Below are 55,009 nucleotides of genomic sequence, written 5' to 3' on the forward strand. Positions count from 1 at the left end.
TAGGTGACTCGAACACCTGACCCCATCATTACGAATGATGTGCTCTACCGACTGAGCTAAAGCGGCCCTTCAGCGGTCCCGAAGCGTGTCGGGACCGGAATGGGTGCGCTGATAACCGCATTGGACGGAGATTTCAAGCGGGGAGTTTCAACTTCCGCATTTTTCCCGCGCGGCGCAGCGAAATGACGGGGTCAGGCCGCAATGCGGGCCCTGGCGGCGGCGTATTCGCGGGCAAGGCGGGCGACGAGCGCTTCGACCGGCTCGATGGCCTTGACGGCGCCGATGCCCTGGCCGCAGCCCCAGATGTCCTTCCAGGCCTTGGCGCCGGTCGTGGCCTTGTCGAAATCCATCTTCGAAGGGTCGGCTTCCGGCAGGTGGTCGGGGTCCATGCCGGCGGCCGCGATGGAGGGCTTCAGGTAGTTGCCGTGGATGCCCGTGAAATAGTTGGAATAGACGATGTCGGCGGCATTGCTGTCGACGATCGTCTGCTTGTAGGCGTCGCTCGCCCGCGCCTCGGTGGTGGCGATGAAGGGCGAACCGATATAGGCCATGTCCGCGCCCATCGCCTCGGCAGCCAGGATCGCTCCGCCCGTCGCGATCGCACCGGAAAGCAGGAGCGGGCCGTCGAACCATTCGCGGATTTCCTGGACGAGGGCGAAGGGGGAAAGCGTGCCGGCATGGCCGCCCGCGCCGGCAGCCACCGCGATCAGCCCGTCCGCACCCTTGCGGATCGCCGAATTGGCATGACGGTTGTTGATGACGTCGTGCAGCACGATGCCGCCATAGGAATGGATTGCCGCATTCACCTCCGGCACGGCGCCGAGCGAGGAGATCACGACCGGCACCTTGTATTTCACGCACATCGTCAGGTCGTGTTCCAGCCGCCTGTTGGAACGGTGGACGATCTGGTTGACGGCGAAGGGGGCGGCGGGGCGGTCGGGGTGCTTCGCATCGTGCGCGGCAAGGCCCTCGGTGATCTCCGCCAGCCATTCGTCGAGCTGCGATTCCGGGCGGGCGTTCAGCGCCGGGAAGGCGCCGATGACACCCGCCTTGCATTGTGCAAGGGTCAGCGCGGGATGCGAGACGATGAAGAGCGGCGCGCCGACGACGGGCAGGCGCAGCTTGTCCTTGAGGATCGCGGGCAGGGCCATGGCGGAAGTCCTGACATTTTGACGTTTACGAAAACGTCAAAACCATACCAGCGGGAATTGTCTCTGAAAAGGGGTGTCGGTGCATCACGGCGTGCTCATCGTGACGGAACGGCAAGACGCGTTTTCCTGCGAGTGGCGCTGCACGTGGCCCGCTCTGGGTATCGGAGAGCACTGCCATCGGGATGGGGGCGTCGGGCGCCGCGCTGCAGATGGTGGCGACGAAAGCGAGGGGCGGCGTTATGCTTCAGACATTGGGCGAGCACGGCTGTCGGGGCGTCGGCCCGCCGGATGCAGGCGGAGGTGGTGCGAGCGAGGGGCGATGCCTTGCTTCGAGCATCGGACGAAGATGACCGTCAGGGAGGCTTGGTGGCCGCGCACGACAGCGGCGCAGGCGAGGAAGAGGTGCGGCATTCCGGGGAATTAGGCGAGCTTGGCTGGCGAGATGGCGCGGCATCGGCGCAAGTGGCAACGGCGTGGGCGAGAGGCGTTAACGCGCCCCAAGTGTCGAACGAGCATGGCTGGCGGGGCTCTGGGCCACCGGGCGCACATCGCAGAGGCGGTCGAGTGGAGTTGCTACATTCCGGGCGTTGGTCGAAACTTAGCTATTGATATGGCGAGGCATCAGGCGTGGGCGGCAACGGTTCAGGCAGGCGGAGGTCGCGCACGCCATGTATCGGGCGAGCATGGTCATTGGGTTGCTTGGCCATCGGGCGCATGCCGCAGAGGTGCAGGCGATTGGACGTTCTACATCTCGGGCCGCTGGTGAGGCCATTGGGCAGCGGCCATCCGGGTGTACTTGGCAACGGGCAGCGAGCAGGAAGTGCCGCGCTCGGGTAGCGGCGATGCATGGCAAGCGGGACATCCGGCCATCGGATGCGGGCAGCGGTGCCACCAAGGCCGGATCGACATGATTCGCCCCGGCTTATCCCCGCAGAAGAACGGGCAGTTTCGGCGGCAAGGCTTGCGAAAATTTCCGTCAAACGTTACGCAAAAACTAACAAAAGCCGGAAAGTAGGGCTCTTTCCACAGATGGATCGTACCGCGCCGTCGCGCGGCTCCCGCAGAAGGGTCGGATGTGAGCGGACTGGAAACGGCAATCAGGAACGCGCTGGCGCGCTCGGAGCGCGGCAATGCCGAGGTGCGCGCGCGCATCTACCAGTCGGCGCGCAACGCGCTCGAGGCGGGCCTGCGCAAGCAGGAGGTCAACGACCCTGGCACCGTCGCCGCGCAGCGCCACCGGCTGGAAGCCACTATTCACCAGATCGAGGCCGAGGAGCGCGCTGAGATCGCCTCCGCCGCCGCGCGCAATGTTCGCGTCGAGCCGGCGGTCGATGCGCGGCTGGAGCCGGTGCTGCGCGCCGAGCGCGACGTGCGGCCCGAGCCGAAGCTCGACGCCGAGCCGCGCCTGGAGGCGGAAAAGCCCGCTGCCGGCGCCGCCGATATCGGCGCCATCCGCCCCGACCGCCAGGACGGCTTTGCTGCCGGCGGCGCGGCGACGACGCCCGCCAAGACGGCAAAGGCCCCGGATTTCCGCCCCGAGCGGGTGACCAAGGCCTGCAAGCGGCGCGGACGCCTGTTTTCCTTCCTGCTCGTCCTCGCCACGCTGATCGCCGCCCTCGGCGCGCTCGCCTGGTGGGTCCAGACGAGCGGGCTTCTCGACGACCTGCGCAGCGGCGCGGACGGCTCCCGGCCGCCGGCCCGCGTCTCGGGCGAGGATTTCTCGGGCGAGGATCCGCTCAAGAAGGCGCTCGACACGCAGAACCACTTCTCCTCCGACTGGCGCAAGGTCTTCACCCCAGCCGATACGGCAAAGATCTCCACCGGCCCCGCGGGCCGCTTCGAATCGGTCAGCACCAGCGAAGGGCCGGCCGTGCGCGTCACCTCCACCAATCCGGACCGCGACGGCGCGGTGCGCATCGAGGTCTCTCCGGAGGTGCTCGGCGAAATGAGCGGCAAGGCCTCCACGGTCGCGCTCACCGTGCAGGCGGCCGGCGACAAGCCGGTGCAGGTCGCCGTCGAATGCGATTTCGCCAGCATGGGCAATTGCGGCCGCCACCGCTTCACCGTCTCGGAGCGCACCGATATCCTGTTCCAGGTGGAGTTTGACCGCTCGCTCTCGCCGAGCGAGCCGGGTCATATCCTGCTGAACAGCGACATTTCCGGCGGCAGTGCCGGCGTCAACCTCTTCGGCGTGCGCATCCAGCCGGGCGAATAGGGCAGTTCCGGCGCGGGCGCCGGGCTACTTGAGGAAGCCCGGGCCGGAGCCGACGATCCTGTCGTCGATCTCGCCGATCGCCTGCTTGTCCTTGCTGTCATAGTCGAGCGATTTCAGGATGTGGCGGATGAGGTTGATGCGCGCGCGGCGCTTGTCGTTGGCGCGGATCACGGTCCAGGGCGCGTTGTCCGTGTGCGTTTCCTTCAGCATACGGTCGCGCTTTTCCGAATAGTCGCCCCATTTGTTGAGCGCGGCGATGTCCATCGGCGACAGCTTCCAGATCTTCAGCGGGTCGTGCCGGCGGTCGTGGAAGCGCTTGAGCTGCATCTCGCGGCCGATATCCAGCCAGAACTTGAAGAGATGGATGCCCTCCGAGACGATCATCTTCTCGAAGCGCGGCGTCTCCTTGAGGAATTTCTCGTACTGCTCGGGCGTGCAGAAGCCCATGACCGGCTCGACGCCCGCCCGGTTGTACCAGGAGCGGTCGAAGAGCACGAATTCGCCGGTCGTCGGGAAGGTCGCGACATAGCGCTGATAGTACCACTGGCCCTGCTCGGTGCCGGTCGGCTTGGTCAGCGCCACGACGCGCGCCGAGCGCGGGTTCATGTAGGAGGTGGTGGCGTGGATGACGCCGCCCTTGCCGGCCGCGTCCCGCCCCTCGAAGACAGCCATGATGCGCTTGCCGGTCTTCTGCTGCCAGAACTGCACCTTGACCAGCTCGATCTGCAGGAGCTTCAGCAGCCGCTCGTATTCCTTGTTGTCGAGCTTCTTGTCATAGGGATAGTCGCCCGAGCCGAAGGCCTTGTCGTCGATCCAGCCGGGCAGGACGGGATCGTCGATATCGAACACGCGCTTCTTGTCGTGGATGTCGAGTTCCACGGCCCGGCTTTCGGCCTTTTCCGCCATCGTCTGCTCCTTGAATGTCGGTTCGCGGCAGGTGGCCGCTTCGGCGAAGGTGGCCACAACCGCATTGCGAATTCAAGCCGGCCGTGAAAAACATGTCATGAAGCCGCGCTATCCATGGAGAATCATGGAGGCGTGGAGGCTACGATGCTTGCAAGGGAATGGGTGGTCGTGACGGATCAGCGCACGGGCCTCGGATGGCTGGCGACGCAACTGTGGGGCGAACGCGTTCTCATTGCCTCCGCCGTCTTCGTCGGCTTCATGATGTGGCTTGCAGGCCTGCATCTCGGCTGGGTGTCCTTCGCGGTGCTGCTCCTCGTCATCGCCGGATTGCTGCGGATGGAACGCCGCGCCGTCGAGGCAGGCCGTCGCACGATGGCGGTGGCGCCGGCAGCGCCCGTCGTGGAGGCCGCCCCGCCGGCGGAAGATCTCACTCCCATCTCGGCCGTTCTCGGCGCGCTCGACGCGCCGGCGCTTCTCCTTTCCGCCCGCGAGACCGTGAAGCTGCAGAACCGCGCCGCCGAGGCGATCTTCGGGCAGATCCCGCAGGGCAGCGACCTTGCCGGCCGCATCCGCGCACCCGGCATCCTCGATATGGTGCGCGATGCCATCGGCTCCGGCCAGCCGCGGGAAACCGAGCATGCCGAGCGTCTTCCCTCCGAAACGGTCTATGTCGTGCGCGTCGCCCCGCTTGCCGGCCCCACCACCGAGCCGCTCTGGCTGCTGACCTTCCGCGACGTCTCGCAGGCTCGCCGTATCGACCGCATGCGCTCCGACTTCATCGCCAATGCCAGCCACGAGCTGCGCACGCCGCTCGCTTCGCTGCGCGGCTTCATCGAGACGCTGCAGGGCCCGGCGAGGAACGACCTCAAGGCGCATGAGCGCTTCCTTACCATCATGCACGAGCAGGCGACGCGCATGAGCCGCCTCGTCGACGACCTGCTCTCGCTTTCCCGCCTGGAACTGCGCTCGAACCTCGCGCCCGACCAGACGGTGGACCTCGTGCCGCTGCTCGGCCATGTCCGCGACAGCCTGCAGCCGCTCGCGAGCGACCTCGGCGTCGAGATCGCTCTCGACCTGCCGGCGCATCCCGTGACCGTTGCCGGCGACCGCGACGAACTGGTCGAGGTCTTCGAGAACCTTCTCGAAAATGCCTGCAAATACGGCCAGGAAGGCAAGCGGGTGGACGTGGCGCTGTCGGGCGGGGAGGGCGCGCCCGCCGAGCTTTCCGTCACCGACTACGGCCCCGGCATCCCGCCCGAGCATGTGCCGCGCATCACCGAGCGTTTCTACCGGGTCAATGTGGAGGCGAGCCGTTCCAAGAAGGGCACCGGCCTCGGGCTTGCCATCGTCAAGCACATCCTCACGCGCCACAAGGCGCGCCTCGTGGTGAAGTCCGAGGTGGGCAAGGGAACGGTCTTTACCGTCAAATTCTGACACAAAGGACGGCGCGTTCGTCTTTTTGTCGGAAATATTATAGTATTTTCAGATATTTAGCTTGTCACAAATGTTTCGTCAAAGTGACATAAAAGGGATGGCGATCGGGGTTTAGAGAAGGGCCGCCGGTCAACGGCAGAGAGCGCGAACCGCGCGCTTCCAACACACGTCCTCTTCGGGAGAACCCAGATGAAATCTCTTAAGCTCACTGTCGCGGCGCTCGTTGCCTCCGCAGCCTTCGCCGGCGTTGCCGTTGCGCGCGACCAGATTCAGATCGCCGGCTCGTCCACCGTTCTTCCTTACGCCAAGATCGTCGCCGAATCGTTCGGCGAAACCTATCCGGACTTCAAGACGCCGATCGTCGAATCCGGCGGCACCGGCGGCGGCCTCAAGGAATTCTGCAAGGGCGTCGGCCCGGACACCATCGACATCGCCAATGCGTCGCGCCCGATGAAGGGCAGCGAAGTCGAGGCCTGCAAGGCTGCCGGCGTCACCGAGATCCAGGAAGTCAAGATCGGCTATGACGGCATCGTCTTCGCCACCGACAGCGGCAATGCCGACCTGAAGCTCGAGCCGAAGGACGTCTACCTTGCGCTCGCCGCCGAAGTCGTCGTCGACGGCAAGCTCGTCGCCAACCCCTACAAGAAGTGGTCGGAAGTCAACAAGGATCTGCCGGACGTCGAGATCGCCGCTTACATCCCGGGCGAAAAGCACGGCACGCGTGAAGTCTTCGACGAGAAGATGCTGGCTGCCGGCTGCGAAGCCACCGGCGCTGCCGAAGTGATCAAGGCCGCCGTTGCCGACAAGGACGAGCAGCATGCCAAGTGCATCGCCGTTCGCAAGGACGGTCTGGCTGTCGACATCGACGGCGACTACACCGAAACGCTCGCCCGCATCGCCGCCAACAAGTCCGGCATCGGCGTCTTCGGCCTGTCCTTCTACGAAAACAACGCCGACAAGCTGAAGGTCGCGACCGTCAGCGGCATCGTTCCCTCGACCGAGACGATCGCTTCCGGCGAATACCCGGTTTCCCGCCCGCTGTTCTTCTACGTCAAGAAGGCGCATCTCGGCGTCATCCCGGGCCTGAAGGAATATGTCGAGTTCTTCACGAACGACGACATGATCGGCCCGGACTCCCCGCTGGCTGAATACGGTCTCGTCCCGGCTCCCGATGCCGAGCGCGACACCGTTCGCAAGGCCTTCGCCGACGGCAAGATCATGTAATGACTTTAGCGGGCGCGGTCTCAAGACCGCGCCCGCCGCTCTCTTCCGGGCGGCGACGCCCAGTCATGGTCTTCGACCGGGAATGGGGCGCCTGTCGAACCTTGCGACACACAGAATGACTGCGCGGATGATCTCGCCGGGGGAATTTCCGAAATGAGTATTTCCATACTATTGCTTATCGTCGCCGTGATCGGCGTGGCGGGCTATCTGGCGGGCAGCTGGCGCGCCAATGCGCTTGCCGGCGGCAAGTCCTCCAGCCTGCATTCGCGGCCGGGCTACTACGGCGCCTTCGTCGCCATCTGGTCCATGCTGCCGGCGGTCATCGTACTGCTGGTCTGGATCATCGCGAGCCCGATCTATATCGGCTCGACCGTCCGCGCCGGCTTCCCCGACGAGGTGAAGGCCGAGCCGCAGGCGACGCAGAACCTCAACTACAACATGATCGGCGCCATCGCCCGCGGCTTCAGGCTGCTTTCGGTGGAAGAGCGCCAGGCGGTGTTCGCCGACGCCGCGACCGCCCGCACGGTGCTCGCCGGCAAGGGCGTGCCGCTGGCGGCCGATCCCGCGCCCTACATGCTGAAGTCCGCCGACGACCTCAACCGCATGACCACGACCAGCAGCACCATCCTGTCGGCCCTCGTCATGCTTTCGGCCCTTGTCGGCGCCGTCCTCTCCTACCGCGCCATCGCGCCGCGTTTCCGCGCCCGCAATCGCGTCGAGGGCGTGATGCTGGCGGCCCTGATCGGCGCCTCCTCCATCGCCATCCTGACGACGATCGGCATCGTCGCCTCGATGCTGACGGAGGCCACCCACTTCTTCAACATGGTTCCGGCCTGGGAGTTCTTCTTCGGCACGGTCTGGGATCCGCGCTTCGCCGCGGCGGGCGCGACGGCCTCCTCCGGCCAGTTCGGCCTGCTTCCGCTGCTCGCCGGCACGCTCTATATCGGCTTCGTCGCCATGCTGGTCGCCGTGCCGGTCGGCCTCTTCGCCGCCATCTACATGTCGGAATATGCCTCGCGCACCGTCCGCTCGGTCGCAAAGCCCCTGCTCGAAGTGCTCGCCGGCATCCCGACCATCGTCTACGGCTTCTTCGCCCTCATCACGGTCGGCCCGTTCCTGCGCGATATCTCCGCCCAGCTCAACGGCCTCGTCACGGGCAATTACTCGAACTTCATCCAGGCGCAGAGCGTCCTGACCGCCGGCTTCGTCATGGGCATCATGCTGATCCCCTACGTCTCCTCGCTGTCGGACGACATCATCACCGCCGTGCCGCGGGCGCTGCGTGACGGCTCGCTCGGCCTCGGCGCCACGCGCTCCGAAACGATCAAGCGCGTCATCCTGCCGGCGGCCCTGCCGGGCATCGTCGGCGCGCTGCTGATGACCGCCTCGCGCGCCATCGGCGAGACCATGATCGTGGTGCTCGCCGCGGGCGTCGCCGCCCGCATGCAGCTCAATCCCTTCGAGCCGATGACGACGGTGACGGTCAAGATCGTCAACCAGCTGACGGGCGACCTCGAATTCACCTCGCCGCAGACGCTGGTGGCCTTCGCGCTCGGCATCACGCTCTTCGTCATCACGCTTTGCCTCAACATCTACGCCCTTTACATCGTGCGCAAATACCGGGAGCAGTACGAATGAGCCAGGTCTCCCCCATGTCCTCCACGAGCCCCGCCATCGGCATCTCCGCCGCGCCCGAACGCCGCGATATCGGCCTTCGTCGCCGCTATGCCGCCGAACGCCGCTTCCGCCTCTTCGGCATGGCCGCCATCGGTTTCGGCCTGCTCTTCCTCTTCCTCCTGCTGTTCTCAGTGGTCTCCAAAGGCTACACGGCGTTCCAGCAGTCGATGATCACGATCCCGGTCGAGTTCTCCGAACAGATCATCGACAAGAACAACGAGCGCGCCACGAACCCGCAGAAGCTGGTCTCGGCCAATTACCCGGTCGTCGCCCGCAATGCGCTCGCCAAGGTCCTCGGCGTCAGCGAGGACGACCGCGCCGGCCTGAAGGCCGTCAACGGCATGATCTCGGACAGCGTCCGCGTCCAGTTCCGCAACCTCGTCACCGCCGATCCTTCCATCATCGGCACGACGCAGACCGTGACCTTCCTCGCCCACGGCGATCTCGACTCTGCCTTCAAGGGCCAGATCGACCTCTCCGTGCCGGAAAACAACCGCAAGGTCTCCGACAAGCAGGTCGGCTGGATGAACACGCTTGCCGAAAGCGGCGCGCTCTCCAAGCACTTCAACACCGGCCTCTTCGTTAACGGCGCATCGAGCCGTCCGGAAGCCGCCGGCGTCGGCGTCGCACTCGTCGGCTCGCTCTACATGATGCTGATCGTGCTCGTGCTGTCGCTGCCCATCGGCGTCGCCGCCTCGATCTATCTGGAAGAGTTCGCCCCGAAGAACCGCTTCACGGACCTCATCGAGGTGAACATCAACAACCTCGCGGCCGTGCCCTCCATCGTCTACGGTCTGCTGGGCCTTGCCGTCTTCGTCAACTTCGCGGGCTTCCCGCGCTCGGCGGCCCTCGTCGGCGGCCTGGTGCTGACGCTGATGACGCTGCCGACGATCATCATCGCGACCCGCGCGGCGCTGAAGGCCGTGCCCCCGTCGATTCGCTCGGCGGCGCTGGGCCTCGGCGCCTCGAAGATGCAGACCGTGTTCCACCACGTCCTGCCGCTCGCCATGCCCGGCATCCTGACGGGCACGATCATCGGCCTTGCCCACGCGCTGGGCGAGACCGCGCCGCTCCTCCTCATCGGCATGGTCGCCTTCGTCGCCGACGTCCCGGCAACGCCCCTCGATCCGTCGACGGCGCTTCCGGTGCAGATCTACATGTGGGCGAACGAGGCCGAGCGCGCCTTCGTGGAGCGCACGTCGGGAGCCATCATCGTGCTCCTCATCTTCCTCATCCTCATGAACGTCGGCGCCATCCTGCTGCGCCGCCGCTTCGAACGGCGCTGGTAGAAGGACCGATCCTATGAACATGATGTCAGAAGCAGCAGTCGAGAAAGCGCTGGACAAGAAAATGAACGACATTTCCTACAAGATGATCGGCAAGGACGTCTCGGTCTATTACGGCGAGAAGCGCGCCCTCTACGACGTCAACCTCAATGTCCGCGAGAACACCGTGACCGCCCTCATCGGCCCGTCGGGCTGCGGCAAGTCGACGTTCCTGCGCACGCTGAACCGCATGAACGATACCATCGACGGCTGCCGCGTCACCGGCCGCATCACGCTCGACACGGACGATATCTACGATCCGAACATCGACGTGGTGGAGCTGCGCGCGCGCGTCGGCATGGTCTTCCAGAAGCCGAACCCGTTCCCGAAGTCGATCTACGAGAACGTCGCCTACGGCCCGCGCATCCACGGCCTTGCGAAAGCCAAGGCCGACATGGACGCCATCGTCGAGCAGAGCCTCCAGAAGGCGGGTCTGTGGAACGAAGTGAAGGATCGCCTGCATGAAAGCGGCACCGGCCTTTCCGGCGGCCAGCAGCAGCGCCTGTGCATCGCCCGCGCCGTCGCCGTCAGCCCGGAAGTCATCCTGATGGACGAGCCCTGCTCGGCGCTCGACCCCATCGCGACCGCCAAGGTCGAGGAGCTGATCCACGAGCTGCGCGCCAACTTCACCATCGTCATCGTGACGCACTCCATGCAGCAGGCGGCCCGCGTCTCGCAGCGCACCGCCATGTTCCACCTCGGCAACCTCGTCGAGGAGAACGACACCGACAAGATGTTCACCAACCCGGACGACCAGCGCACGCAGGACTACATCATGGGCCGCTTCGGCTGACGTTCTTGTCGCCAAAGCCCCGAATGTCCGCGCGCATCAAGGATAAAGCCATGACATCGACCCATATCGTCTCGATCTATGACGAAGAACTGAAGTACCTCTCCCGCCGCATCTCCGAGATGGGCGGCACCGCCGAGCAGATGGTGTCCGAATCCGTCCGCGCCCTCGTCACCGCGGATGCGGCGCTGGCCCAGAAGGTCATCTCGGAAGACGTGATCCTCGACAATGCCGAGCGCCAGATCAACGAGAAGGCCATCGTCACCATCGCCAAGCGCCAGCCGATGGCGGCGGACCTGCGCGAGATCATGGGCACGATCCGCATCGCGGCCGAGCTGGAGCGCGTCGGCGACCTCGGCAAGAACACCGCCAAGCGCGTCATCGCCGTGCAGAGCTCGGGCATGCCCCGCAAGCTCGCCCGCGGCCTGGAGCACCTGGCCGAGCTCGCCCTGATGCAGCTCAAGGAAGTGCTCGACGTCTTCGCCACCCGCTCGGTGGACAAGGCCAAGGCCATCCGCGAGCGCGACGACGAGATCGACGCGATCTACACCTCGCTGTTCCGCGAACTCCTGACCTACATGATGGAAGACCCGCGCAACATCACGCCCTGCACCCATCTCCTGTTCTGCGCCAAGAACATCGAGCGCATCGGTGACCACGCGACCAACATCGCCGAAACCATCTATTACATGGCGACCGGCTCGCAGCCGGAAGGCGAGCGTCCGAAGGACGATACCTCGACCTCCGTCGTTGCCGCCGACGTTGCCGACGCCTCCGAGTAAGCGAGTAGGGTTCGATACATGGTGCCCAGAATAGCCGTCGTCGAAGACGAGGAGGCGCTCAGCGTCCTCCTGCGCTACAACCTCGAAGCCGAGGGCTTCGAGGTCGACACGATCCTCTCCGGCGACGAGGCCGAGATGCGTCTGCAGGAGCGCATGCCGGACCTTCTCATCCTCGACTGGATGCTGCCCGGCGTTTCCGGCATCGAGCTCTGCCGGCGCCTGCGCCAGCGGCCCGAGACCGAGCGCCTGCCGATCATCATGCTGACGGCGCGCGGCGAGGAGAGCGAGCGCGTGCGCGGCCTTGCCACCGGCGCGGACGACTATGTGGTGAAGCCCTTCTCGACGCCGGAGCTGGTCGCCCGCGTGCGCGCCATGCTGCGCAGGGCCAAGCCCGAGGTCGTCTCGACGGTGCTGCGCTGCGGCGACATCGAGCTCGACCGCGACACGCACCGCGTCCACCGCCGCACCCGCGAAGTCCGCCTCGGCCCGACGGAATTCCGCCTCCTGGAATTCCTGATGACGTCGCCCGGCCGCGTCTTCTCGCGCTCGCAGCTCCTTGACGGCGTCTGGGGCCACGACATCTATGTCGACGAGCGTACCGTCGACGTCCATGTCGGCCGCCTGCGCAAGGCGCTCAACTTCGCCAATATGCAGGATGTCATCCGCACGGTCCGCGGTGCCGGCTACTCGCTGGAAACCTGACCGGACGAACTTCCTCCCAAGGACGGAAATGGGCCCTTCGGGGCCTGTTTGCGTTTAGGAGGCTTCCGGCCAGCGCTTCTGGCAAACCCGAAACCCTCTCCTTCATGCTCCGGCCCGTCCCGAGCATCTGCAACGTTTCTGTTTTCCGATGCGTTGGCAGATCCTCGGCACAAGGCCGAGGACGACGTTGACGGAGGAGCGAGGGCCGTCAACAAAAAGGCCGGCGTTTCCGCCGGCCTCTTTTTCTTCATTCCTGTCGCCAGGTCTCAGAACTCTTCCCAGTCATCCTGCGCGAGCGCCGTGTTGCCGGCGACCTGCGGGATGGCGCGGGCCGCGCTGCGCGGGGCCTGGTAGGCGGCACGCTGCGGCTGGGCCTGCGGGCGCATGGCCTGCTGGACCGGCTGCTGGGCGGCCATGGCCGCGGCGCCGGCGCGGAAGCGGGCGACAAGCGCCTTCAGCGTCTGCGCCTCGTCGTTGAGCGCCATCGAGGCGGCGGTGGTTTCCTCCACCATCGCGGCGTTCTGCTGCGTGACCTGGTCCATCTGGTTGACGGCCGAGTTGATCTCCTTGAGGCCGACGGCCTGCTCGGAGGCCGAGGACGAGATCTGGCGGATGAGGCCGTTGATCTGGATGACCTGCTCGGCGATGTTCTCCAGCGCGCCGCCGGCCTTGCCGACGAGATCGACACCCTCGCGGACCTGCACCTCGGAGGTGTTGATCAGTGTCTTGATCTCCTTGGCGGCATTGGCCGAGCGCTGGGCGAGTTCACGCACTTCCTGGGCGACGACCGCGAAGCCCTTGCCGGCTTCGCCGGCACGCGCCGCTTCCACGCCCGCATTGAGCGCAAGAAGGTTGGTCTGGAAGGCGATGTCGTCGATGACGCCGATGATGTTGGAGATCTCGTGCGAGGAGCTTTCGATGCCGCGCATGGCGTCGATCGCCTTCTGCACCACTTCGCCGGACTTGCTGGCGTCGTTGCTGGCCGTATCGACGGACTTGGCGGCGACGCGGGCGTTCTCGGCGCTGGAATTGACCTGCGAGGTCAATTCGTCGAGCGCCGCGGCGGTCTCCTCCAGGCTGGCCGCCTGCTGCTCGGTGCGGTGCGAAAGGTCGGCCGCGCCCTTGGAGATCTCGCTCGTGCCGCCGCCGATATTGCCGACCGAGGCGTTGACCGTCTGGATCGTCTCCTCGAGGCTGGCGATGGCCGAGTTGAAATCGGTCTTGAGCTTGCCGTACTCGCCCGGGAAGTCGCCGGAAAGACGGAAGGTCAGGTTGCCGGACGAAAGCTGGGCGAGGCCGTCGCCGAGACGGGCGACGATGTCGCGCTGCAGGGCGCTTGCCTCAGTGCGCTCGGCTTCCGAACGGTTGCGTTCGGCTTCGGTGAGCTGGCGCTGGTTGGTGGCTTCGGCTTCGAGGCGCTTGGTATCGGCGAGCTGGTGGCGGAAGCCTTCGAGGGCCTTTGCTACCGAACCCGTCTCGTCCGAGCGCTGCTGGCCGGAGACCGGCTGCGTATAGACGCCGTCGCTGAGCGTCGCGACGTCGCTGACGAGGCCGGCGAGCGGCTTCTGCACGAAGAAGCGCACGGCGAAATAGAGGCCGGCCAGCACGGCGCCGAGCACGAGGAGGCCGCCGACGATCATCATCGTGGTCTGTTCGTGGATCGGGGCGGTGATTGCCGCGCGCGGCACGTCGACGAGGACGACCCAGCTCGTGTTGATGTCCGGCAGGGCGAAGGGATAGACGACGCGGTCGAAGGCGGAAAGCTCGCCGAAGGAAAGGTTCTCGACGCGGCCGGCCTCGCCGCTGGCGAGCGCCTTCTTGACGACATCGAGGCCCTCGCCGTCATATTCCTTCATCAGGAGGTCTTCGGTGGGGGCGACGATCCATTTGCCGGTCTGGGAGAGGAGCAGCACGCGGCCTTCGCCGAAGGGCTTGAGCTTGCTGAGCTTGTCGTAGAGCGTCTTCAGCGAGACGTCGATGCCGGTGACGCCGATGCGCTTGCCGCCGGAGACGACCGGGAAGGCGATCGAGGCCATGGTGAAGCCTTCACCGGTGGAGCTTTCCTTGTAGGGCTGGCTCATCGCGCCCTTGCCGCTGCCGGCGGCGAGTGCATACCACTCGGCCTTGTAGTCGGATTCGAAGGTGGAGAGCGTGATCGAGCCGTCCTTGCGCTTCGTCCAGTAGGGGTTGAACGAGCCGTCCTTGAAGGTGCCGGTCGCCAGATCCTCGGCCGTCTCGCGCGACTTGCCGTCGAAGGCATTCGGCTCCTCGGCGAACCAGCTTCCGAGCGCGAAGCTGTTCTTCTCCGCATTCGCCTTGATGATGTCGACGACTTCCTTGCGGTCGAAATGCCCGCCGGAATGGCCTTGCTCGATCACACCGGCCATGGAGCGCGCGGCGCTCGCGAGCTGGCCGATATCGGTCGCGATGTCGGATGCGATCGCCTTGGCCTCCGTATCGGCCTCCGAATAGACGAGATCGGCGACGCGGTTCTGGGACTGGCTGATGAGAACGGTATTGGACGCGAGCATGACGAGGGCAATCGTGCCGCCCGTGACCGCGATGAGCTTCGTCGCAAGCGACTTGGCCTGGAACTTGAACATGAAATCCTCACGATGGGATATGTCCGCGGCCGCCGGCCGCGAAGGGGGCACACTCGATTGCGGGGTCTCCATCATGGAGTGCGGGGCGCGCGACCAGCGCCAGAGACGGTCCGGCCTGTCGAAGGCGGCATCTGGTGATTTCAGTAACCGGTAGAATATTAATAAAAAGCCAAGTTTCGAGGCTTCGAACTGCGCCGACAGGCTGAATTTTCAGGCGTCGCGGCAAAATGCGACGCCTGATATAGGCTCGGCGAAACCGACTGACGCGGCGGTTGTGCCGCCCGTCAGACCATCGCGTCGACGGCGGAGGCGAAGGGAATGGAGGGCTGCGCTCCGGGCTTGAGGCAGGCGAGCGAGCCGGCGACCGCTGCGCGGCGCAGCGCATCCTTGAAGGCAAGGCCGGCATCGAGCGAGGCGGCGAGATAGCCGCAGAACGTATCGCCCGCCCCGACGGTGTCGACGGGCTCGATCTTGAGGCCCATCGCGCGGAAGATCTCGTTCTTGCGGATGGCGACGACACCGTCGGCGCCGAGCGTCACGATGATCGTCTGGCCGCTCTCGGCATGCAGGCGCCGCATGGTCGCCTCGCGCTCTTCGTCCGAAAGCTCGCCCTTGCCGACGAAGAGGTCGAACTCCGTCTCGTTGGCGACTAGGATGTCGGCCATCGCGCCGAGCGTCTTGGTGGCGGCGCTGAACGGGGCGATGTTGACGATGGAGATGACGCCCTTCTGCCTGGCGGCGGCGAGCGCGGCCTCGATGGAGGTGTTGGGGATCTCGAATTGCAGCATCAGATAGTCGCCGCGCGTCATCGCGCCGACCGCGCGGCGTGCATCCTCCTCGCTGACGGTGCCGTTGGCGCCCGGCACGACGACGATGACATTCTCGCCGTCGCCCTCGGCCACGAGGATATGGGCGGTGCCGGTCGCTTCCGCCGCCGAGCGCACGGCATTGAGATCGACGGCGGCGTCGGCGAGGAGGGCGAGCGCCTGGCTCCCCAGCCGGTCGTCGCCGACGGCGCCGGCCATGCGCACCATGGAGCCGGCGCGGCGGGCGGCGAGTGCCTGGTTGGCGCCCTTGCCGCCGGCGGCGGTGGTGAAGCTGGTGCCCATCACCGTCTCGCCCGGTTTCGGCAGGCGTTCAGGCGTTGCGATGAGGTCCATGTTGATGGAACCGAGAACGGTGATCATGAGAGCTGCCCCTTGTCGTTTCCGCCGGACACTGCCCGAGGCGGTCAGTCCTCGTCAACTACCCTCAGCCGCAACTGGCCCGTCCGGCTCTCCGCCGCCTTCTCCCGTTCGTGCGAAAGCTCCGAAACGGTCTCGAATTCGAGATCGCCGATGCGCGCCCCACGCCGTGCAAGCTTCTCCGTGGACGTCAGAATCAGGTCCACGTCCTTCTGCGCGGAGGTGAAATGGCCATGCAGCTTGCGCACCCGGTCGTCGAGCCGCGTCAAATCGTCCATCAGCCGCGCGACTTCGCCCTGGATGACATGCGCCTGCTCGCGCATCCGCTGGTCCTTGAGCAGCGCCTGCAGCACCTGCACGGAAAGCATCAGCAGCGAGGGCGAGACGATGACGATGCGGGCGCGGTGCGCGCGCTGCACGACGGGCTCGAAATTCTCGTGGATGCTGGCGAAGATCGATTCCGAGGGCACGAAGAGGAAGGCGGTGTCCTGCGTTTCGCCGGCAAGGAGGTATTTTTCCGAGATGTCCCGGATATGCACCTCCATGTCGCGGCGGAACTGCTGGGCGGCGATCTTCGCGGCCTCGGGCGAGCGCCCGTCCGACATGGCGTTCCATGCCTCCAGCGGGAACTTGGCGTCGACGACGAGCGGCGGCTGGCCGTTCGGCATGCGGATGGTGCAATCGGGGCGAACGCCGTTGGAAAGCTGGGCCTGGAACTGGTAGGCGCCGGGCGGCATGGCGTCGGCGATGATCGTCTCCATGCGCGACTGGCCGAAGGCGCCGCGCGTCTGCTTGTTGGAGAGAATGGCCTGCAGTCCGACCACGTCCTTGGCCAGTGACTGGATGTTCGTCTGGGCATTGTCGATCACCGCCAGCCGCTCCTGCAGGCGGCGCAGGTTCTCGTGCGTCGCCCGGGTCTGCTCGGAGATCGACTGACCGAGCCGCTGCGTCAGCCCGTCGAGCCGGCTGTTGATCGCCTGGTTCGTCTCGGCCTGTTTGCTGCCGAACACCTCCGCCATGGCGGCGACGCGCCCCTGCATCTCGGTCTGCGCCTTCATGAGTTCGGAAAAGCGTAAGTCCGCCATCGCCGCCGCCTCCCGCTGGCGCGCCTGGCTGCGGCGTGCGGAAAGGAGGCCGAAGGCCGCCAGCAGCACGGCCGCAAGCAGCACCAGGGCCGGGCCGGGGCCGCCGAGCCGGTGGAGGAAGGAGGAGACGAGCGTGTCGAAGGCGGGATCGATCATGCCGCGACCATAGCACGGATTGCGGCGGAAAACAGATCATAACGTGAACAAATCGCGCAGGGCTCGGGCGAAGTCGATTGAAAGCGCAAAAAAACCGCGCTAAGGGAGGCACATGACCATCAAGCCGCTGATTATCCTTCCCGATCCGATCCTCCGCCAGGTTTCCAGGCCCATCGAAACCATCGACGGCGAGGTGAAGAAGCTCGCCGACGACATGCTGGAGACCATGTACGATGCCCCCGGCATTGGCCTTGCCGCCATCCAGATCGGCGTCGCGCGCCGCATGCTCGTGCTGGACGTCTCGAAGGACGGCGAGGACAAGAAGCCGCTCGTCTTCATCAACCCGGAGATCGTCACCGCGTCGGATGCGCGGTCGGTCTATGAAGAGGGCTGCCTGTCGATCCCGGATTATTATGCCGAGGTCGAGCGCCCGGCGTCGATCACCGTCCGGCACCTCGACCGCGAGGGCAAGGAGCAGGTGACGGAGGCCGAGGGCCTGCTGGCGACCTGCCTCCAGCACGAGATCGACCACCTCAATGGCGTGCTGTTCATCGACCATATTTCCAAGCTGAAGCGCGAGATGGTGATCCGCAAGTTCACCAAGGCGGCCAAGATGCGCGGCAGCAAGGCGCTCTGAGGCGGCGAGCCGCCCCGCACTCTTTTCACGGAGGCTGACCGATGGCCCTTCGCATCATCTTCATGGGCACGCCGGATTTCTCCGTCCCGACGCTGGAGGCGCTTGCCGATGCGGGCCACGAGATCGTCGCGGTCTATTCGCAGCCGCCGCGCCCGGCCGGCCGCCGCGGCCTCGAACTGGTGAAGTCGCCGGTGCACCAGGCGGCCGAGCGGCGCGGCATTCCCGTCTTCACGCCCGTCAATTTCCGCGCGGAAGAGGACCGCGAAGCCTTCCGCGCCCACGGAGCGGATGTCGCGGTCGTCGTTGCCTATGGCCTGCTGCTGCCGGAAGCGATCCTCACCGGCACGCACCTCGGCTGCTATAACGGCCATGCCTCGCTCCTGCCGCGCTGGCGCGGGGCGGCGCCCATCCAGCGGGCGATCATGGCGGGCGACGCCGAGACCGGCATGATGGTGATGAAGATGGGCAAGGGCCTCGATACCGGCCCCGTCGCGCTCACCCGCCGCGTTGCCATAGGCGAAAACATGACGGCTGGCGCGCTGCACGATGCCTTGATGCAGACGGGCGGCGTGCTGATGGCCGAGGCCATGGGCAGGCTGGAGGCTGGCGACCTGCCGCTGACGCCGCAGGCCGAGGAGGGCGTGCTCTACGCCGCCAAGATCGACAAGGCCGAAACCCGTATCGACTTTTCGAAGCCGGCTAAGGATGTGCACAATCATATCCGCGGTCTCTCGCCCTTCCCCGGCGCATGGTTCGAACTGCCGATTGCCGGCAAGCAGGAGCGCGTGAAGGTGCTGGCGAGCGAGCGGGCGGGTGACGGCGTGTCGAAGCCCGCCGGCACGGTCCTGGACGACCGGCTGACGATTGCCTGCGGGCAGGGCGCGGTGCGCCTCGTACGTCTGCAGAAGGCGGGCGGCAAGCCGCTCGACGCGGCGGAGTTCCTCCGCGGTACGCCGGTTTCGGCCGGCGAGGTGCTGGGCTGATGCCGCGCTACCGGCTTCGCATCGAATATGACGGCACGCCCTATGTCGGCTGGCAGCGGCAGGAGAACGGTCATTCCGTACAGGGCGCCATCGAGGCGGCGATCCTGTCGCTGACAGGCGAGGCGGTCTCGATCCGCGGCGCGGGCCGCACGGATTCCGGTGTCCATGCCATGGGGCAGGTCGCCCATGCCGATCTTTCGCGGCACTGGAAGGAGCACACGCTGAGGAACGCCCTCAACGCGCATCTTGGCATGGCCGGCGAGCGCGTCGCGATCCTCGATGCTGCCGAAGTGCCGGACGATTTCGATGCGCGCTTCTCCGCGAAGAAGCGGCATTATCTCTATCGCATCGTCTCGCGCCGCGCGCCCCTGGCGCTGGAGGCGAACCGGGCATGGTTCGTCGCAAAGGAACTGGATCATGAGGCCATGCATGCGGCGGGACAGATGCTCGTCGGCAAGCATGACTTCACCACTTTCCGCGCCGCCCAGTGCCAGGCGAACAGCCCTGTGCGCACCATCGACCGGCTGGAGGTGACGCGCAGCGGCGAACTGATCGAGATGCGCGTCTCGGCGCAGAGCTTCCTGCATAACCAGATCCGTTCCTTCGCCGGCACGCTGAAGCTGGCGGGCGAGGGCAAGTGGACGGTGGAGGACGTGCGTGCCGCGCTGGAAGCGCGCGACCGCAAGGCCTGCGGCCCCGTGGCGCCGCCGGACGGGCTTTACTTCATGGCCGTGGATTACTGAGCCGTCTGGAGCGTTTCCGCTTTTCCGGGAATCGCGAAATCGCTCTAGCTATTTGCTTCAACGCAATTCCGGACGCAAAACCGCTGCGCACTTTTGCTGGAATTGCTCTAGCCGGGCAGTGTGCCGAGAACGCGCTGCAATTCCTGCGCGACGATCATCGGCGGCAGCACGTAGATCGCTGTGATCGCCGCCGCCAGCAGGTTCTGCTTGCCGACGCACATCCAGACGAGGCGGAACTGCAGCATGACGCTCGCGCCGAACACGGCGTAAAGGAGCAGGCCGGCAAGAAGCACGCTTTGCGGCAGGATCAGCGACAGCGCGACAGGCAGCGCCATGGCATAGGCGAAGGGCACGGAAATCCAGTTGCTCGCCGTCACCACGGTCGCAAGATGCTTGCCGTAGCCGAGCGGGCGCGCCAGCGCGAGAAGGAGCACGAGCGGCATCAGCCAGCCCGTGATCTCGATCAGCAGCACCTTGCTCAGGAAGCCGAGGCCGGCGGTCGTGCCCGCCGGCATGCCGGCGAGGTAGTAGAGCCGCCAGGAGGCCCAGATGACGGCGAAGGCCGGCAGGCACCAGACGAAGGCCCAGAAGGAGCGGGCGAGCCCGCGGGAGGTCAGGTCCAGCCAGCCGAACCCCTCCTGCTTCTGCTTCAGCAGCAGGTAGATGCCGTTGAGGTAGTAGAGGACCTCGTCAAGACCGGGCATCGCCGAACCAGCGCGCGATGAAGGTCTCGTAGATCACGGTCAGCGTCTCGAGATCGGCGACCGCCACCCGCTCGTCCACCATATGCATGGTCTGGCCGACGAGGCCGAATTCCACGACCGGGCAATAGTCCTTGATGAAGCGCGCATCGGAGGTGCCGCCCGTCGTCGAGAGCTTCGGTGCACGGCCGGTCACGGCCTCGACGGCGCCCGACAGCGAGGCGATGAGCTGGTTGTTGCGCGTCAGGAAGACATGGCTCGGCCGCTCGGCCCATTTGATGTCGTAGCGCACGGGCGCGCGGCCGGGCCGGAGCTTCTCGTCCCGCGCGGCGGCGTCGAGCCGGCGCACGATCTCGGCCATCACCGTCTCGGCGGTCCAGGCGTCGTTGAAGCGGATGTTGAAGCTGGCGCTCGCCTCGGCCGGCACGACGTTGGTGGCGCGGTTGCCGACGTCGATGGTCGTCACTTCGAGGTTCGACGGCTGGAAGTTCTCCGTGCCGGCGTCGAAGGGCGGGTGCATCAGCGCGTCGGTGAGCGCGATCACGCCGCGCACCGCATTGTCGGCAAGGTGCGGATAGGCGGCGTGGCCCTGCACGCCACGCACGGTGAGCGTGCCGGAGACGGAACCGCGCCGGCCGATCTTGATCATGTCGCCGAGCTGGTCCGGATTGGTCGGCTCGCCGACGAGGCAGGCATCCCAGCGCTCGCCGCGCTCGGCCGCCCATTGCAGCAGCTTGGTGGTGCCGTTGACGGCCGGGCCTTCCTCGTCGCCGGTGATGAGGAAGGAGACGGAGCCTTTCGGCGGGCCGTTTCTCTCGATGTGGCGCGCGACGGCGGCGACGAAGCAGGCGATGCCGCCCTTCATGTCGACGGCGCCGCGGCCGAACATCTCGCCGCCGGAAATCTCCGCGCCGAACGGGTCATGCGTCCAGGCGGCCGCATCGCCGACCGGCACCACGTCCGTATGGCCGGCGAACATCAGGTGCGGGCCCTCGGTGCCGATGCGGGCATAGAGGTTCTCGATATCGGGCATGCCGGGCTCGCTGGCGACCATGCGCTCCACCGTGAAGCCGAGCGGCTCCAGCATGGCGGCAAGCACCGTCAGCGCGCCGCCTTCGGCCGGCGTCACCGAAGGGCAGCGGATGAGGGTTGCGAGATTTTCGATCGGGTCGGCGGAGGTCATGGGCATGCGTCACGGCACCTGAAAGGGAGAGAATCGAGGTGTAGCCGATCGTTCGGGGCCTGTCACGCGCAGCCGATGCGCGCGCTCACGCCTTTGGCCGGTCGGGCAGGCGCCCGTAGTCGTTGGGGCCGGGCGTGCCGGGCCAGACAAGGAAGACGAAGAGCGCGAAGAAGGAGATGGCGGGAATGAACAGGCAGACGATCAGCGGCAGCGGCAGGTTCATGTCGTGCAGCCGCTTGATCGTCAGCATGATCGAGGAGACCGTCGAGACGATGGCGACGACGAAGAAGGCGAAGGCCCAGAACAGGAAGGCCGGGTCTTCCTTCGGCACGACGACGATGCGGGTGAGCGCCGCCGAGAGCAGCATCAGCCAGAAGGCCCAGCCGAGCGCGAAGGGCGCGCGGCTGAGGCGGCCTGACCAGCCGAAGAAGAGCCAGGCAAGGGTCGGTCCCCGCTCTTGCCCGGCCGCCATGGATCAATCCCTGAGGAGTTCGTTGATGCCGGTCTTCGAGCGGGTCTGGGCGTCGACGCGCTTGACGATGACGGCGCAGTAGAGGCTGGGGGCCGGGAGGCCGTTCGGCATGGTCTTGTCGGAAGGCAGCGAGCCGGCGACGACGACGGAATAGGGCGGCACTTCGCCATAGGTCACTTCGCCCGTCGCGCGGTCGACGATCTTGGTCGACTTGCCGATGAAGACGCCCATGCCGAGCACGGAGCCCTCGCGCACGATGCAGCCTTCGACGACCTCCGAGCGGGCGCCGATGAAGCAATTGTCCTCGATGATCGTCGGGCCGGCCTGCATGGGCTCCAGCACGCCGCCGATGCCAACGCCGCCCGAGAGGTGTACATGCTTGCCGATCTGCGCGCAGGAGCCGACCGTCGCCCAGGTATCGACCATCGTGCCCTCGCCGACATAGGCGCCGAGATTGACGAAGGAGGGCATCAGGATGGCATTCGGCGCGATATAGGCCGAGCGGCGCACCACGCAGTTCGGCACGGCGCGGAACCCGGCCTTCTCGAATTCGTTGACGCTCCAGCCGTCGAACTTGGAGGGCACCTTGTCCCACCAGGCCGATTCCCCGGGACCGCCCTTGACGATCTCCATCGGGTTGAGGCGGAAGGAGAGCAGCACGGCCTTCTTGAGCCACTGGTTCACCGTCCAGTTGCCGTCCTCGCCGCGCTCGGCGACGCGTGCCTTGCCGTTGTCGAGCAGGTTGAGCGCGGTCTCCACCGCATCGCGCACTTCGCCGCGCGTGCCGGTATTGATACCGTCCCGTTCCTCGAAGGCGCGGTCGATGGTTTGGGAAAGGGCGGCGAGGTTGGACGTGTTCATCGGAATTCCTTAAACTTCGAGGCTTATTTTCGATTGTCGGGACGCCGGAAGGTCGATTTCATCAATCAGCAAAATGCTCTAGAGCAAGTGCCGGGAAAGATGAAGCCCCTTTCCGGCAGATACTGTCGCACGGGCGAACGGGTAATCCCGTGAGAGTTGAAAGCAGGAAAGTGACATGGCGAGACTGAAGAAGAAGAACCTGCGCCGCAAGGATGGCGTGTGGGATCCGTTGGCCGACAGCGCGCAGGACAAGCACCGCGCCGCCGTGGTGCCGCAGACGCCGCAATCGGCAAATCCCGCCTACCGGCTCGCCTATGTCGACGACGACTTCCTCTGCCGCGAGGAGCTGCGCCCGGTGCGCCTCCAGCTGGAGCTCTTGAAGGTCGAGATGATGCTCGCCGAGCGCGGCATCAAGTCGACCGTCGTCATGTTCGGCGGCGCGCGCATTCCCGCCCCCGGCCAGGAGGCCTGGGCGGCGCGCAACGAGACGCAGCGCATGAACCTCGAGGCGGCCTCCGTCTATTACGAGGAGGCGCGCAAGTTCGCGCGCATGTGCTCGGAGAAGTCGGCCGAGCTCGGCTTCAAGGAATATGTCGTCGTCACCGGCGGCGGGCCGGGCGTCATGGAGGCGGGCAACCGCGGGGCGACCGATGTCGGCGCCCCCTCGATCGGCCTCAACATCGTGCTGCCGCACGAGCAGGCGCCCAACCCCTATGTCACGCCGGAGCTCAGCTTCAACTTCCACTATTTCGCCGTCCGCAAGATGCACTTCCTGCTGCGCGCCAAGGCCGTCACGGTCTTTCCGGGCGGCTTCGGCACGCTGGACGAGCTGTTCGAGACGGTGACGCTGATGCAGACCGGCCGCATGGCGCTGGTGCCGCTGATCCTCTTCGGCAAGGAATTCTGGCACAAGATCATCGATTTCGACGCGCTCGCCGCCTTCGGCACCATCGCGCCCGGCGACGTCGAGCTGATGCAGTTCGTCGAGACGGCGGACGAGGCCTGGGACATCATCGTGAAGTTTTACGAAAACCTGGAAGCCGAGCCCGCAACGGCGCACGGCTGACGGGTCGCGCCTGCTTCATGAAAAGACGCCCCGGCAGAACCGGGGCGTTTCAGTCGAACGTGCTGCCGGCAAGGCTTACTTGTCGCCGCGCTTGCCCATCTCGTCGAGGGTGATGAAGCCGTCGCCGTTGCGGTCGCGTTTCTTGAACATGGCGATGGCGGCGGTTTCCATTTCGGCCTTGGTCAGGGTGCCGTTCTTGTCGGCGTCGGCGCGCTCGAACATGTGCATGCCCCTGCGGTCGATCCGGGCTTCGCGCAGCGCCTTGCGGGCGGCGTCCTTCGCCTCGCCGTCGGTCGCCTTCACCGCGCGGAAAGCCTTGCGGGCATCGCGGAAGGCTTCACGCTTCGCGTCGATCTCGGCCTTGGTGACCTCGCCGTTGCCGTCGGTGTCGAGGCGCTGGAAGGTCTGCGTGGCGCGCGCTAGCATCTCGGCCTGCGAGATCTTGCCGTCCTTGTCGGTGTCGAGCCGGTTCAGCATGCGCTCGGCGCGCTTCCCGCCATCCTTGCCGTGATGGCCCTTGCCCTTCTTGCCGGGCCGGGCAGCCGCCGTGTCGATGGCGCCGTCCTTGTTCGTGTCGCGGCGCTCGAAGGCCTTTTCCGCCACGGCAAGCACTTCGGCCTCGGAGAGCGTGCCGTTCTTGTCGGTGTCGGCCTTTTCGAACATCCGGCCGGCGCCCGGCAGCATGTAGGGGCCGCCGGCGCGCAACGCCTCGCGGGCCTTCGCCCGGTCCGCCTTGGCGGCGTCGTGAACGGCCTTGCGGGCGTCCTTGAAGGCCTCGCGGCGTGCCTTGATCTCGTCCTTCGTCACCTGGCCGTTGCCGTCGGCGTCGAAGGCCTTGAAGGCGGCGGAGGCGTTCGCCTTGAACTCGGCGAGCGAGACCTTGCCGTCCTTGTCGGTGTCGAGGCGCTCGATCATCGCGCCATGGTGGTGGCCATGCTTGTGCTTGTCCTTGGCGGCGAAGGCCGGGGCGGCTGCGCCCGAGAACATGAGGCTGGCAGCTACGGCGCCGAGAAGAAGTTCCTTTTTAGCCATGGTCGTTCCTTTCATCCATCGTCGTCCCTTGAGGGGCAGGATAGGGGGAACGCCGGCCGGCGCCAGTTACAAATTGGTAATTGAACCTTATGACCGGAAAGGGATCTTTCCGTGTCCGGAAGAAGGCACGCCGGCCGGGCCTTAAAGCAGCGCGTTGAGGAAGGCCGTCAGGTTCGAGGTCGCATAGTCGATATGCCTGTCCTCGTCCGTGCGCTTTTCCCAGGCGTCGGTGAACTCGTGGTCGATGTCGCGCGGGGTGAGCAGCACGGTCTTCATGCCGAGCGCCTTCGGCACGACGAGGTTGCGCGGCAGGTCCTCGAACATTGCCGCATGGCCGGTATCGACCCGGTGCAGCGCCATGAACTTGTCATAGGTTTCGCCGGCCGGCTTGGGCACATATTCCGCCGCCACGATGTCGAAGACGTCGTCGAAATGGTGGAAGATGCCGAGCGCCCTGGCGGCCATCTCGGCATGCTTCACGCTGCCATTGGTGAAGATGAACTTGCGGCCGGGCAGCGCCTGGATCGCCTCGCCGAGCGGAAGGTCCGGCGACAGCACGTCGTAATCGATCGCATGCGCCTTTTCGAGGAAATCGGCGGGGTCGATGCGATGATGGATCATCAGCCCCTTCAGCGTGGTGCCGTGGTCGAAATAATACTGCTTCTGCAGCGCCCGGGCGTCCTCGCGCGACAGGCCGAGCAGGGCCGAGACGTAAGCCGTCATGTTCTTGTCGATCTGGGCGAAGAGATCGACATGATGCGGATAGAGCGTGTTGTCGAGGTCGAAGACCCAGTCACGCACATGGGAAAAGTCGGCTTTGTTCGGAAGATCGGTCATGGGCCGTCTTATGGCACGGGTCCGGGGCGAGGGAAACGGAATTTTCCGCGATGGCCCGCGCGGACGATGGATTTGCGGCAAGCCCCATGCTAGCGGGCTGACATGGAACTCTGGATCCCCATCACCATCGCCGCCGCCTTCCTGCAGAACCTGCGCTCGGCCCTGCAGAAGCATCTTCAGGGCTCGCTCGGAACACGCGGGGCGAGCTTCGTGCGCTTCGGCTACGGCTTTCCGCTGGCGATCTTCTACGTGCTTGTGCTGCGCCTCGCGGTCGGCCTGCCGTTTCCGGCGCTCAACTGGACCTTCGCCTTCTGGGCGGTGATCGGCGGCCTGGCGCAGATCTTCGCGACCATGCTGCTCGTCTACCTGTTCTCGCTGAGGAACTTCGCCGTCGGCACGGCCTATTCCAAGACGGAGCCGGTGCAGGCGGCGATCTTCGGCTTCGTGCTGCTCGGAGAGCGCATCACCTTCGGCGCGGTCGTCGCCATCATCGTCGGCGTCGTCGGGGTGATGCTGATCTCGCTTGCCCGCGCGCCGCTCTCCTGGCGCAACATCCTCGCGGCGCTGACAAGCCGCACCGCGCTGATCGGCATCGCCTCGGGCGCGGTCTTCGGCATCTCGGCGGTCGCCTATCGCAGCGCCTCGCTGTCGCTTCAGGGGCCGGGGCCGATCATGGACGCCGCCGTGACGCTCGCCTGCGTCACGACGTTCCAGACGGCCTTCATGCTGGTCTGGATGGGCTGGAAGGACAAGCGGGAGATCGTCGACGTCCTGAAGAGCTGGCGCTCGTCCTCGCTGGTCGGCATTGCCGGCGTGCTCGGCTCGGCCTGCTGGTTCACGGCGATGAGCCTCCAGCAGGTCGCCTATGTGCGCGCACTCGGCCAGATCGAGCTGGTCTTCACCTTCATGGCGTCGTGGTTCCTGTTCCACGAGCGGGTGAACCGCACGGAGGCGGCCGGATGCCTGCTGATCGTCTGCGGCATCTTCGGCCTTCTCTTCCTGTAGGGCTCAGGGCACCAGCAGCGTGCCCGCGCCGTGCTCGGTGAAGAGCTCCAGCAATACCGAATGGGCGGTCTTGCCGTTGAGGATGACGACGCCCTGCACGCCCGCCTTGATGGCGTCGATGCAGGTCTCGACCTTCGGGATCATGCCGCCGGAGATCGTGCCGTCCTTGATCAGCGCGCGGGCTTCGGCGACGGAAAGCTCCTTGATGAGCTGGCCGTTGCGGTCGAGCACGCCCGGAACGTCCGTGAGGAAGAGCAGGCGCGTCGCGTTCAGCGCGCCGGCGATGGCGCCGGCGAAGGTGTCCGCGTTGATGTTGTAGGTATGGCCGTCGCGGCCGGGTGCGACCGGGGCGATGACCGGGATCATCTCGGATTTGGCGAGCAGGTCGATCAGCGTGCGGTCCACCTCCACCACCTCGCCGACGAAGCCGAGGTCGAGGATGCGCTCGATATTGCTGTCGGGGTCGATGACGGTCTTCTTGGCCTTTTCGGCGAAGACCATGTTGCCGTCCTTGCCGCACAGGCCGATCGCCCATTCGCCCGTCTGGTTGATGAGCGCGACGATCTCCTTGTTGATCGAGCCCGCCAGCACCATCTCGACGATCTCGACGGTCTTCTGGTCGGTGACGCGCAGGCCCCCCTCGAACTTCGATTCGATGCCCATCTTGGTCAGCATCGCGCCGATCTGCGGGCCGCCGCCGTGCACGACGATGGGGTTGACGCCGGACTGCTTGAGAAGCGCGATGTCGCTGGCGAAAGCCTTGCCGAGCTCGGCATTGCCCATGGCGTGGCCGCCGTATTTGACCACGATGGTCTTGTTCTCGTAGCGCTGCATGTAGGGCAGGGCTTCGGTGAGAAGGCGGGCTTGGTTTTCGCTTTCGGATAGGGACATGGCGGCCTCTTGGGAATGGGTGGGGGCCTGTTTAACGCATGTTTCGTGACGATGGAATGATCCCCATGGTCGGTGGCGCAAAAAGCCGATGGGGAATATGATGCGGCTCCGCGCCTGCCCTATAGGCAAAGGCGCATCGGCGTTCCTATATGTGGAAGAGAGGCCAAGTCCTCGCGTCAGTCCTGGAACCGAGAGAGTGGATTGAGCCGATGGCGGCGTCCGACCGAGAGATGAGAGAACCGTGCTGCGATCAGGTGATCGCGGGCGAGTACGTGCTCGGGGTCCTGTCCGACGAAGACCGCCAGAAGGTCGAGGCGCGGCTGATGCGCGACCGCCAGTTCGCCGCCATGGTGAGCCGCTGGGAGGAAAACCTCGCCACCTTCGGCGACGGCTACGAGCCGTTGCATCTTTCCCCCGGCGCCCGCGCGCCCGTCGAGCAGCATATCCTGACCACCACCCCGTGCGACGCCGTGTTTTCCGGCAAGGTCTCCGGCGGCTGCTGGCATTCGCTGACGCTCTGGCGCGCGCTCGCGCTCGCCTCCTTCGCCGTCGCGGCCGGCCTTGCCCTTCTCCTCAGCGCGCTTCTGGCGCCGCGCCCCGTCAATGGCGGCCGGCTGGTCGCGGGCATGACGGGCGAGAACGCCGCGATGGGGCTGGTCGCCCGCTATGACGATGCGAGCGGCACGCTCGCCGTGACGCCCGTCGCCGGTCCCGAAAAGGAAAAGTCGCTGGAACTCTGGCTGACCGAGGCCGGCAAGGCGCCCGTCGCGCTCGGCGTCCTGCCGCAGACCGGCGAGGGACGGCTGGCGGTGCCGCGCGAAATGCGCAGCCGCATCGTCGAAGGCGCGACGATCTCCGTCAGCGTCGAGCCGTTCGGCGGCTCGCCGACGGGCAGGCGGACCGGTCCGGTGCTGGCGACCGGCGCGGCCCACTTCGACTGACGGTTCCGATTATCGATCGATGGCGCTGAGGATCGCGGCCCGCAGGTCGTCGAGCCCGCGGCCCTTTTCCGACGAGGTGGCGAGCACCTCCGGATAGGCGGCCGGATGCTTGGAGATCTTCTGCAGTGTCTCCTCGATAAGGCGCGGCACGCCGGCATCCTTGATCTTGTCGGTCTTGGTCAGCACGACCTGGTAGGAGACCGCCGCCTTGTCGAGCAGCGAGAAGACCTCGTCGTCGTTCTTCTTGATGCCGTGGCGGCTGTCGATCAGCACATAGACGCGCTTCAGCGTCGAGCGGCCGCGCAGGTAATCGAAGACGAGCTTCGTCCAGGCGTCGACCTGTTCCTTGGGCGCCTGCGCATAGCCGTAGCCCGGCATGTCGACGAGCGCCATCGGCGGCAGGTCGTCCTCGGCGCCGGAAAAACCGTCCGGCACGAAATAGTTGAGCTCCTGCGTGCGGCCGGGCGTGTTGGAGGTGCGGGCAAGGCCCTTGTGGCCGACCAGTGCATTGATCAGCGACGACTTGCCGACATTCGAGCGGCCGGCGAAGGCGATCTCCGGCGGGCCTTCGGGCGGCAGGAATTTCATCGCCGGCACGCCGCGGATGAAGATCCACGGCCTGCCGAACAGCGGCTTGTCGCCCGTTGCGCTCGTCTCTGTCATTGCTTCCAGCCTTCCTTGTCAGGCTCCCGGCTTCCCGGTTTTGGCCGCGAAAGTCAAGCGCGCGCCCGCCGCCGGGCATCCGGCAAAAGAAAACCCCGGCCGATGGCCGGGGTTTCGCATGTCGTCCGACGGGATCGTCAGGATGGTTTCGTCTTCTTCCCGAACAGGCCCTTCAGATTGTCGAAGAGCTCGATCTTGACGCCGTGGCGCTTCATGATGATCGCCTGCTGCACGATGGACAGCGTGTTGTTCCAGGCCCAGTAGATCACGAGGCCGGCCGGGAAGGATGCCAGCATGAAGGTGAAGACCAGCGGCATCCAGGTGAAGATCATCGCCTGGGTCGGATCCGGCGGCGTCGGGTTCATGCGCATCTGCATGAACATGGTGATGCCCATGATGATCGGCCAGACGCCGATCAGGAGTGCATGCGGCACGTCGTAGGGCAGGAGGCCGAACAGGTTGAACAGCGACGTCGGATCGGGCGCCGAAAGGTCCTGGATCCAGCCGAAGAACGGCGCATGGCGCATTTCGATGGTGACGTAGATCACCTTGTAGAGCGCGAAGAACACCGGGACCTGCAGAAGGATCGGCCAGCAGCCCGCCAGCGGATTGATCTTCTCCTCCTTGTAGAGCTGCATCATCGCCTGCTGCAGCGCCATGCGGTCGTCGCCGTGCTTGGCCTTCAGTTCCTCCATCTTCGGCTGCATCTTCTTCATGTTCGCCATGGAAGCGTACTGCTTGCTGGCGAGCGGGAAGAAGAGACCCTTGACGACGATGGTCGTGATGAGGATCGCGATGCCGAAATTGCCGAAGTAGCGATAGAAGAAGTCCATCAGCTGGAACATCGGCTTGGTGAAGAACCAGAACCAGCCCCAGTCGATCATCAGGTCGAAATGCGGGATCGAGTAGGACGTCTTGTACTGGTCGATGATCGGCACTTCCTTGGCGCCGCCGAAGAAGAGGTTCTTGACTTCGATCGTCTGGCCAGGCGCGATGGTCACGTCATCCTGGCGATAGTCGGCCTGGTAGCGCGGACGGCCGTCCTGGAAATAGGAGAAGCGCGTCTCGTAGGGGGTCGCCTGCGGCGGCACCAGCGCGGTCGCCCAGTACTTGTCGGTGATGCCGAGCCAGCCGCCCGTCGCCTTGCCGGGCGCGACGGTCGTGTCCTTCTCGGCGTCCTTGTACTTCACCTCGTGCAGGCCGAGGTCGCCGAGCTCGCCGATAAAGCCTTCATGCAGCACGTAGACCGACGGGGTGGACGGCTTGAAGAAACGCGTCGTGCGGCCATAGGCCGAAAGCGCGACCGGCGTTTCCGTGCGGTTCTCGATGCTGTCGGTGACGGTGAACATGTAATGCTCGTCGACCGAGATCGTGCGGGTGAAGGTGATGCCCTTGTCGTTGGTGTAGGAAAGCTTGACCGGGGTCGTCTGCGTCAGCTTGCCGGCGCCGTCCTGCGTCCAGACGGTCTGCGGGCCGGGCATCTGGCCGGTCGCCTCGCTGCCGACATAGCCGATTTCGGCGAAGTAGCCGTGTTCGGTCTCGGCGGGGCTGAGAAGCGTGATGATCGGGCTCGTCTTGTCGACGGTCTCGTGGAATTCCTTGAGCTTCAGGTCGTCGAAGCGCGCGCCCGTCAGGTTGATGGAGCCGGCAAGCGCGGGCGTGTCGATCTCGACGCGGGCGGACTTGGCAAGGGCCTGTTCACGCGTTTCGGTCGTGGCAGCCCCGCCGGCAGCGCCCGGCAGCGTGCCGTTCGTCCCGGTGGCGGCGGGCGTGGTGCCGCCTGCGGTGGTGGTGGTCGTCTGCTCCGTCGTCTGGGCGGCCTGCTGGGCTTCCAGCGCGGCGCGATCCTTCTCGAGCTTGGGGTTCACATAGAGGAACTGCCAGGCGACGAGGATCAGCACGGACAGCGCGATCGCCACGAAGTAATTGCGGTTTTTTTCCATCACTCTTTCCCGGGCGCAGCAGGGTGCTGCTGCTTGTGTTTCTTCTGCCGCGTGGTGATCCGGTCCTTCAGACCGGCCTGCAGGGTTTCGAAGGGCGCGCCGAGCACGTCCCGTCTGGCGACAACCACATAGTCGTGTCCGGGCTCCATTGCAAACCCGGCCGATAGCCGCACGGCCTCTTTCAGGCGGCGGCGCATGCGATTGCGTTCCACGGCGTTGCCGTGCTTCTTGGTAACGGTGAAGCCGACGCGGGGCGGTTCGTCCGGCATCTGCCGGTCACGCACTTCGAGAAGGAACAGGGGACCCTTGCGCCTCTCGCCCTCGCGCACAAAAAGAAACTGCGGACGGCTTTTCAGCCGTCCGACAGCAGATTTCTCAACAGTTTTCGTCATTGCCCGTCGCCTCTGTTCGGGCAGGCACGGCCTTAGGCCGAGAGACGTGCGCGGCCGCGGGCGCGACGTGCAGACAGGACCTTGCGGCCGCCTGCCGTTGCCATGCGGGCGCGGAAGCCGTGACGACGCTTGCGAACAAGCTTGGAGGGCTGGTAGGTACGCTTCGACATTTATTTAATACCGCGGTGTGCGGCCCTTCTTGGGTTTGCGTTTACGCAAGGAGCGTGAAAGTCCGGCATAGGCGTGCCCTTACGGGAAGCCGAGCTTTCCGGACGTGCGCGGCTTATAAGGGCAAAGCCGGTCGAAAGTCAATTGCAGCGAAGTTCATGCCATGCGTCTGTCACAGTCGTTAATGGGATTGCTCTTGATGGTTGTGTTCTTCTTGCCGATTGCCAGTTTCTCCTTACGCTGCGTGAAGGAATTCCGGGGGCAAATCCCCCGGAAGCAGGGGGCGAGGCAATATTAGCAAGTATTCACTCGCCTGTTGTTTGTGCGGGTTGCATCAAAATCTAATTAACCTTTAGCCTTTACCGTCCCTGCCAAAGGTGAGCCGGATTTCTCCGCTTGCCGATCTGCTATCCGTGCCATTGGGAGTGTGACGTGAAGATACGCGGCAAGATCTATCTCATCGTTGGGGTGATGGGCCTCATTTCGGTCCTCATCGGCGGTATCGCCGTCCATGTCGTCTCCGAATACAGCGACAAGCTTCGCCAGTATGAGAATGCCGCCGACCGCGCCTTCCTCGGCGAGCACCTGAACCGTCAGGTCACCGCCGTCGTCATGGAAGCCCGCGGCATCTATGCCGCCAAGGATGCCGAAGGCGCCGGGAAGTTCGCCGAAGGCATCGCCAAGGAACTGGACGGCATCGACAAGACGCTGAACGAGTGGCGCCCGCTGGTGCCGGCCGAGCAGAAGGCCGCCTTCGACGCCGTCGTTGCCCGCGCCGCCGAATTCCGCACCTTCCGCTCCGAGACCGCGCGCCTCGGCAAGGAAGGCTCCATCGCCGCGGCCAACGAGCAGGGCAACAACGAGGGCAACCGCGCCAACCGCAAGGCCTTCCAGAAGGAAATCGACGCCGTCGTGGAGACGGACAACCAGAACCTCACCGCGATCCGCGGCGATATCGAGGCCTTCGAGACGCTGATGCTGATGCTGGTGCTCGGCACGGTCGGCGCGGGCCTCGTGATCGGCGGCGGCACCGCCTTCTATATCGCGACCAACGAACTCAGCCGCCCGATCCAGAACGTCACCGAGACGATGAAGCGCCTCGCCGGCGGCGACCTCGAGACCGAGGTGCCCTATGCCGGGCGCCAGGACGAGATCGGCGAAATGGCCGGCGCCGTCGCCGTCTTCCGCCAGAACGCCATCACGGTGCGCGACCTCAACGCCCAGGAACAGATCCTGCGCGAGAAGAGCGCCGACCTGCAGTCCTCCATCGCGGCCGTCGTGCATGCCGCCGCCGCGGGCGATTTCAGTTCGCGCATCGCCAAGGACTACCAGAACGACGACCTCAACCGCTTCGCCCGCAGCGTCAACGAACTCGTCGCCGGCGTGGAGGAGGGCATCGCCGAAACCCGCCGCGTCATCGGTGCGCTGGCCGAAGGCGACCTGACGCAGACCATGGACGGCAGCTTCCGCGGCGCCTTCGCCGAACTGCAGCAGAACGTCAACACGACGCTCGCCACGCTCCAGAGCACCATGCGCGAGGTGCGCGCCTCCACCGACGCGATCAACGCCAATTCCGGCGAGCTGCGCACCGCCTCCGACGATCTTTCCAAGCGCACCGAGCAGCAGGCTGCCGCGCTGGAGGAAACCTCGGCCGCGCTGGAGGAGATCACCGCCGCCGTCAAGAACTCGACGGAGCGCGCCAACGAGGCGAGCGTCATGGTCGGCGAGGCGACGCAGAGCGCCAAGCAGTCCGGCGCCATCGTGCGCAACGCCATCGACGCGATGGGCCGCATCGAGCAGGCGTCGAGCGAGATCAGCCAGATCATCTCGGTGATCGACGAGATCGCCTTCCAGACCAACCTGCTTGCCCTCAATGCCGGTGTCGAGGCCGCCCGCGCCGGCGAGGCCGGCAAGGGCTTTGCCGTCGTCGCGCAGGAAGTGCGCGAGCTTGCCCAGCGCGCCGCCAGCGCCGCCAAGGACATCAAGGGCCTCATCACCAAGTCGGGCGACGAGGTCTCCGTCGGCGTGCGCTATGTGCAGGAGACCGGCACGGCCCTTTCCGACATCGAAAGCCGCGTCGTCACCATCAACGATCGCATCCATTCGATCGCCACGGCCGCCCGCGAGCAGGCGACCGGCCTGCAGGAGGTCAGCACCGCCATCAACCAGATGGACCAGGTCACCCAGCACAATGCCGCCATGGTCGAGGAGACCTCGGCCGCCACGCACAAGCTCAAGGGCGAGGCCGACAGCCTTGCCGGCCTCGTCGCCCGCTTCCGCACCGGCGATGGCGCCTTCCAGGCGGCGCCCGCACCGGTTCGCGCCGATGCGCGCCCGGTCGAATCGCCCGCCCGCCGCATGATGGGGAGCGTCGCCCGCGCCTTCGGCGGCAATCGCGCGACGGCCGCCGCCACGGCCACGGCCGTGGAGAGCTGGGAAGAATTCTGATCTCCCATCGGGTTGAGTGAATGAGGCGCGGCGGTCGCAGGATCGCCGCGCCTTTGTCTTTCCTGCGGCAGCGTTGGAAAAATTGCCGTAATTCTCTATCATGGGCTGTCGGCTGTGGCCGACGGTGTCGTCGATTGTCGGTCGCGGCATCGAGCGCCGCTTTGCGGCATGTCCGGGAGTGGGAGACATGGTGGACAGAGACGGGACGCCGCCCTTGACCGAGACGCCGGTTCCGGCGGTCGGGTTCCTGTCCGGCCTGTCGGGAAAGCTCCTGCTGGTTACCGCCGTCTTCGTCCTCATCGCCGAAGTGCTGATCTTCGTGCCCTCCGTCGCCAATATGCGGCTGATGTGGCTGCGCGACCGGCTGAACACGGCCGCCGCCGCCGCCGTCGTCATCGAGGGCCTGCCGGACCAGGAATTGCCGCGCCCGGTGCAGGAGGAGACGCTGCTGGCGACGGGCACCAAGGCGATCGTGCTGAAGAAGCAGGACGCCTCCCGCATGGTCGCCGCCGTCGACATGCCGCCGAGCGTCGACGCCCAGTACGACCTTTCCGACGTCTCGACGCTCGGCTCGGTCTACGATGCCTTCGACACGCTGCTCTTTGGCGGTGACCGCGTCATCCGCGTCTACGGCCCGGTCGGTGAGACGACGACGCGCATCGAACTGCTGCTCGACGAGGGCGCCCTGCGCCGCGCCATGCTGCACTATGCGCGCAATGTCTTCATCTTCTCGATGCTCATGTCGCTCGCCACGGCAAGCCCGATCTTCTTCGCGCTCAACCGCCTGCTGATCCGTCCCATGCGTCGCATGACGGCCAATATCCGCGAATTCGCCACCGACCCGTCCAACCCGGCCCGCGTGCTGGAGCCCTCCGGCGGCCGCGACGAGATCGCCGTGGCCGGCATCCACCTCGCCGCCATGCAGCAGACGCTCCAGCGCACGCTGAAGGAGCAGAAGAACCTCGCCGATCTCGGCCTCGCCGTGTCGAAGATCAACCACGACATGCGCAACATCCTCTCCTCCGCCCAGCTCATGTCCGACCGCCTGTCGGATGTCGACGATCCGGTGGTCAAGCGCGTGGCGCCGAAGCTGCTGCGCAGCATCGACCGGGCGGTGGGCTATACCAACGAGGTGCTCTCCTACGGGCGCATGCGCGAGCCGGAGCCGCGCCGCCGCTTCGTGGCACTGCGCCCGCTGGTGCAGGAGGTCTCCGAGGTTCTGGCGCTCGATGCGCGCGGCGATATCGACTTCGTGGTGCAGATCGAGCCGGGCCTCGAGGTCGATGCCGACGGCGAGCAGCTCTTCCGCGTCATCCATAATCTTTGCCGCAACGCCGTCGAGGCGCTGCTGCAGGATGCCGCCCTGCGCGAGCGCGCGGTCCTGGTGACGGGCCTTCGCACCGGCAGCGTCGTTTCCATCTCCATCGACGACAACGGCCCCGGCATGCCGGCCAAGGCGCGGGAAAACCTCTTCGCCGCCTTCCGCGGCTCAGTGCGCTCCGGCGGCACCGGCCTCGGCCTTGCCATCGCGCGCGAGCTGGTGCTTGCCCATGGCGGCACGATCGCGCTGGTGGAGAAGGCGACGCCCGGAACGCTCTTCCGCATCGAGCTGCCGGACCGCCCCGTGCCGCTCGACGCCTTTCGCCACCGCGCCTGATTTCCCGGGCGCTTTGCGCCGCGACAGGACGGCGCGATGAAAAAAGTGCATTTTTTCTCCGAAAGGCGCTTGCAATAAGCCCAAGCACCCTTTAGAGAACCGCCTCGCAGCCGGGCACAACGACCCGCCACTGCCAGCGCACCCGTAGCTCAGCTGGATAGAGCACCAGACTACGAATCTGGGGGTCAGGAGTTCGAATCTCTTCGGGTGCGCCATTTCTCCTCTACATTCTATTGCATAGGCTTGGCTAAGGCTGGGAGCCGGCTCTCGTCGTCATCTTGTCTGTCATTCCACGCGTATATCGCCCGGGCGGCTGGCCGACGAAGCGGCTGAAGGCCGTACTGAAAGTGCTTGCCGAGCTGTAACCAACGCGCTCGGCGACTTCGGCGATGCCGATATCCCGCTGGCGCAGGAGATTCCTTGCGAGCGTCATGCGCAGGGCTAGCAGATACTCCATTGGTGGCGCGCCGACATTCCGCACGAATCTGTCGAAAAACGCGGAGCGCGAAAGGGCCGCCTCCTTTGCCAGTGCCGCCATTGTCCAGGGATGCGCCGGGTCGGCGTGCAGCTGCCTGAGGGCCTGTGCAATTCTGGCATCCCCCAGGCCGCGCAACAATCCGGCCGGGGCATCCGGTGTCTGCATCAGCCGCAAGGCCTCCACCAGCATGATTTCGACAAGCCGGGTCAGCACCAGTTCGCGCCCGGGACGCTCGGCGGCGGCCTCTTCGATCACGAGTTCCACCAGCATAGACAGCCGGTCGACGCCGCGTACATGCACTTGCTCGGGAAGCAGTGAGACGAGAAAGCTGGAATCGTCGCTGTCGAAGATGAAATATCCTCCGAGGATGCGGACGCTCGGTGGGCCGTCCTGCCTGCCATGTCGAATGTCTCCGGCAGCGGCCCCTGCTTGCGGATCGATGAGGTCCGGTATGATCGGTTCGAAGCCTGACATCGTAAAGCTGGGCGTGCGCGGAAGCAGGATGAAATCGCCTGCCTCAAGGCGCAGTTCCTTTTGCCCCTCGACATTCAGGCGACAGGCGCCCTCGATCACGATGGCAAAGCTGGGATGGCCGAAATCTTCGTAGCGCACCCCCCAGCGCCCCGCGCCACTAATACCCTTCGTGAACACGGCGCGAGGGCGGAGCAGGCCGGCGATATCGGAGAGTGGATCGATCATTTCCGGACTATAACGAATTAAATTCGGACTTTCTATCGTAGATCGTCCTTTCTCGTCGAATTACATTGGGACCAGATCCCAACAAGGAGACGAACAGTGAAAACCGTGCTGATTACCGGGTGCTCATCGGGTTACGGCCTCGAGGTGGCGCGCCACTTTCTGGCGAACGAGTGGAATGTCGTGGCGACCATGCGCACGCCCCGGCAAGACCTTTTCTCGCAGGAGCCGAACCTGCATATTCTTCCGCTGGATGTGACGGATGAGGGCAGCATTGCCGATGCCATCGAGGCTGCCGGCCCGATCGATGCGCTGGTCAACAATGCCGGGATCGGCGTCGTCGGCGCATTCGAGGCGACGCCCATGTCTCATATCCGCAAGATTTTCGACACGAACACCTTCGGTGTCATGGCGATGACGCAGGCCGTGATCCCGCAGATGCGGGAACGCCGCGCCGGCGTGATCGTGAACGTGACCTCTAGCGTCACATTGGCGCCCATGCCACTGGCGGCCGCCTATACTGCCAGCAAGCAGGCCGTCGAAGGATTCACAGGGTCGCTGGCCCATGAATTGGGGCACTTCGATGTTCGCGTCAAGCTCGTCGAGCCGGGATATGCGCCAACGACGCGGTTTGCGCAGAACACCCCCATCCTCGTCGAGAATCTCATTCCCGAGTCCTATGCCGGCTTCGCCGCGCCGATCTTCGCGCAGTTCGCGCGGCCGGCGCTGACCACGCGGGAAAGCGATGTTGCGGAAGCCGTCTGGAACGCCGTCAACGACCGCTCCGGCACGTTGCGATTCCCGGCCGGCATGGATGCGCAGGCTCTCGCCCGCACGAACTGATCCTTGCCCTGCCGGCTTCGGCGTGCAAACGGATAGGAACAACGCCAGGTCGGCCGGAGCGTTTCCTCTTTCCCATCTCTCGCTTGCCGCGGACGGCGCCATCTGCCGGATGGTTTCCGCCGTGGCCGATCTGCCACGCGGGATGGCCTCTCGTTCGTCACGTCCTTCTTCGTCCGCACAGCCTCTCTTCAAAACCGCCCGCCGCTCGGCTAAGCAGGTGCGAACGGTGCGTGCACGGCGCCGGCGAAAACAGGAAAGCGGAAGGAAGCGGGACATGACGAGCCGCGTTATGCCGCGCGTATTGCGTCGCGTGATCTTCGCCGGGTTGCTGGTGCTGGCGAGTTGCGCCGGCCGGCCGGAAGGCGTGCTGGTGCCGAGCGGCGAGACGCCGCCGGGTGTGTCCAAGGTCGATCTGCTGGTCGCGACCACCCGCGCGCCGTCGAGCCAGCCGGGCGTCCTCTTCTCCGGCGAGCGTGGCTCCCAGCTGGAGCTGCGCGACATCGCCATCTCCATCCCGCCCGACGCCAACCGCAAGGTCGGCCAGGTGCAATGGCCGAAGAAGCTGCCGGCCGATCCGATGAAGGATTTCTCGACCGTCAGCGTGAAGCCCGTCGAAAGCGCGAAAGCCGGCCGCGTCTGGCTCGACCATAACCTGCCGAAGAGCCGGCGCGTGCTCGTCTTCGTGCACGGTTTCAACAACCGCTATGAGGATGCCGTCTACCGCTTTGCGCAGATCGTGCACGATTCGAAGACGGATGCCGCCCCGGTGATCTTCACCTGGCCCTCGCGCGCCAGCATCTTCGATTATTCCTACGACAAGGAAAGCACGAACTATTCGCGTGACGCGCTGGAGGAGCTGCTGCGGGCGGCGGTCGATACGCCCGAGGTCGGCGAGATCACCATCATGGCGCATTCCATGGGCACCTGGCTCGCCGTCGAGACGCTGCGCCAGATGGCGATCCGCGACGGGCGCGTGCCGAAGAAGATCCAGCAGGTCATTCTTGCTTCCCCCGACCTCGACGTCGATGTCTTCGGCCAGCAGCTTCGCGCCATCGGGCCGGACAGGCCGCAGTTCACGCTCTTCGTCTCGCGCGACGACCGGGCGCTGACGCTCTCGCGCCGCATCTCGGGCAATGTGGATCGCCTCGGCCAGATCAACCCCGCCGCCGAACCCTACCGCTCCATGCTGGAAAAGCAGGGCATCACGGTGATCGATCTCACGGCGCTGAAATCCGGCGACCGGCTCAATCACGGCAAGTTCGCTGAGAGCCCCGAGGTCGTGCGCCTCATCGGCAACCGCCTGATCGACGGCCAGTCCGTCACGGATTCGGAGGTCGGCCTCGGCGAGCGGCTCGGCGCCGTGGCGCTCGGCACGGCCCAGACGGTCGGCAGCGCGGCGAGCATCGTGGTCTCGACGCCCATCGCGGTCTTCGATCCGGTGACGCGCAGGAATTACGACGACCAGTGGCGCCGCCTCGGCAATTCGGTCGAGGACACCACGACAACGGCCGTCGGACAGTAAAAGGCGGCCTCGCAGGGAGCGCCTCGCGCCGCCGGCAAGGCCGCCCACCTTTCCTACGTCATGTTCGGGTCGAGCCCGAAGATAACGATAGAGAGGAAAGAAAGGGTCTGAATAAACAGAGGCGGCCCGCAGGGGCCGCCTCATCGTTTACCGGATGCTTTTAGCGCACCCAGATCACCTGGCGCGAGCCGCGGTCCACGAGAACGGGCCGCTGGTCGACATAGATGTAGCCGTAGTTCGGGTTTTCCGGCACGTCGACGATCTGCACCGTATCGGGGACCACCATGCCGGCCTCGACCGGTCCTTCCAGGATGACGGGATCGACCGGGTGCCGTTCGACATAGGTGATCGTCGCCTCGGGAATGTCGGACGAAATGCTGCCGGTGGCCTGCACGTCCGGCGCATAGATCACCTGACGGCTGTCGGTGCGCACGATGACCGGGCGGTTGTCGACATAGACATAGGCAAGGTCGGGATGCTCGGGGATCGGCGTCAGCGTCACGCTGTCGTCGAAGCGCGTCTCGGCCGTTACCGGAGCTTCGAGGACGACGGGCGGTGTCGGGTTCTCCATGACATAGACCCGGGCGTCGTCCGGAACGGCGGCATCCGCGCCGATGGCGAAACCGGCCACGCCGCCGACGACCGCGCCGATCGGGCCTCCGACCACGGCGCCCGCCGCAGCCCCTGCGGCCCCGCCGGCAGCCCCGCCGAGAGCCTCCTTGTCGCGATCGTCCGCATGGGCGGCGGTGGCGCCGAGAAGTGCCAGGGCGGCACCGGCCATGAGAATCTTGCGCATGTTCTTCTCCTTCGAAAATCGGGTTTATCACCCCTTCGGCGGAGACAACGTCGTTTTGCCGGACCGGTTCCGGCGGAAGGCGGTCGAGGCATCACGATGTGTAACGCGCGTTAACCGGCGGCCTCAGGCGATTTCCGGGTCGCGCCGCGCGATTTCATAGTCCTCGTTGTGCACCTGCAGGCCCTCCTCGGTCACCACGACGATGCCATAGGCGCCGGGCTCGTCGACCGACAGCGAGGCGTTTGGCATGTCGAAGGGCATCGGCTGCTGGTGCACCGGGCTCTTGAAGATCGAGAAGGGAATGCCGCGATGCGAGCCGCCGATCGTGCGGTGGACATGGCCGGCGAAGATGTGCCGGACATTGCCGTGGCGCAGCACCAGATCGTAGAAGGCATCCTCGTTGCCGAGGCGGATGGCGTCCATGCCGGTAAAGCCCGTCTTGTGCGGCGGGTGATGCATGAAGAGCAGGACGGGACGGCCGTCCGCGCCGGCAAGCGCCCGGTCGAGCCAGGCGAGGCGCCTTTCGCAAAGATAGCCGGCATGGCTCATCGGATAGTCGTAGGGCGGTGCAAAGAGCGTGTCGAGCAGCACGACCCGGCAGTCGGAAAAATCGATGGACTGCTGCACGAAGCCGTTCTCGTCCGGCCGGACATGGGTGAAGGTCTCGAGGAAACGGTCGCGATAGTCGTGGTTGCCGATGGTGATGGCGACGGGCGGCACGACCCGCGCGAGAAGGCCGTGCAGGCGCTCGTAGGACAGCGTGTCGGCCCGGTGCGCGAGGTCGCCGGTGATGATCACGCGGTCGGCGTCGGGATGGTAGCGGTTGACATGCTCGATGCCGGCCAAAAGCCGCTGGTAGGGATCGAGGCCGATGATGGTCGCGCCCTCGGGCACCATATGCAGGTCGGTGAAGACGATGAGCTTGGTCATGAAGAGTTCCTGGCGGGACGATCGTGATCCCATCTTCGTAGCGCGCGAACCTGTCGCATGAAAAGCTGTTGGAACGCGGCCCGATCTGATATATCAGAGAGAAAGCAGCCGGGCGGCCGGCGAGAACGGAGCATATCGACATGAGATGGAAGCGCACGATCCAGTTGCTGGACGTTCATTGCGAGGGCGAGATCGGCAAGGTGGCCATCGGCGGCGTGCCGAAGATCCCCGGCAATTCGATCGCCGAGCAGCTCAACTATATCAACACGGTCGACGACAGCCTGCGCCGCTTCCTGTGCCTCGAGCCGCGTGCGGCCGCGACGGGCTCGGTCAACCTTCTGGTGCCGGCCAAGCGTCCCGAGGCCGATGCCGGCTTCATCATCCTGCAGGCCGACCAGGCGCATGCCTCCTCGGGCTCCAACTCGATCTGCGTCACCACGGCGCTGCTCGAATCGGGCATCGTCGAGATGAAGGAACCGGAAACCGTCGTCGTGCTCGACACGGCCGCCGGCCTCGTCAAGGCGACGGCGACCTGCCGCGACGGGCGCTGCGAGAAGGTAAAGCTCACCATGGTGCCGTCCTTCGTCCAGGAACTGGACGTCGAGATCGACACGCCGCACTGGGGCCGCGTGCGCTTCGACATCTCCTATGGCGGCATCTTCTATGCGCTGGTCGATGTCGACCAGATCGGCACGAAGATCGAGAAGGCCAACGCCCGCGCGCTCGTCGATGCCGGCATGGCGCTGAAGGACCTCATCAACAAGTCGATGAAGATCGTGCATCCGGAAATCCCCGAGATCAACGGCGTCGCCTATGTCATGTTCCGCGATCGGGACCCGGACGGCCTCGTGCGCACCGCCACGACCATGTGGCCGGGCCGCGTCGACCGCTCGCCCTGCGGCACCGGCAATTCCGCCAACCTCGCCACGCTGCATGCCCGCGGCCTTGCCAAGGTGGGCGACACGTTCCGCTCGCGCTCGATCATCGGGTCGGAGTTCGAAGTCGGATTGCAGGCCGAGACCGAGGTCGCCGGCCGCAAGGCCATCATCCCCACCATCACCGGCCGCGGCTGGACCTTCGGCCTGCACCAGATCGCGCTCGATCCGACCGATCCGCTGGCGGAAGGCTTCGCCATGACGGACACCTGGGGCCCGCAGGCCGGCGAGATCCGCTGAGGCTCCGGCCCGCCCTGTTTCCGCGGGAACAGAGGCGGCGGGAGCGAGGGCGCATAAGAGTGTCCGGGAGGGCGGCGTGCGATTGACGCGTCGGCCTCCATCAGGTCCAATCCGTTTCCGGCCCGTCCGCGAAAGGCACCCAGATGCGAATGCTCAACGCCCTGAGCCCCACCCAACTCAGCCGGAGGCTCTTCATCGCCGGCGGCGCGCTGGCGCTGACGAGCATCGGTGTCCGTGCCACGCAGGCCAATGCCGTCATCGGCAAGGCCGTCGAGATCACCGGCAATGTCAGCCGCCGGCAGGCGAACCGTCTGGAGGGACTGAAGGCCGGCGCGAGCCTGATGGACCGGGACTTCGTCTCGACGGGCAAGGAAAGCTTCGCGGAACTCGCCCTCGGCGAGGATACCAGCCTCCTGCTCGGCAGCGAGACGGAACTCCTGATCGATACCTTCATCGCCGGCCAGGGCGGCACCATCGAGCTCGGCACCGGGCAGATGGTCTTCGACCGGCCGGAAGGCCTTGCCAAGATCGACCTCACCATGCGCACCGCCTTCGGCATGATCGGCGTGCGCGGCACGAAATTCTTCGCCGGCCCCAATCGCGGCGTCTTCGCCGTCTTCGTCGAGCATGGCCGCGTCGAGGTGACGGGCGGCGGCGTGATGAAGGCGGTCGGCCGCGGCGAGGGCGTCGAGATCCGGGCGCCGGGCGAGGCGCCCGGCGCGGTCACGCAATGGGGCAAGGCCCGCATCCGCGAGGCCTATGCGAGCGTCGGCATCCGTTAATCCAGTGTGAAGAGCGCCATCGTGCCGAAGCCGCGGATCTCGTGGCTGCCGATGGCGCGCAGCGTGCGGCCGGTCTCGCTTGCGGCGCGCGGGCCGACGCAGATCTGCGTGCCGAGGAACTTGTTGGCATCCTGCAGCCGCGCGGCGAGGTTCACCGCATCGCCATGCGCCGTATAGTCGAGCTTGCCGCCGGTCCCCACTTCCCCCAGCACCGCCATGCCCGTCTCGACGCCGATGCGCGTGCGGCCGAAATCCTTGTCGAGGAAAGCGGGGCGGCGGCGCATCTCCTCCGTCAGGGTGCGGATCTCGTCGGCGCAGGCGAGCGCCTTGTCGACATGCCGGTCGAGATCGTCGGGCGCGTTGAAGAGCGCATGCACCGCGTCGCCCACCACCTTGTCCACCATGCCGCCATGGCGCGCGACGAGGCCGTTCACCTCGGAGAAGTAGATGTCGAGCAGCCTGACGAGGTCGTGCGGTCCGATCTTCTGGGCGAGCGCGGAAAAGCCCTCGATATCGGTGAAGAGCGCCGTCACCTGCCGCTCCTCGCCCGCCACGCGCCCGAGGTCGGGATTGTCGATATAGCGCGAGACGACGGATTGCGGCAGGTATTGCGCAAAGCGCAGGCGGGCCGTCGCCTCGGCGCGGCGCACGTGGGCATATTGCAGGAGGCCGGTGACGAGCGCCGCCGTCGCCACGATCAGCGACATGCCGACCGCATCCGAAAGCAGCGCCGTGCGCAGATAGAGCAGCACGGACGCGCCGAAGACGAGGCCGATGAGGCCGATGCCGGCCATCGCCGCCCCGAGCGGCCGCAGCCGCGCCGCCGCCAGCGCCGCCGCCGCTCCCACGACGAAGGCGAAGCCGGCCTCCAGCGGCAGGAGGCCGAGGTCCCGTGTCGGGATGCGGTCGGTGAGGATGGCGTTCGCCACGTCCGCATGGATCTGCACGGAGGGTTCGAGCGTCATGGAGGCGCTGGTGCGAAGCCCGCCGAGATTGGGCAGGCTGCTGCCGATCAGCACCACCTTGCCGGCGATCCGCTCGGCCGGAACGCGCCCCGCAACCACGTCGCCGGCGGAGAAGGTGCGCGCGGCGATCGCCGCCGGTCCGCTCGCCACGAAGCGCAGGCTGCCGTCCTCGTCGAGCCGCAGGATGCGCGAATCCTGCCGCAGCCAGGCGGGATTGCCGCCGAGGACAGGGGTATGTGCGCCGGCCGCGAGCCGCGCGGCCTCCACGCCGAGCGCCGGATAGGCCGCATTGCCGAGGATGGCATAGGCCTGCACGCGGCGCACCACGGCATCCTCGTCGCCGACGAGGAAGGCGGCCGCCGCCGCCGCGGACCTGTCTTGCAGGAAGGCGCAGGAGCTTTCCGTGCCCTCGATGAACCAGAGATCCGGCACACCGACCGGCCGCTGCAGGGCGAGCTTGGGAACCGGATGCGGTGCGCCGTCCAGCGTCTCGCCGATGAGGAAGCCGAGCACGGTCGGCACCCGGCCGATAGCGCCGGCAAGGGCGGCATTGGCCGGTTCTTCCGCCGCGCAATCCGTGCTGAAGATGAAATCGAAGGCGACGGCCGCGGGCCTTGCCGCCGCAAGCCGGTCGACCAAAGCGGCCGTCTCGGCCCGCGTCCAGTCCTTGTTCGGCGCGCCCTGGAAGGCCTTGCGGTCGATGTCGACGACGACGATCCGGTCGCTCTGCGCCGTCGGCATCGCCTGCGTCAACGCGTCGAAATAGGATTCGCGCTGGCGCTCCAGCGCCGTCTCGCCGAGGACGAAAAGGGTGAGCGCGCCGGCAAGGCTGGCGACGAGGCCGGCGGCAAGGGGCCTGTATTTCTTGGCGATCATCTGGCCGGCGGCCTATGCGTCATCCGGCTCGGCGATGCCGTAGAGCCGGCCGACATGGCAATGGATGACGCCGTCATTGCGGCGGATGGCGCCGGCCTCTTCCAGCACCAGGATGGAGCGGTTGATCTTCGGCCGGCTGGCGCCGAGGATGCCGGCGATCTCGGTCTGGCTCAGCGAAAGCTGGAGATTGGCGCTGTCGGGCAGTTCCTCGCCGTGGATGGTGCGCAGCGTCGCCAGGAAGAAGCGGGCGACGCGGGCGTCGAGATCGTAGAGCGCGATGGTCTCGAGCTGCTCCGTCGTCTCGCGCAGCTTGGTGCAGAGATAGTGGATGATCGCCTGCGCGGCGGCCGGATGGCGCGCGATGAGGTCGAGGAAGTCGCGCTTGGCGATTACATAGCCTTCCGTGGCGACGGCCGCCGTGGCATCGGCCGAGCGCGGCTGGCCGTCGAGGATCGCCATCTCGCCGAGCACCGCGCCGGGCTCCAACTGGCGCAGCGACAGTTCCTTGCCCTGCGGCGTGATCAACGAGAGCTTGATGCGGCCGGAGACGAGCGCGATGAGATAGGTGCCCTCGTCGCCGCGCTGGAAGATGACGGTGCCGGCCGGCCATTTGCGGTAGGTTGCGATGGCCGCGACCTCGCCGATCGTTTCCTTGCCGAACCCCTCGAAAATCGGAAAGGAACGCCAGAACGCAGCACTTCTGTTGATCTCGTTCATATCCGCTTTCCCCCGGCCGCTGACGGAGCGGGCACCTCGTGGGGAAATCTTCGCCCAGCCGCCGGGCGCTTGCAACAGAAAAGAGCGGCGTCCTGCGACCGGTAGCGGATGGTGCGCTACCGGCAGATGCGCACCCGCTTGGTGACGATCCGGCCATAGGCGTCGGTCGTGCGGATGCGCTTGGTGATGCAGTTCTGCTGGTAGTGGCCGTAATAGCCCTCGCCACGGCCACCGGCTTTTCCGGAGGCCGTGAAGGCGAGGGTGGCAGCGGCAAGGACAAGGATGGAAAGCAGGGGGCGCATGATGTCTCTGGAAAGGGGAAGGGGGAAGGGGGAATGCGGGTCGCCTCCTTCTCGCACGAGGCGCGGTGCGTTTCTGTTCCGTGGGGAACAGGAGATCGTTCACAAAAAGAGAACGATCTGTCTTCTGATTGCCCGGCTTCCTTGACGAATGAAAGCTGCTATCTGTCCGCCAACGCAAACACCGAAGCCTCAGGAGCTTTTCATGCCGCAGAACGCCGTCGTCCTCGTCGGACGCATCCTCCTCGCCCTCATGTTCATCACGTCGGGCTATCCGAAGCTGATCGATCCGTCGGGCACCGCCGGCATGATCGCCGGTGCGGGCCTCCCGGCCGCCACCGCACTCGCCTATGTCGCCGGCCTCTTCGAGCTGGTCTCCGGCCTCTTCATCCTCGTCGGCTTCCAGACGCGCATTGCCGCCTATCTGCTCGCTGCTTTCAGCGTCTTCACCGCTCTTGTCTTCCACAGCGGCGCGATCAACATTCCGGACTTCCCGGAAGGCGCAAACGGCCTGCTCACCGTCTTCAACGGCCTGATGATGTGGAAGAACATCACGATCGCCGGCGGCTTCCTCGTGCTCGCCGCCTTCGGCCCGGGCTCCATCTCGCTCGACGCCCGCCGCGCCGCGGCCTGAACGACAGCCATATTCTGATCCTCCAGAAACCCTTCCCGGCCCGCCGGGGAGGGTTTTTCCGTATCTGGGGCCGTGCATCCGCTGGAAAGCCGCCGCTCTTGCTGCTATGCGCAGGCAAAGACAGTCATGCGGGAGATGCCGATGTTTTCCAATTCCTTTCCGGACCGAGACGTGATGGCGGAGCTGATGGCCCGCATGCTGTGGGAGATCAAGGCGGTGCATTTCCGCCCGGAAGAGCCCTACAAGCTCGCCTCCGGCATGGCCTCGCCGGTCTACATGGACTGCCGCAAGCTGCTCTCCTATCCGCGCATCCGCTCGGCCATCATGGATTTCGCCGCCGCGACTGTCACCCGCAATGCCGGCTTCGAGCGCTTCGACGTGATTGCCGGCGGCGAGACGGCGGGCATTCCCTTCGCCGCGCTCTTGGCCGACCGCCTCGGCCTGCCGATGATCTATGTGCGCAAGAAGCCGAAGGGCCACGGCCGCAACGCCCAGATCGAGGGCGTGATGGCGGAGGGCGCGCGCGTCCTCGTCATCGAGGACCTCGTGACGGTCGGCGGCTCCATGTTCACCTTCATCGACGCCATCCGCGCGGCCGGCGGCGTGGTGGAGCACGGCATGTCGCTGTTCTACTACGGCATCTTCAGGGAAGCCGAGGCGCGCTATGCCAATGGCGGCGTCAGGCTGCACCACATCGCCACCTGGCGTGACGTGCTGGCCGTCGCCCGCAAGGAAAAGCTCTTCGACGACGCGACGCTCGCCTCCGTCGAGGCCTTCTTCGATGCGCCGCTCGCCTGGTCGGCGAAGCACGGCGGCGTCGCGGAACTGCCGACCGCATAAAAATCGCTGGCGCTTTCGGTTGTGATCGTTTAAATCGATTGAAATTCCGATTGGAGGATACCGGATGATCCTGTGTTGTGGTGAAGCGCTGATCGACATGCTGCCGCGGACGACGACGCTCGGCGAGGATGCCTATGCGCCCTATGCGGGCGGCGCGATCTTCAACACGGCGATCGCGCTCGGCCGCCTCGGCGTTCCGGCCGGCTTCTTCACCGGCCTTTCCGACGACATGATGGGCGACATCCTGCGCAAGACGCTGGGCGAGAGCGGCGTCGACTACAGCTATTGCGCCACGCTGTCGCGCCCGACCACCGTCGCCTTCGTCAAGCTGGTCGATGGCCATGCGACCTATGCCTTCTACGACGAGAACACCGCCGGCCGCATGATCACCGAGGCCGAGCTCCCGGTTCTCGGCGCGGATTGCGAGGCGCTGCATTTCGGCGCCATCAGCCTCATTCCCGAACCCTGCGGCTCCACCTACGAGGCGCTGCTGGCGCGCGAGCACGAAAAGCGCGTCATCTCGCTCGACCCGAACATCCGCCCCGGCTTCATCCGGGACAAGGACGCCCATATGGGCCGCATCCGCCGCATGGCGGCCATGTCCGACATCGTGAAGTTCTCCGACGAGGACCTCGCCTGGTTCGGCCTCGAAGGCGACGAGGATGCGCTCGCCCGCCACTGGCTGCACCACGGCGCGAAGCTCGTCGTCGTGACGCGCGGCGCGGAAGGTGCGGTCGGCTATACGGCGGACCACAAGGTCACGGTGCCGAGCGAGCGCGTGACCGTGGTCGACACGGTCGGCGCCGGCGACACGTTCGATGCGGGCGTGCTCGCCTCGCTGAAGATGCAGAACCTGCTCACCAAGCAGCAGGTGACAAAGCTCTCCGAAGACCAGATCGCCAGGGCGCTGGCGCTCGGCGCCAAGGCCGCCGCCGTCACCGTCTCCAGAGCCGGTGCGAACCCGCCCTGGGCAAAGGAAATCGGCCTCGCCTGAGAGGGTAAGCCTCTACAGCCTTCCCGCAAACAAAAAGGCCGGATCATCTGACGATGGTCCGGCCTTCGATCTATCGGCCCGGCAATGCCAGGCCCCGCTTCGCATCCGCGCGATCAGCGCATCCGGCGGCGCTCGGCCGAGGGCTGGTAGGCGAGGCGCTGGTGGTAGGTGCAGTAGGGCGAGTTGTCCGGGGACTCGTTGCCGCAGAAATGGAAGTCGTCGTTCAGCGGGTCGCCGATCGGCCACTTGCAGGTGCGCTCGGTGAGCTGCGTCAGTTCCAGCTTGCGCGACATCGGTACGACGACCCCGTTGTTGCCGTTGGCCGGAACCGGGAGCTGCGCGCTCTGCATGTCGAAATCGGCGTCGATCTCTTCCTTGGTCAGCGCGTTGCCGGCGGAGCGGGCTGCCGGGCGGGCAGCGACGGGGCGGGCGGCGAAGTTCGACGGACGCGGGGTCGCTGCTGCCGGGCGCTTCGGACGCGAGGCGGTCTGCGTTCCGCCGGCCTTGGCGCGGCCCGGCAGGTTCAGCCGGTGCACCTTGCCGATGACGGCGTTGCGGCTCACGCCGCCGAGCTGGGCTGCGATCTGGCTCGCGCTCAGGCCTTCGCTCCAGAGCTTCTTGAGTTTCTCGACGCGCTCGTCTGTCCAGTTCATCTCTCGTCTCCGTTCGGCGCACGCAATGCGCGAATCCGTCATCGCGCCCCGGACTGGTCCGGGACCTGAACGCCTTGACTCTTTTGGTGACTAGTTCCGCCGCATGCAGTCTAGTAATTGGTCTTTAACCTAGAGACCGGGCGACTCCGTGACAAGAGTCGGGGGAATCGGCGCGAATCGATTTCTAAGTTTTCCCCAACTTGCTGGTCGGGTGTGACTCGATAGCGACACCTTCCGCGCGTGCCGTGAATCCTCACCTTGCGGCAGGTTCAGCGGCATTTCGGCCCCGCGATTTTGTTGACAGGCCGGGGGGAAATGCCGATAGTGCGGCATGCCGCCGAAAGGCGGCTTTTGATTTTTCTGGCGATCGGAAAAGTCAAGCACGAAACTTTTTTCCGCATCTCTTTTCGGAGGATACGCGCCATGGCCGATGCCGCGCCGCTCTATGAAACCTATATGCGTGCGCCTCTGCGGTTCACGCGAGGAGAGGGCGTCTGGCTCGTCACCGAGGATGGCGAGCGCTATCTCGATTTCGCCGCCGGCGTCGCCGTCAATTCGCTCGGCCATGCCCATCCGCATCTCGTCGCTGCTTTGAAGGACCAGGCCGACAAGGTCTGGCACCTGTCGAACCTCTACGAGATCCCGGGCCAGGAAAGCCTCGGCCGCCGGCTGACGGAGGCGACCTTCGCCGACAAGGTGTTCTTCACCAATTCGGGCGCCGAGGCGCTGGAATGCGCCATCAAGACGGCGCGGCGCTACCATTTCGCCAAGGGCCATCCCGGCAAGTACCATATCCTCACCTTCGAGGGCGCCTTCCACGGCCGCACCATCGCCACCATCGCGGCCGGCGGGCAGGAGAAATATATCGAGGGCTTCGGCCCCAAGGCCCCGGGCTTCCTGAAGCTGCCCTTCGGCGACATCGCGGCCGTCAAGGACGCGATCACCGAGGAGACGGCCGGCATCCTCATCGAGCCCGTGCAGGGCGAGGGCGGCCTTCGCCCGGTGCCGAAGGAATTCATGCAGGAGCTGCGCCGGCTCTGCGACGAATACGGCCTGCTGCTCATCCTCGACGAGGTGCAGACGGGCGTCGGCCGCACCGGCCGCCTCTTCGCCCATGAGAGCGCGGGCGTCACGCCCGACATCATGGCCATCGCCAAGGGCATCGGCGGCGGCTTCCCGCTCGGCGCCTGCCTTGCCACGAACGAGGCCGCCGCCGGCATGGTCGCCGGCACGCACGGCTCGACCTATGGCGGCAACCCGCTCGCCATGGCGGTCGGTAATGCCGTGCTCGACGTCGTCCTCGAGGACGGCTTCCTCCAGCATGTGCGCGACGTCGCGCTGGTCTTCCGCCAGGGGCTTGCGGCGCTGAAGGACCGTTTCCCCGAGGTCATCGAGGATATCCGCGGCGAGGGCCTGATGCTCGGCATCAAGGCGAAGGTTCCGGTCGCCGATCTCCTCAAGGCCGTGCGGGCGGAAAACCTGCTCGCCGTGCCGGCTGGCGACAACGTGCTGCGCCTGCTGCCGCCGCTGGTCGTCACGGCGGAAGAGGCGCGCGAGGGGCTCGCCCGCATCGAGCGGGCGGCGGAAAAGCTGACGGCGGCCGTCAAGGCCGCTTAAGGGACTGGGACAGACAGGACATATCATGGCCAAGCATTTTCTCGATCTTTCCGCCGTTTCGGAAAGCGATCTCCGCGTCATCATGGATGACGCGCACAGCCGCAAGGCCGCCAGCAAGGCCGGCACGGAAGGAAAGCCGCTCGCCGGCAAGATGCTGGCGATGATCTTCGAGAAGCCCTCCACCCGAACCCGCGTCTCCTTCGACGTCGGCATGCGCCAGCTCGGCGGCGAGACGCTGTTCCTGTCGGGCACCGAAATGCAGCTCGGCCGCGCCGAGACCATCGGCGACACGGCCAAGGTGCTGTCGCGCTATGTCGACGCCATCATGATCCGCACCACCGACCATGCGCGCCTGCTGGAACTTGCCGAGCACGCCACCGTGCCGGTCATCAATGCCCTGACGGACCTCACACACCCCTGCCAGATCATGGCAGACATCATGACCTTCGAGGAGCATCGCGGCCCGGCCAAAGGCAAGACCTTCTCCTGGATGGGTGACGGCAACAACGTGCTGCACTCCTTCGTCGAGGGTTCGGCCCGCTTCGGCTACACCATGAAGATGGCCGTGCCGATGGGCTCCGAGCCGGATGACAAGATCCTCAACTGGGCGCGCGACAATGGCGGCAACATCCTGCTCGGCCATGACCCGGAAGCCATCGCTGATGGCTCCGATCTCATCGTCACCGATTGCTGGGTCTCGATGAACCAAGAGCACCGCGCCCGCGGCCACAACATCTTCCAGCCCTATCAGGTCAACAAGCAACTCATGGCGCGCGCCGACAAGGATGCGCTCTTCATGCACTGCCTGCCCGCCCATCGCGGCGAGGAAGTGACCGACGAGGTGATCGACGGCCCGCAGTCGGTGGTCTTCGACGAGGCGGAGAACCGCCTGCACGCGCAGAAGTCGATCCTTGCCTGGTGCTTCGGCGCCGTCTGACGCGGCCTTGAAATATCTGAGGGCACGCACGATCTAGGTGCCGACACCCGGCGCCGGAAGGCGTCGTCTCTGGCGCTTGCCCGCCCGGTATGGAATGATCGGGCGGCAGGAGCGCGAAATCACGATAGACGCTGTCGGACGTGGCGGGGCGCAAGGCCCGCGGCGCGGCGGTGTGCAAGGAGCAGAACGATGATGGCTGAAAACGCCCTGAAACTCGGTGAGCCCGGCTTTGCCGGCGACGACCATGTCCTGCCGTTCCAGGTGGAGGGCCTCGATGTGCGCGGCAGGGCCGTGCAGCTCGGCCCGATGCTCGACGGCATTCTCGGCCGGCACGATTATCCCGCGCCCGTCGCCCGCCTTCTGGCCGAGGCGATCACGCTCACCGTGCTGCTCGGCACCTCGCTGAAATTCGAGGGCAAGCTGATCGTCCAGACCAAGGGCGACGGCCCCGTCGATCTGCTCGTCGCCGATTTCGCCGCGCCGGAGAACGTGCGCGCCTATGCCCGCTTCGACGAGGCGGCGCTGGAGGCTGCCGTCGCCGAAGGCAGGACGGAGCCGCATGAGCTGCTCGGCAAGGGCATTCTCGCCTTCACCATCGACCAGGGCGCACATACGCAGCGCTACCAGGGCATCGTCCCGCTCGACGGCCATACGCTGGAGGAGATCGCCGGCGTCTATTTCCGCCAGTCGGAGCAGATCCCGACCAAGGTGCGCCTCGGCGTCGCCGAGCTCTACGACCGCGACGAGGCCGGCAAGGCCCGTCATCGCTGGCGGGCGGGCGGCATGGTCGCGCAGTTCCTGCCGCAGTCGCCCGAGCGCATGCGCCAAGCGGACCTTCCCGGCGGCGACGGCGACGAGGCCGGCCACAAGATCGATGACGACGACAACTGGGCGGAAGCCAAGACCATGGTCGAGACGATCGACGCCGACGAGCTGACCGATCCGAACGTCGGCACCGAACGGCTGCTCTATCGCCTCTTCCACGAGCGCGGCGTGCGCGTCTACCAGCCGCAGCAGGTCTTCGACCGCTGCTCCTGCTCGCGCGAGAAGCTGAAAGGCGTCCTTGCCGGCCTCAGCGCCGAGGAGATCGCCCATACGGCGGACGACAAGGGCGAGATCGCGGTGACCTGCGAGTTCTGCTCGACCACCTACCGCTTCGAGGCGGCGGAAGTCCTGCCGCAGTAAAGGTGTGGGGGCGATTGCCCCTCATCCGCCTGTCGGCACCTTCTCCCCGCAAGCGGGGAGAAGGGAAGGATGCGGCGTCTCGTTTTTCACTTGCGGCGATAATGTGAGGAAGCCGGTGCCATGGGTCTCCTTCGCCCCGCAGCCAAGGAGAAGGTGGCCGGCAGGCCGGATGAGAGGCTACCTACTCAATTCAGCGTGCGCGCCTGCCCCGGCGTATCCAGCGAGAACGCCGGAATGGCGACGTCGAAGGCCTCGCCCGTCTCCGCTTCCATGCGATACCGCCCGAACATGATGCCCGACGGCGTTTCCAGCGGGCAGCCGGAGGAATATTCGTAGGTATCGCCCGGCCGAAGCACCGGCTGCTCGCCGATGACGCCCGGCCCGTTGACTTCGTCCACCTGTCCGTTCTGGTCGGTAATGTGCCAGTAGCGCGTCATCAGTCGCACCGCGACGTCGGAATGGTTGGAGATGACGACGCGGTATCCCCAGACATAGCGGCTGTCGTCGGGATCGGACTGATCGGCCAGATAATATGGCTCTACGGTCACTTCGATGTCGCGGGTCAGCGCACGATACATGGGAATGCCTTGGAATTTATTAGGCCCAGCTATTCTACAGGAATGTGGCTGCGTCAAGAACATGCAAAGAAGGCACCGGCCGCCCTGGCCGGTGCCTTTCCATCGTTTCCTTGATGGCGCGGTTTACGCCCCGACTTTGGCAAGCGCCCGCGCGAAATCCTCCAGCAGGTCCTCGCTGTCCTCGATGCCGGCGGAGAAGCGCACGGTGCCGGGCGAGATGCCGAGTTCGGCACGGGCCTCGTCCGTCAGGTTCTTGTGCGTCGTCGTGGCGGGATGCGTGATGAGGCTCTTTGCGTCGCCGAGATTGTTGGAGATCTTCACGACCTCCAGCGCATCCTGCAGCGCGAAGGCCGCATCCTTGCCGCCCTTCAGCTCGAAGCAGACGAGCGTCGAGCCGCCCGACATCTGCCGGGCGATGATATCCGCCTGCGGATGGTCCTTGCGGCCGGGATAGATCACGCGGGCGACCTGGCTCTGGTCGGCGAGGAAGTCGGCGAGGCGGCTCGCATTCTCCGTCTGCTGCCTGACGCGCAGCGGCAGCGTCTCGATGCCCTTCAGCAGCGTCCAGGCGTTGAACGGCGACATGGCGGGGCCGGTGTGGCGGAAATAATCCTGCAGGTGCTCGGCGATCCATTCCTTGTCGGAGAGCACGACGCCGCCAAGGCACCGGCCCTGGCCGTCGATATGCTTGGTGGCCGAATAGACGACGATATGCGCGCCGAGCTCCAGCGGCTTCTGGAAAAGCGGGGTCGCGAAGACATTGTCGACCACAACCTTCGCGCCGATCTGGTTGGCGAGCTTCGCCACGCCGGCGATATCGACGACTTCCAGCGTCGGGTTGGTCGGGCTTTCGAGGAAGAACACCTTGGTATTCTTCCGGATCGCCTTTTCCCAGTTGGCAAGGTCGCGGCCATCGACCAGCGTGCATTCGATGCCGTATTTCGGCGCTAGCGTCTCGACCACCCAGCGGCAGGAGCCGAAGAGCGCGCGGGCCGCGACGATATGGTCGCCGGCCTTCAGCTGGCAGAGGATGGCGGCGGCGACGGCGGCCATGCCGGAGGCGGTGGCGCGGGCGTCCTCCGCGCCTTCCAGCAGGCACATGCGCTTTTCGAACATGTCGTTGGTGGGGCTTGCATAGCGGGCGTAGATGAAGCCGTCCGTCTCGCCCTTGAAGCGGGCTTCGGCCGCCGCCGAGGTGTCGTAGACGAAGCCTTGCGTCAGGAAGATCGCCTCGGCGGTTTCGCCGTGCTGGGAGCGGGTGGTTCCGCCGTGAACGAGTTGGGTGGCCGGGCGCCAGGACTTGCTCATGTGATCGTGCCTTCAAACAAAAAAACCGGCCGCGTAAGCAGGCCGGTTTGTCACCCGGCCTTTTTAGCTACTTGTTTTACGTGGCTGCAAGCCGGCCGGCCAAATCACCACGGGATAATCTGCTAATACTGCGGCCCCGCGCTTGCGTCAATTGCCGGCATTTGGTTTTGTGCCAGCCCTCTGAGAGGGACGGTACGACCATGGCTTCTGCGACGCGCAGCACGGGCATTCTGGCGGACAACGCCATTCGCGGCTTGTTCGAGAGCGGCAGGCTGAAGAGCGAGGCGGCGCTGGACGGCGACCAGATCCAGCCGGCAAGCCTCGACC

The 55,009-nt window shown here is 65.8% G+C and carries 52 protein-coding genes, 2 tRNA genes and 1 riboswitch (2 of these 55 cut by a window edge); of the genes, 28 read left to right on the forward strand and 26 right to left on the reverse strand.

Annotated features, from left to right (window positions below; all coding sequences use genetic code 11):
- Both ShzoTeo12_RS00275 and ShzoTeo12_RS00280 read right to left on the reverse strand, forming a co-directional pair.
- A tRNA-Thr gene (locus ShzoTeo12_RS00275) sits at positions 1-66 on the reverse strand (it extends 10 nt beyond the left edge of the window).
- A gap of 125 nt (positions 67-191) precedes the next feature.
- Entirely contained in the window at positions 192-1,151 is a 960-nt protein-coding gene (locus ShzoTeo12_RS00280; RefSeq protein WP_318910751.1) for a nitronate monooxygenase family protein, read from the reverse strand.
- A gap of 1,075 nt (positions 1,152-2,226) precedes the next feature.
- Between ShzoTeo12_RS00280 and ShzoTeo12_RS00285 the strand changes: the two genes are divergently transcribed.
- Complete coding sequence (locus tag ShzoTeo12_RS00285) at positions 2,227-3,366, forward strand: biotin transporter BioY (RefSeq protein WP_318910752.1); 1,140 nt, start codon at positions 2,227-2,229, stop codon at positions 3,364-3,366.
- Between the two features lie 24 nt (positions 3,367-3,390).
- On the opposite strand, the gene ppk2 is transcribed toward ShzoTeo12_RS00285, so the two are convergent.
- Complete coding sequence (ppk2, locus tag ShzoTeo12_RS00290; protein WP_318910753.1) at positions 3,391-4,272, reverse strand: polyphosphate kinase 2; 882 nt, start codon at positions 4,270-4,272, stop codon at positions 3,391-3,393.
- A 144-nt stretch (positions 4,273-4,416) separates the two neighbouring features.
- Here ppk2 and phoR point away from each other — a divergent pair, with 144 nt between their 5' ends.
- The 7 genes from phoR (at position 4,417) to phoB (ending at position 12,206) form a co-directional block, all read left to right on the forward strand.
- The gene (gene phoR / locus ShzoTeo12_RS00295; protein WP_318910754.1) at positions 4,417-5,706 is read left to right on the forward strand and encodes a phosphate regulon sensor histidine kinase PhoR; all 1,290 of its coding nucleotides are present in this window, start codon (positions 4,417-4,419) and stop codon (positions 5,704-5,706) included.
- Positions 5,707-5,895: 189 nt separating this feature from the next.
- Positions 5,896-6,930 (forward strand): substrate-binding domain-containing protein, encoded by a 1,035-nt coding sequence (locus ShzoTeo12_RS00300; protein WP_318910755.1) that lies wholly within the window; start codon positions 5,896-5,898, stop codon positions 6,928-6,930.
- Between the two features lie 153 nt (positions 6,931-7,083).
- A complete protein-coding gene (gene pstC, locus ShzoTeo12_RS00305) occupies positions 7,084-8,568 on the forward strand; it encodes a phosphate ABC transporter permease subunit PstC (protein ID WP_318910756.1) in 1,485 nt (494 codons plus the stop codon).
- Positions 8,565-9,896: a phosphate ABC transporter permease PstA gene (gene pstA, locus ShzoTeo12_RS00310; protein WP_413251108.1), complete on the forward strand. Its 1,332-nt coding sequence runs from the start codon at positions 8,565-8,567 to the stop codon at positions 9,894-9,896. The genes pstC and pstA overlap by 4 nt, the downstream gene beginning before the upstream one ends.
- Before the next feature lie 13 nt (positions 9,897-9,909).
- Complete coding sequence (gene pstB, locus ShzoTeo12_RS00315; RefSeq protein WP_119257453.1) at positions 9,910-10,725, forward strand: phosphate ABC transporter ATP-binding protein PstB; 816 nt, start codon at positions 9,910-9,912, stop codon at positions 10,723-10,725.
- Positions 10,726-10,775: 50 nt separating this feature from the next.
- Complete coding sequence (gene phoU, locus ShzoTeo12_RS00320; protein ID WP_119257508.1) at positions 10,776-11,504, forward strand: phosphate signaling complex protein PhoU; 729 nt, start codon at positions 10,776-10,778, stop codon at positions 11,502-11,504.
- Positions 11,505-11,522: 18 nt separating this feature from the next.
- The gene (gene phoB, locus ShzoTeo12_RS00325) at positions 11,523-12,206 is read left to right on the forward strand and encodes a phosphate regulon transcriptional regulator PhoB (protein ID WP_119257454.1); all 684 of its coding nucleotides are present in this window, start codon (positions 11,523-11,525) and stop codon (positions 12,204-12,206) included.
- Between the two features lie 266 nt (positions 12,207-12,472).
- Here phoB and ShzoTeo12_RS00330 read toward each other — a convergent pair whose 3' ends face one another.
- From ShzoTeo12_RS00330 to ShzoTeo12_RS00340, 3 genes are all read right to left on the reverse strand, one after another.
- The gene (locus tag ShzoTeo12_RS00330) at positions 12,473-14,809 is read right to left on the reverse strand and encodes a methyl-accepting chemotaxis protein (RefSeq protein WP_318910757.1); all 2,337 of its coding nucleotides are present in this window, start codon (positions 14,807-14,809) and stop codon (positions 12,473-12,475) included.
- A 284-nt stretch (positions 14,810-15,093) separates the two neighbouring features.
- Entirely contained in the window at positions 15,094-15,996 is a 903-nt protein-coding gene (locus ShzoTeo12_RS00335) for a ribokinase (protein ID WP_318910758.1), read from the reverse strand.
- 44 nt (positions 15,997-16,040) lie between these two features.
- Positions 16,041-17,234, reverse strand: a complete 1,194-nt coding sequence (locus tag ShzoTeo12_RS00340; RefSeq protein WP_119257457.1) for a DNA recombination protein RmuC — start codon at positions 17,232-17,234, stop codon at positions 16,041-16,043.
- A gap of 112 nt (positions 17,235-17,346) precedes the next feature.
- On the opposite strand from ShzoTeo12_RS00340, the gene def reads away from it, so the two are divergent.
- The 3 genes from def to truA are packed head-to-tail and all read left to right on the forward strand — an operon-like array spanning position 17,347 to position 19,597.
- Positions 17,347-17,871, forward strand: a complete 525-nt coding sequence (gene def / locus ShzoTeo12_RS00345) for a peptide deformylase (protein WP_119257458.1) — start codon at positions 17,347-17,349, stop codon at positions 17,869-17,871.
- 41 nt (positions 17,872-17,912) lie between these two features.
- On the forward strand, positions 17,913-18,854 hold the full coding sequence (gene fmt / locus ShzoTeo12_RS00350; RefSeq protein ID WP_318910759.1) for a methionyl-tRNA formyltransferase: 942 nt from the start codon (positions 17,913-17,915) through the stop codon (positions 18,852-18,854).
- Positions 18,854-19,597: a tRNA pseudouridine(38-40) synthase TruA gene (gene truA / locus ShzoTeo12_RS00355; protein WP_318910760.1), complete on the forward strand. Its 744-nt coding sequence runs from the start codon at positions 18,854-18,856 to the stop codon at positions 19,595-19,597. The genes fmt and truA overlap by 1 nt, the downstream gene beginning before the upstream one ends.
- A 107-nt stretch (positions 19,598-19,704) precedes the next feature.
- Here the strand turns inward: truA and ShzoTeo12_RS00360 are convergent, their stop codons facing one another.
- The 4 genes from ShzoTeo12_RS00360 to dapD form a co-directional block, all read right to left on the reverse strand.
- Positions 19,705-20,301: a hypothetical protein gene (locus tag ShzoTeo12_RS00360; protein WP_318910761.1), complete on the reverse strand. Its 597-nt coding sequence runs from the start codon at positions 20,299-20,301 to the stop codon at positions 19,705-19,707.
- Positions 20,288-21,481: a succinyl-diaminopimelate desuccinylase gene (dapE, locus tag ShzoTeo12_RS00365; protein WP_318912473.1), complete on the reverse strand. Its 1,194-nt coding sequence runs from the start codon at positions 21,479-21,481 to the stop codon at positions 20,288-20,290. The genes ShzoTeo12_RS00360 and dapE overlap by 14 nt, the downstream gene beginning before the upstream one ends.
- A gap of 85 nt (positions 21,482-21,566) precedes the next feature.
- Positions 21,567-21,953, reverse strand: coding sequence for a DUF805 domain-containing protein (locus tag ShzoTeo12_RS00370; protein WP_318910762.1), 387 nt, complete (start codon positions 21,951-21,953; stop codon positions 21,567-21,569).
- 3 nt (positions 21,954-21,956) lie between these two features.
- Entirely contained in the window at positions 21,957-22,814 is an 858-nt protein-coding gene (gene dapD / locus ShzoTeo12_RS00375; RefSeq protein ID WP_119257463.1) for a 2,3,4,5-tetrahydropyridine-2,6-dicarboxylate N-succinyltransferase, read from the reverse strand.
- Positions 22,815-22,989: 175 nt separating this feature from the next.
- On the opposite strand from dapD, the gene ShzoTeo12_RS00380 reads away from it, so the two are divergent.
- Complete coding sequence (locus ShzoTeo12_RS00380; RefSeq protein ID WP_119257464.1) at positions 22,990-23,880, forward strand: LOG family protein; 891 nt, start codon at positions 22,990-22,992, stop codon at positions 23,878-23,880.
- A gap of 75 nt (positions 23,881-23,955) precedes the next feature.
- On the opposite strand, the gene ShzoTeo12_RS00385 is transcribed toward ShzoTeo12_RS00380, so the two are convergent.
- Both ShzoTeo12_RS00385 and ShzoTeo12_RS00390 read right to left on the reverse strand, forming a co-directional pair.
- Complete coding sequence (locus tag ShzoTeo12_RS00385) at positions 23,956-24,912, reverse strand: EF-hand domain-containing protein (protein WP_318910763.1); 957 nt, start codon at positions 24,910-24,912, stop codon at positions 23,956-23,958.
- Positions 24,913-25,053: 141 nt separating this feature from the next.
- Positions 25,054-25,749, reverse strand: a complete 696-nt coding sequence (locus ShzoTeo12_RS00390; protein ID WP_119257466.1) for a pyrimidine 5'-nucleotidase — start codon at positions 25,747-25,749, stop codon at positions 25,054-25,056.
- A 102-nt stretch (positions 25,750-25,851) separates the two neighbouring features.
- Here ShzoTeo12_RS00390 and ShzoTeo12_RS00395 point away from each other — a divergent pair, with 102 nt between their 5' ends.
- Complete coding sequence (locus ShzoTeo12_RS00395; protein ID WP_318910764.1) at positions 25,852-26,754, forward strand: EamA family transporter; 903 nt, start codon at positions 25,852-25,854, stop codon at positions 26,752-26,754.
- Positions 26,755-26,757: 3 nt separating this feature from the next.
- On the opposite strand, the gene argB is transcribed toward ShzoTeo12_RS00395, so the two are convergent.
- Entirely contained in the window at positions 26,758-27,645 is an 888-nt protein-coding gene (gene argB, locus ShzoTeo12_RS00400) for an acetylglutamate kinase (RefSeq protein WP_119257468.1), read from the reverse strand.
- 209 nt (positions 27,646-27,854) lie between these two features.
- On the opposite strand from argB, the gene ShzoTeo12_RS00405 reads away from it, so the two are divergent.
- Entirely contained in the window at positions 27,855-28,586 is a 732-nt protein-coding gene (locus ShzoTeo12_RS00405; RefSeq protein WP_318910766.1) for an anti-sigma factor domain-containing protein, read from the forward strand.
- 9 nt (positions 28,587-28,595) lie between these two features.
- Here the strand turns inward: ShzoTeo12_RS00405 and yihA are convergent, their stop codons facing one another.
- The 4 genes from yihA to rpmH form a co-directional block, all read right to left on the reverse strand.
- The gene (gene yihA / locus ShzoTeo12_RS00410; RefSeq protein ID WP_119257470.1) at positions 28,596-29,249 is read right to left on the reverse strand and encodes a ribosome biogenesis GTP-binding protein YihA/YsxC; all 654 of its coding nucleotides are present in this window, start codon (positions 29,247-29,249) and stop codon (positions 28,596-28,598) included.
- A 137-nt stretch (positions 29,250-29,386) separates the two neighbouring features.
- Positions 29,387-31,192 (reverse strand): membrane protein insertase YidC, encoded by a 1,806-nt coding sequence (gene yidC / locus ShzoTeo12_RS00415; protein WP_318910767.1) that lies wholly within the window; start codon positions 31,190-31,192, stop codon positions 29,387-29,389.
- Positions 31,192-31,584, reverse strand: coding sequence for a ribonuclease P protein component (gene rnpA, locus ShzoTeo12_RS00420; protein WP_119257472.1), 393 nt, complete (start codon positions 31,582-31,584; stop codon positions 31,192-31,194). Before rnpA ends, yidC begins: the two co-directional genes overlap by 1 nt.
- Positions 31,585-31,616: 32 nt before the next feature.
- On the reverse strand, positions 31,617-31,754 hold the full coding sequence (rpmH, locus tag ShzoTeo12_RS00425) for a 50S ribosomal protein L34 (protein WP_119257473.1): 138 nt from the start codon (positions 31,752-31,754) through the stop codon (positions 31,617-31,619).
- A gap of 430 nt (positions 31,755-32,184) precedes the next feature.
- On the opposite strand from rpmH, the gene ShzoTeo12_RS00430 reads away from it, so the two are divergent.
- From ShzoTeo12_RS00430 to ShzoTeo12_RS00440, 3 genes are all read left to right on the forward strand, one after another.
- Positions 32,185-34,200 (forward strand): methyl-accepting chemotaxis protein, encoded by a 2,016-nt coding sequence (locus ShzoTeo12_RS00430; protein WP_318910768.1) that lies wholly within the window; start codon positions 32,185-32,187, stop codon positions 34,198-34,200.
- A 187-nt stretch (positions 34,201-34,387) separates the two neighbouring features.
- Positions 34,388-35,857, forward strand: coding sequence for a HAMP domain-containing sensor histidine kinase (locus ShzoTeo12_RS00435; protein WP_318910769.1), 1,470 nt, complete (start codon positions 34,388-34,390; stop codon positions 35,855-35,857).
- Between the two features lie 138 nt (positions 35,858-35,995).
- A tRNA-Arg gene (locus ShzoTeo12_RS00440) sits at positions 35,996-36,072 on the forward strand.
- A gap of 32 nt (positions 36,073-36,104) precedes the next feature.
- Here ShzoTeo12_RS00440 and ShzoTeo12_RS00445 read toward each other — a convergent pair.
- Positions 36,105-37,034 carry an AraC family transcriptional regulator gene (locus ShzoTeo12_RS00445; protein ID WP_318910770.1) on the reverse strand — a complete coding sequence of 310 codons (930 nt, stop codon included), beginning with the start codon at positions 37,032-37,034 and terminating at the stop codon, positions 36,105-36,107.
- A 96-nt stretch (positions 37,035-37,130) separates the two neighbouring features.
- Between ShzoTeo12_RS00445 and ShzoTeo12_RS00450 the strand changes: the two genes are divergently transcribed.
- Together ShzoTeo12_RS00450 and ShzoTeo12_RS00455 are read left to right on the forward strand one after the other, a co-directional pair.
- A complete protein-coding gene (locus ShzoTeo12_RS00450; RefSeq protein ID WP_318910771.1) occupies positions 37,131-37,874 on the forward strand; it encodes an SDR family oxidoreductase in 744 nt (247 codons plus the stop codon).
- A 274-nt stretch (positions 37,875-38,148) separates the two neighbouring features.
- On the forward strand, positions 38,149-39,396 hold the full coding sequence (locus ShzoTeo12_RS00455) for an alpha/beta hydrolase (RefSeq protein WP_119257476.1): 1,248 nt from the start codon (positions 38,149-38,151) through the stop codon (positions 39,394-39,396).
- A gap of 160 nt (positions 39,397-39,556) precedes the next feature.
- Here the strand turns inward: ShzoTeo12_RS00455 and ShzoTeo12_RS00460 are convergent, their stop codons facing one another.
- Both ShzoTeo12_RS00460 and ShzoTeo12_RS00465 read right to left on the reverse strand, forming a co-directional pair.
- Positions 39,557-40,192, reverse strand: coding sequence for a DUF1236 domain-containing protein (locus tag ShzoTeo12_RS00460; protein WP_318910773.1), 636 nt, complete (start codon positions 40,190-40,192; stop codon positions 39,557-39,559).
- Between the two features lie 123 nt (positions 40,193-40,315).
- Positions 40,316-41,122: a phosphodiesterase gene (locus ShzoTeo12_RS00465; RefSeq protein ID WP_119257478.1), complete on the reverse strand. Its 807-nt coding sequence runs from the start codon at positions 41,120-41,122 to the stop codon at positions 40,316-40,318.
- A 140-nt stretch (positions 41,123-41,262) separates the two neighbouring features.
- On the opposite strand from ShzoTeo12_RS00465, the gene ShzoTeo12_RS00470 reads away from it, so the two are divergent.
- Positions 41,263-42,297, forward strand: coding sequence for a proline racemase family protein (locus ShzoTeo12_RS00470; protein ID WP_119257479.1), 1,035 nt, complete (start codon positions 41,263-41,265; stop codon positions 42,295-42,297).
- 161 nt (positions 42,298-42,458) lie between these two features.
- Positions 42,459-43,079: a FecR family protein gene (locus ShzoTeo12_RS00475; RefSeq protein ID WP_318912474.1), complete on the forward strand. Its 621-nt coding sequence runs from the start codon at positions 42,459-42,461 to the stop codon at positions 43,077-43,079.
- Here the strand turns inward: ShzoTeo12_RS00475 and ShzoTeo12_RS00480 are convergent.
- The 3 genes from ShzoTeo12_RS00480 to ShzoTeo12_RS00490 all read right to left on the reverse strand — a co-directional run bounded on the left by ShzoTeo12_RS00480 (position 43,076) and on the right by ShzoTeo12_RS00490 (position 45,939).
- Positions 43,076-44,917 (reverse strand): CHASE2 domain-containing protein, encoded by a 1,842-nt coding sequence (locus tag ShzoTeo12_RS00480; RefSeq protein WP_413251161.1) that lies wholly within the window; start codon positions 44,915-44,917, stop codon positions 43,076-43,078. The genes ShzoTeo12_RS00475 and ShzoTeo12_RS00480 overlap by 4 nt on opposite strands.
- A 15-nt stretch (positions 44,918-44,932) precedes the next feature.
- The gene (locus ShzoTeo12_RS00485; RefSeq protein ID WP_318910776.1) at positions 44,933-45,637 is read right to left on the reverse strand and encodes a Crp/Fnr family transcriptional regulator; all 705 of its coding nucleotides are present in this window, start codon (positions 45,635-45,637) and stop codon (positions 44,933-44,935) included.
- Positions 45,638-45,753: 116 nt separating this feature from the next.
- Positions 45,754-45,939, reverse strand: a complete 186-nt coding sequence (locus ShzoTeo12_RS00490; RefSeq protein ID WP_318910778.1) for a hypothetical protein — start codon at positions 45,937-45,939, stop codon at positions 45,754-45,756.
- A 202-nt stretch (positions 45,940-46,141) separates the two neighbouring features.
- Here ShzoTeo12_RS00490 and ShzoTeo12_RS00495 point away from each other — a divergent pair, with 202 nt between their 5' ends.
- From ShzoTeo12_RS00495 to ShzoTeo12_RS00505, 3 genes are all read left to right on the forward strand, one after another.
- Entirely contained in the window at positions 46,142-46,570 is a 429-nt protein-coding gene (locus ShzoTeo12_RS00495) for a DoxX family protein (RefSeq protein WP_318910779.1), read from the forward strand.
- 141 nt (positions 46,571-46,711) lie between these two features.
- Entirely contained in the window at positions 46,712-47,410 is a 699-nt protein-coding gene (locus ShzoTeo12_RS00500) for an orotate phosphoribosyltransferase (protein ID WP_318910781.1), read from the forward strand.
- Positions 47,411-47,474: 64 nt separating this feature from the next.
- On the forward strand, positions 47,475-48,404 hold the full coding sequence (locus ShzoTeo12_RS00505; protein WP_318910782.1) for a carbohydrate kinase: 930 nt from the start codon (positions 47,475-47,477) through the stop codon (positions 48,402-48,404).
- Between the two features lie 113 nt (positions 48,405-48,517).
- On the opposite strand, the gene ShzoTeo12_RS00510 is transcribed toward ShzoTeo12_RS00505, so the two are convergent.
- On the reverse strand, positions 48,518-49,057 hold the full coding sequence (locus ShzoTeo12_RS00510; RefSeq protein WP_119257512.1) for a GcrA family cell cycle regulator: 540 nt from the start codon (positions 49,055-49,057) through the stop codon (positions 48,518-48,520).
- A gap of 423 nt (positions 49,058-49,480) precedes the next feature.
- Between ShzoTeo12_RS00510 and ShzoTeo12_RS00515 the strand changes: the two genes are divergently transcribed.
- The 3 genes from ShzoTeo12_RS00515 to ShzoTeo12_RS00525 all read left to right on the forward strand — a co-directional run bounded on the left by ShzoTeo12_RS00515 (position 49,481) and on the right by ShzoTeo12_RS00525 (position 52,796).
- Positions 49,481-50,674, forward strand: a complete 1,194-nt coding sequence (locus ShzoTeo12_RS00515) for an aspartate aminotransferase family protein (RefSeq protein ID WP_318910784.1) — start codon at positions 49,481-49,483, stop codon at positions 50,672-50,674.
- Positions 50,675-50,699: 25 nt separating this feature from the next.
- The gene (gene argF, locus ShzoTeo12_RS00520; protein ID WP_119257513.1) at positions 50,700-51,611 is read left to right on the forward strand and encodes an ornithine carbamoyltransferase; all 912 of its coding nucleotides are present in this window, start codon (positions 50,700-50,702) and stop codon (positions 51,609-51,611) included.
- 192 nt (positions 51,612-51,803) lie between these two features.
- Positions 51,804-52,796: an Hsp33 family molecular chaperone gene (locus tag ShzoTeo12_RS00525; protein WP_119257767.1), complete on the forward strand. Its 993-nt coding sequence runs from the start codon at positions 51,804-51,806 to the stop codon at positions 52,794-52,796.
- Between the two features lie 185 nt (positions 52,797-52,981).
- Here the strand turns inward: ShzoTeo12_RS00525 and apaG are convergent, their stop codons facing one another.
- Together apaG and ShzoTeo12_RS00535 are read right to left on the reverse strand one after the other, a co-directional pair.
- A complete protein-coding gene (gene apaG / locus ShzoTeo12_RS00530; RefSeq protein ID WP_119257514.1) occupies positions 52,982-53,374 on the reverse strand; it encodes a Co2+/Mg2+ efflux protein ApaG in 393 nt (130 codons plus the stop codon).
- 123 nt (positions 53,375-53,497) lie between these two features.
- On the reverse strand, positions 53,498-54,682 hold the full coding sequence (locus ShzoTeo12_RS00535) for an O-succinylhomoserine sulfhydrylase (RefSeq protein WP_119257515.1): 1,185 nt from the start codon (positions 54,680-54,682) through the stop codon (positions 53,498-53,500).
- A 42-nt stretch (positions 54,683-54,724) separates the two neighbouring features.
- Positions 54,725-54,803: riboswitch (SAM riboswitch) on the reverse strand.
- Between the two features lie 79 nt (positions 54,804-54,882).
- Between ShzoTeo12_RS00535 and ShzoTeo12_RS00540 the strand changes: the two genes are divergently transcribed.
- A protein-coding gene (locus tag ShzoTeo12_RS00540; protein ID WP_318910786.1) for a 2'-deoxycytidine 5'-triphosphate deaminase crosses the window boundary here: on the forward strand, positions 54,883-55,009 show its 5' portion. 980 nt of this gene lie beyond the right edge of the window; 127 of the gene's 1,107 nt are visible here — the first part of the coding sequence; it begins with the start codon at positions 54,883-54,885; the stop codon falls past the right edge of the window.

It is taken from the genome of Shinella zoogloeoides, from assembly GCF_033705735.1.
In the GTDB taxonomy this organism is placed as follows: domain Bacteria; phylum Pseudomonadota; class Alphaproteobacteria; order Rhizobiales; family Rhizobiaceae; genus Shinella; species Shinella zoogloeoides_A.

What these genes read in the sequence shown, in the direction of transcription:
- ShzoTeo12_RS00280 (WP_318910751.1), bottom strand. Translation starts at nt 1,151, where the DNA reads ATGGCCCTGCCCGCGATCCTCAAGGACAAGCTGCGCCTGCCCGTCGTC.
- ppk2 (WP_318910753.1), bottom strand. Translation starts at nt 4,272, where the DNA reads ATGGCGGAAAAGGCCGAAAGCCGGGCCGTGGAACTCGACATCCACGAC.
- phoR (WP_318910754.1), top strand. Translation starts at nt 4,417, where the DNA reads ATGCTTGCAAGGGAATGGGTGGTCGTGACGGATCAGCGCACGGGCCTC.
- ShzoTeo12_RS00300 (WP_318910755.1), top strand. Translation starts at nt 5,896, where the DNA reads ATGAAATCTCTTAAGCTCACTGTCGCGGCGCTCGTTGCCTCCGCAGCC.
- pstC (WP_318910756.1), top strand. Translation starts at nt 7,084, where the DNA reads ATGAGTATTTCCATACTATTGCTTATCGTCGCCGTGATCGGCGTGGCG.
- pstA (WP_413251108.1), top strand. Translation starts at nt 8,565, where the DNA reads ATGAGCCAGGTCTCCCCCATGTCCTCCACGAGCCCCGCCATCGGCATC.
- pstB (WP_119257453.1), top strand. Translation starts at nt 9,910, where the DNA reads ATGAACATGATGTCAGAAGCAGCAGTCGAGAAAGCGCTGGACAAGAAA.
- phoU (WP_119257508.1), top strand. Translation starts at nt 10,776, where the DNA reads ATGACATCGACCCATATCGTCTCGATCTATGACGAAGAACTGAAGTAC.
- phoB (WP_119257454.1), top strand. Translation starts at nt 11,523, where the DNA reads ATGGTGCCCAGAATAGCCGTCGTCGAAGACGAGGAGGCGCTCAGCGTC.
- ShzoTeo12_RS00330 (WP_318910757.1), bottom strand. Translation starts at nt 14,809, where the DNA reads ATGTTCAAGTTCCAGGCCAAGTCGCTTGCGACGAAGCTCATCGCGGTC.
- ShzoTeo12_RS00335 (WP_318910758.1), bottom strand. Translation starts at nt 15,996, where the DNA reads ATGATCACCGTTCTCGGTTCCATCAACATGGACCTCATCGCAACGCCT.
- ShzoTeo12_RS00340 (WP_119257457.1), bottom strand. Translation starts at nt 17,234, where the DNA reads ATGATCGATCCCGCCTTCGACACGCTCGTCTCCTCCTTCCTCCACCGG.
- def (WP_119257458.1), top strand. Translation starts at nt 17,347, where the DNA reads ATGACCATCAAGCCGCTGATTATCCTTCCCGATCCGATCCTCCGCCAG.
- fmt (WP_318910759.1), top strand. Translation starts at nt 17,913, where the DNA reads ATGGCCCTTCGCATCATCTTCATGGGCACGCCGGATTTCTCCGTCCCG.
- truA (WP_318910760.1), top strand. Translation starts at nt 18,854, where the DNA reads ATGCCGCGCTACCGGCTTCGCATCGAATATGACGGCACGCCCTATGTC.
- ShzoTeo12_RS00360 (WP_318910761.1), bottom strand. Translation starts at nt 20,301, where the DNA reads ATGCCCGGTCTTGACGAGGTCCTCTACTACCTCAACGGCATCTACCTG.
- dapE (WP_318912473.1), bottom strand. Translation starts at nt 21,481, where the DNA reads ATGACCTCCGCCGACCCGATCGAAAATCTCGCAACCCTCATCCGCTGC.
- ShzoTeo12_RS00370 (WP_318910762.1), bottom strand. Translation starts at nt 21,953, where the DNA reads ATGGCGGCCGGGCAAGAGCGGGGACCGACCCTTGCCTGGCTCTTCTTC.
- dapD (WP_119257463.1), bottom strand. Translation starts at nt 22,814, where the DNA reads ATGAACACGTCCAACCTCGCCGCCCTTTCCCAAACCATCGACCGCGCC.
- ShzoTeo12_RS00380 (WP_119257464.1), top strand. Translation starts at nt 22,990, where the DNA reads ATGGCGAGACTGAAGAAGAAGAACCTGCGCCGCAAGGATGGCGTGTGG.
- ShzoTeo12_RS00385 (WP_318910763.1), bottom strand. Translation starts at nt 24,912, where the DNA reads ATGGCTAAAAAGGAACTTCTTCTCGGCGCCGTAGCTGCCAGCCTCATG.
- ShzoTeo12_RS00390 (WP_119257466.1), bottom strand. Translation starts at nt 25,749, where the DNA reads ATGACCGATCTTCCGAACAAAGCCGACTTTTCCCATGTGCGTGACTGG.
- ShzoTeo12_RS00395 (WP_318910764.1), top strand. Translation starts at nt 25,852, where the DNA reads ATGGAACTCTGGATCCCCATCACCATCGCCGCCGCCTTCCTGCAGAAC.
- argB (WP_119257468.1), bottom strand. Translation starts at nt 27,645, where the DNA reads ATGTCCCTATCCGAAAGCGAAAACCAAGCCCGCCTTCTCACCGAAGCC.
- ShzoTeo12_RS00405 (WP_318910766.1), top strand. Translation starts at nt 27,855, where the DNA reads ATGGCGGCGTCCGACCGAGAGATGAGAGAACCGTGCTGCGATCAGGTG.
- yihA (WP_119257470.1), bottom strand. Translation starts at nt 29,249, where the DNA reads ATGACAGAGACGAGCGCAACGGGCGACAAGCCGCTGTTCGGCAGGCCG.
- yidC (WP_318910767.1), bottom strand. Translation starts at nt 31,192, where the DNA reads ATGGAAAAAAACCGCAATTACTTCGTGGCGATCGCGCTGTCCGTGCTG.
- rnpA (WP_119257472.1), bottom strand. Translation starts at nt 31,584, where the DNA reads ATGACGAAAACTGTTGAGAAATCTGCTGTCGGACGGCTGAAAAGCCGT.
- rpmH (WP_119257473.1), bottom strand. Translation starts at nt 31,754, where the DNA reads ATGTCGAAGCGTACCTACCAGCCCTCCAAGCTTGTTCGCAAGCGTCGT.
- ShzoTeo12_RS00435 (WP_318910769.1), top strand. Translation starts at nt 34,388, where the DNA reads ATGGTGGACAGAGACGGGACGCCGCCCTTGACCGAGACGCCGGTTCCG.
- ShzoTeo12_RS00445 (WP_318910770.1), bottom strand. Translation starts at nt 37,034, where the DNA reads ATGATCGATCCACTCTCCGATATCGCCGGCCTGCTCCGCCCTCGCGCC.
- ShzoTeo12_RS00455 (WP_119257476.1), top strand. Translation starts at nt 38,149, where the DNA reads ATGACGAGCCGCGTTATGCCGCGCGTATTGCGTCGCGTGATCTTCGCC.
- ShzoTeo12_RS00460 (WP_318910773.1), bottom strand. Translation starts at nt 40,192, where the DNA reads ATGCGCAAGATTCTCATGGCCGGTGCCGCCCTGGCACTTCTCGGCGCC.
- ShzoTeo12_RS00465 (WP_119257478.1), bottom strand. Translation starts at nt 41,122, where the DNA reads ATGACCAAGCTCATCGTCTTCACCGACCTGCATATGGTGCCCGAGGGC.
- ShzoTeo12_RS00470 (WP_119257479.1), top strand. Translation starts at nt 41,263, where the DNA reads ATGAGATGGAAGCGCACGATCCAGTTGCTGGACGTTCATTGCGAGGGC.
- ShzoTeo12_RS00485 (WP_318910776.1), bottom strand. Translation starts at nt 45,637, where the DNA reads ATGAACGAGATCAACAGAAGTGCTGCGTTCTGGCGTTCCTTTCCGATT.
- ShzoTeo12_RS00490 (WP_318910778.1), bottom strand. Translation starts at nt 45,939, where the DNA reads ATGCGCCCCCTGCTTTCCATCCTTGTCCTTGCCGCTGCCACCCTCGCC.
- ShzoTeo12_RS00495 (WP_318910779.1), top strand. Translation starts at nt 46,142, where the DNA reads ATGCCGCAGAACGCCGTCGTCCTCGTCGGACGCATCCTCCTCGCCCTC.
- ShzoTeo12_RS00500 (WP_318910781.1), top strand. Translation starts at nt 46,712, where the DNA reads ATGTTTTCCAATTCCTTTCCGGACCGAGACGTGATGGCGGAGCTGATG.
- ShzoTeo12_RS00505 (WP_318910782.1), top strand. Translation starts at nt 47,475, where the DNA reads ATGATCCTGTGTTGTGGTGAAGCGCTGATCGACATGCTGCCGCGGACG.
- ShzoTeo12_RS00510 (WP_119257512.1), bottom strand. Translation starts at nt 49,057, where the DNA reads ATGAACTGGACAGACGAGCGCGTCGAGAAACTCAAGAAGCTCTGGAGC.
- ShzoTeo12_RS00515 (WP_318910784.1), top strand. Translation starts at nt 49,481, where the DNA reads ATGGCCGATGCCGCGCCGCTCTATGAAACCTATATGCGTGCGCCTCTG.
- argF (WP_119257513.1), top strand. Translation starts at nt 50,700, where the DNA reads ATGGCCAAGCATTTTCTCGATCTTTCCGCCGTTTCGGAAAGCGATCTC.
- ShzoTeo12_RS00525 (WP_119257767.1), top strand. Translation starts at nt 51,804, where the DNA reads ATGGCTGAAAACGCCCTGAAACTCGGTGAGCCCGGCTTTGCCGGCGAC.
- apaG (WP_119257514.1), bottom strand. Translation starts at nt 53,374, where the DNA reads ATGTATCGTGCGCTGACCCGCGACATCGAAGTGACCGTAGAGCCATAT.
- ShzoTeo12_RS00535 (WP_119257515.1), bottom strand. Translation starts at nt 54,682, where the DNA reads ATGAGCAAGTCCTGGCGCCCGGCCACCCAACTCGTTCACGGCGGAACC.